A 55,881-nucleotide genomic window follows, 5' to 3' on the forward strand; every position below is an offset into this window, starting at 1 on the left:
GCAGGAAAAGGATGTATCGGGTATTAGCTACCGTTTCCGGTAGTTATCCCTGTCTTGTGGGCAGGTTGCCTACGTGTTACTCACCCGTCCGCCGCTAGGTTACTTAGAAGCAAGCTTCTAAGTAACCTCGCTCGACTTGCATGTATTAGGCACGCCGCCAGCGTTCGTCCTGAGCCAGGATCAAACTCTCCATTAAAGACCAACCGAAGCTGGTTTATCGAAAGAGCGATTAGCTCATTTTGAAACTGACGAGATAAAATATCTCATGTTTGATTTTGCGAACAAAATCAGTTTACTCACTCGTTGTTCAGTTTTCAAAGATCAAACTTTCATTGTATCTTACTTTGCTCCATCACCGCATCTCAGCGGCGACTTTTATAATATATCATTTCTTTTTGAGTTTTGCAAGAGTTTTTTTAATTCTTTTTTTCGAGCAAATCCTTCAAAAAGGAACGAAAATTAATTTACCATGGATAATGAATAGTGTCAATACTTTTTTCGATATCAGAAAGTATATTAACTTTCTGATATCTTGTTTGATATAGTTCTTCTTTCATTTTTTCATTGTTTGGTCTGGGGGACTCGGCCTCTGCGTGCATATTTGGATAGTTCCTTGGCGGGTGCAAAACGGGCATACATGCGGAAGACTGTTTTATATCGAAGTGCTATTGCATAACGGATATCCTGATCCAATCGAGTATCACTCATATCAAGCAGCATTTCATCTAGTTCCTTACGAAGAACGTAGTCAAGTTCCTTGCATTCCTTTTCGTTAAACAGCATACCCAACATATGACCATACTCCCTTATCAGCAGATTATATAGTGCTTATATTTGCTCAATTAGTTGTTCCAAACTTTACCTATTTTTAAACTCAACTGCTAAGGTCTCAAACTTACTCCGATGCATCTTTAAACTTTTTCTTACGCTCTCCCCTTTGTTATGTTCAATTTTCGGGAAATATATAAACAATTGGCCATTTTATTTTAATGCGACAGTAAACGATAAGTTATGCCGCTCTCAATCGCAGCTGCTATAAACAGAAAGATGACAGACCATATGGACACGGTTAACGTTTGTCTCAAAAAATCCTTCCACGATGGACCATTACCTTTTCGTTTCATTCCTATACTTGCACCAATGGTAGAAATTATATTGGTTCCAAACTTTAATCCGAAGGTACAGGCGATAATCAAAATAGGCAATTCAATCACACCGTGTGGCAATAATCCTTTTACGACAATTTCATACATACTTCTTCCCATATCTGCCTGTAGGTGTACTACAAAGCCTAAAACCATTCCGTTCACAATTAAAAATATAAAGGGCACGATTCCAAAAAGAGCTCCAGCGAATATAACTAACACGCATTTGATTGCATTATTGAAAAAGATAAACACAAAAAAACTCCATTGTGGATGCTCAGAGTTCTGTAAACGTTGCGCCACTCCCCCGAGTCCCTCCACTTGTTGGGTCAACATGGACTGAATAGTACCCGTACTTAACCATCCCACTACAATGCTTGCGCAGAAAAAAAGTGCAGAGATCAAAATTAACCGTCTAGTTGTTCGTAAAACATGAAAAAATGCTTTTATACCCATTTGTTGATTCCTCCGATTAGTCCAATGGAATAATTGACAACCCCTAGCATAGCTTTAAGTAAACAAGCACTTCTAGGATGAAAGGGGCATTAACTATGAGTTCTTTTTTCTACGTATTGAACGGCAAAAAAATCAAACGATTCCTGATCGTAATGGCAGCAGCCGTCTTTACTGCTGGAGTCATTTATGTAGAAACCGATAATGTTACAGTGTTTTCCGAGGAAGCACCAACTGCCATCTATAGTGTACCTACCGATAAAAAACTGATCGCTCTCACCTTCGACATTAGCTGGGGTGATAAGCGTACTGCCCCCATTTTAAAAGTTCTCGAAGATAAAAAAGTGACCAAGTCGACTTTTTTTCTTTCTGCACCTTGGAGTAAAACACATCCAGAACTCGTAAAACAAATTAAAGAAAGCGGATTTGAGATTGGCAGCCATGGTCATAAACACGAAAATTATAGCAGCTTAAGCGATGAAGAGATTCGTAAGCAAATTTCAACAGCTCATACCACATTAACCGAGCTGACTGGACAATCCCCGAAGTTAATCCGTATGCCTAATGGTGACTTTGATAAAAGGGTTCTTCAAGTTGCCAGCACTTTGGGCTACAAAACCATTCAATGGGATACTGACTCCTTAGACTGGAAAAACCCTGGTACGCAAGTCATCATCGACCGTGTTGTAAATAAAGCCCATCCTGGAGATATCGTCCTCCTTCATGCCAGTGATTCTTGTAAACAAACCCATGAAGCGTTGCCCGTCATTATCGACAAGTTGCGAGCACAAGGTTATGAATTCGTAACTGTATCTGAATTGCTGCAACAGGGCACAGTAAAAGGTAAAGAGGTTCGCGATCAAGCTTTGGGTCTTTAAGGAGTTATTTTACATCGTTCTCAGTTAAAAACCAAAAACAACTCGACATATTTCTCCCCAATCATCCGCATACTATCCGCATTCATGATAAAGGAGGAATACGGCCATGAATTGGACTCGTTTGCGATTTGTTAGCATGGTATGCGTACTGGGCGTTGCACTGAGCGGCTGTGGCTCGGATCAGGGTTCTGCACCTCCCCAGAACAGTTATAAAGAGATGAAAACGATGGTTGTCGATATCCTAAAGAGCGATGATGGAAAAAAGGCGGTAGAAGAAGCTTTAACTGGAGAAAAAGGGGAGAAATCCGGTCAAAGTGGTGAACAAGGTGGATCTGGGGGCAGCGTGGCAATGAAAATGCTGATGACCACGCAATCAGCAGAACAGATGAAAACCGCAGTAAAAGATACTTTGGTCTCACCTGAATATAAAAAAGAAATCGAAAAAATTATGACTGATCCGCGTTTTGCCGGAGAATTTGCCAAAGCTATCAACAGTCAAAGCAAACAACTTCATATGCAGCTTATAAAAGACCCTTCTTACCAAAAATCAATTGAAGCGATGCTAAAATCCCCAGAGTTAACCAAGATGTTTATGGACTTAACTAAAACTCCAGAATATCGCAAACAATCTATGACAGTCATGCATGATGCTATGCAGAATCCAATTTTTCGGCTTGAAGTTATGAATTTACTCAAAACTGTTGTACAAGAGGAACTTCAACCTAAGGTTGAGAAAAAAGGCGGAGAGCAAGGTGGCTCTGGGGACAAAAAGCAAGATGGGGGTGGAGGAGAAGGCGGCGGAGAAGGCGGACAAGGAGGAGGTCAGTAAAAAAAAGGCTGGTTCAAAACCAGCCTTTTTTATTATTTAGATTCCATGTGTAACCTCGTAATTTGAGCAGCTATATCATTATAAATAGCCCCTGTCTCCGACTCCGGTTTATAAACGGATGGGGAAAAATCAGCTTCTGACGGATGATTATCTGGAATACCCAGCGGAATTTGTGCCAGCAGTTTCGTATGGAGTGTATCTGCCAACATAGCCCCGCCTCCCCGTCCAAAAACGTAGTCTTTTTCTCCGGTGGAGGACACATAATAGGACATATTCTCCACAACGCCTATGACCTTATGATCCGTTTGAAGAGCCATTGCCCCCGCACGTGCAGCCACAAAGGCGGCCGTCGCATGTGGAGTAGTGACAATGATTTCTTCGCTCTGAGGGATCATTTGATGTACATCAAGTGCCACATCACCTGTACCTGGTGGTAAATCGAGGATCATATAATCCAGCTTGCCCCATTCGACATCACTAAAAAATTGTCTGAGCATTCTCCCCAGCATGGGACCTCTCCAAATGACTGGATTGTTTTCTCTAACAAAGAAGCCCATAGACATAATTTTAATGCCAAATCGCTCCACTGGCTGAATGATACCATCTTCGACAGAAGGTACATCCTCTACCCCGATCATATCCGGCACACTGAATCCATAGATATCAGCATCAATTAAACCCACACGCTTACCCTGTCTAGCTAGAGCTGCTGCTAAATTCACAGCTACTGTCGATTTTCCGACACCACCTTTTCCACTTGCAATGGCAATAAATCGTACGCCAGATGCTGGGTTAAGCAGCTCATGTTCTTCCATACCCACAGCATGGCCTTTGGTCAATACCGGATCAGCTACCTCCCCGGTATCCTGTTCATTTTGAATAGTTGATTTTTCAGACTCAGATGCCTCACGAATACGAATATGGACGTTACTTAATCCCGCTTCTTCTAACGTTTGCCGGATTTCCCGATCCAGTTCTGACCGCGTCTTTTCCTGACTATCCAGGGTAATAGCAGTCAATGAGATCCGATCCTCTTTAACAACGACATCCCGAATAAAATGGAGATCAATCAAACGACGCCCCGTTTGGGGCTCCCGTACTTGCTGAAGTAGCTCTATAACCTGCTCTCTTGATTGCATGAATAATCAGCACCTCTGCTTTATGATTTATGTAGTGGTAAACACTTACAGTATACCACTATCTGGCTTCAGGTGCTGAGGAGGTCCCCTTTTCTCCTGCACTGTAACGCAAAATCCCTTTATATATAGACGCAGCCACTTGTCTTTGATAGTTCTCGTCACTGAGTCTTCTAGCTTCTTCTGGATGGGACAAAAATCCGACTTCTACAAGAGCTGCCGGCATTTTGAGTGCCTTTAATAAATAGACTGTGTTCACGGTCTTAGCCACTCTGTCCGTATTTTCCAAATTACGTTTGATTTCTTCCTGGATTAAGGACGCCAAATTCTCGTTATCTGCATGATTAGGTACGAAAAAGGTCTGAGCTCCACTCCAACGGCTGGACGGGATACTGTTCATATGAATACTTAAAAAGAGGTCCGCTTTCTGCTCCTCAATCATACGTACTCGTTGCTTTAAATCCTCTGTTTTTCTTCTGGAATAGCCTTTTGTTTCTTGCTGTGCCAGATCGCGGTCATCCTCACGTGTCATGACAACAACAGCTCCTGCTTGCTGCAAATAATCACGCAAATAAAAAGCAATCGCCAGATTAATATCCTTCTCAATGACACCCTCTTTGCTGACCGCTCCTCCATCAGGCCCTCCGTGCCCGGCATCAATAGCAATTACCTTACCAGCAAGCGGTAGACTCCAGTGAATCCAGGCTCTCGAAGCAGGTATCTCATACAATGTCAACATGATAAATAGAACAGCGAGACAACAGCCTAAAAGCATTTTTTGCAGCGTCCGATATCGAATCCACAGTGTAACCTCTTTTTTACGGTTGTTTTTTTGCATAACAAAACGCCTCCGTCCTATACAGATACTAATAATCTATATGGGACGAGGCGTGTAGTTAGTACAACTCAGGCATGAACATATTCTTTCATACCTTCAATCAACACTTGAGCGACTTCTGGTCGTGTAAATTCAGGTGGCGGACAAACCCCGGAGCGCAACAATTCCCTTACCTTGGTACCAGAGAGCGTCAAATGATGCTCCTTGGGATGTGGGCATGTTTTGCTTGAGGCCATATTTCCACACCGGGTGCAATAAAAGCTGTGTTCAAAAAACAACGGGGTAATCCCCAGCTCTTCAGGTGTAAAGTGCTTGAAAATTTCCTGTGCTTCGTAGGTACCATAATAGTCCCCTACACCGGCATGATCTCTTCCGACGATAAAATGAGTGCAGCCAAAGTTCTTTCGCACAATAGCATGGAAAATAGCCTCTCTAGGACCAGCGTAGCGCATAGCAGCAGGAAAGACTCCCAGAAAAGCTCGATCAGCCGGATAATAGTTGTCCAGCAACGTCAGATAGCTCTTCATACGCACATCTGCTGGAACGTCATCTGACTTGGTCTCTCCAACGAGTGGATTAAGAAATAACGCATCCACAATTTCCATGGCGCTTTTTTGGATGTATTCATGTGCCCGGTGTACCGGATTTCGCGTTTGAAAACCGACCACTGTCTTCCAGCCCTTTTCAGCAAAAAGTCTACGTGTCTGCGCTGGTGTGTAATAAAATTCGCCAAATCGGGTAGGTTCAGGTCGATTCAGCACTTGTACAGTTCCGCCTACATAGGTAGCAGGTCGATCTAACAGTTTGTTTACACCAGGATGAGCGGGGTCATCCGTCTTGAATACATATCTTGCTTCCTCAGCCTGATCCACCTGATACATACTCTCAATATCAAGTACAGCGTAGATTATGCCATCTGTCTCCCCCACCAAAGCAACCTGCTGGCCTAGTTTCAGTTCACTGGCTATGCTTTCTGCTACTGCAAGGGTAATGGGTATACTCCAGACTGTACCATCAGCGAGCCGCATATCCGTTACCACTGAACGATAATCTGCCTCATTCATAAATCCTGTTAATGGAGAAAAGGCCCCCACTCCAATCAAATCGAGATCGGAAATTGTCCATGAGTTTACAGGGATAGGAAGCAAGCCACTTGCAACCTGCAACAGCGCTTCTTGCTCGGGACCTGTAATATTTCTATTAACGAGCGTTCCGCCATGCGGAAGAATTGCAGTCATAATGCACTTCCTTTCTATTCATAAATAAGTCTCAGAGCTACCTGCACACCATTTTATTTGTGAAGCCCACACTCTGTTTTCTCATTGCCTGACCAGCGGCCCGCACGTGGATCTTCCCCTGGCAGGACTTCGCGTGTGCATTGCTCACAACCAATACTAGGATAATTACGGTCATGCAATGGATTATACAGTACTTCATGAGTGTGAATATAGCTCCATACGTCCTCAGAGGTCCAGCTCGCCAAGGGGTTAAATTTAACGAGGCCAAACTTTTCATCATACTCTACCTTTTTTGCATTTGCACGGGTAGGTGCCTGATCGCGGCGAATACCGGTAATCCATGCATCGTATTGAGACAGAATGCGTGTCAGCGGCTCAACTTTACGTATACCACAGCATGCATTAGGATCTGTTTTCCATAGCTCCTCTCCATGCTCCGCAGCTTGCTCTTCAGGAGTGATTAAGGGAGAGACTCTAATAAAATCCAGATTGTATTTCGCTTTCATCTGATCTCGCGTGTCGTAGGTTTCTTGAAAATGAAAATCGGTGTCCAAATAAAATATGTCGGTAGCAGGACTAATTTTTTGAAGCATATCTACTAGCACTACATCTTCTGCTCCGAAGCTACAAGCAAAAGTAAGGTTCGGAAATGTATGAACTGCATACTGGATAATTTCTTCAGGCGTAGCCTCTTCGAGTTCACTTGCCTTGACTCTAATCAACGCTTCTTTCTCCAATAAATTCATTATCAATGCGCCTCCATATGAAGATTCATAAATAAGTGCCACTTCAACAATGCCGACTAAACTAATAAGATTAAGTACAGTATAAAACTTTCATATTTATTGTCAATCCAAGAAAAAACGTCATGAGGTAAACATCCATCCTCTCGCATTATGCAGAAACGCTGTTCTGTCAGCATTCTTTAACGCTCTCCTGCATACCTAACCAAGTTCATTTCCTTTATATAAAATATTCTTATACCCAACACTTGAAAATTGTCTTAGGTTGGCGAAGACGCTTTATCTACTCTACATGAACCAAAGAATATGCCCAATACGCGTTTGCCGTCGTATTTCTGACTGGAATGGGTTATTACGATCAGATAAACATATCTGAGGAAAAAAGCGTTGTGCCTTTGATCCATGATTAGCCTTAGATTTGATCCAGAAAATATATTTAGGTTCGGTTGTCATATTTACATATGCATTCAAAGATGATGCATACGTGGCCAGGATCAGCTCAAGTTAAGCTAGCATTTGACTACAAGATTCCCCCAAAGAATTCCACACCAAATTGGAACTCTGAGGGCAATCGAGCTTTCTATTGAGAAATTAATAAAAGGTGTATCTCATAGATCGCTAATAAGCCCCTATTCGCTCCTATAGGGCGCACAGAGACCCTTCTTGAGGAATTATTGCATTGGACACAAATAAGGCCATGAACGTAACTGGAGCCCTACTTAAGCCCTTTCTCTATGGTTAGAGAAACTCATCATCATTGCTGCATTACTACACAGGAGAAAATAGACATTGCTCAGCCAAAAGAAATCCTTGAGCCCTTTATCAAATTAGGGAAAACCAAAAAAAGCTGAACTATACTTTAGTCACAGGTTATAAACATTACAGGATAAACCATGCTAAAACAGCAAACTATATTTGTGCATAACCATATCGAACTTAGTTACATCGTGGATAACTTATGTACTCTGTACAATGTATGCTGCTATTTATGTATCTGCAGGACAAATGAGGCCATGAAATTCTAGGGTAGATCTATTTATCCACATATGGTTAATGAACAGTTAATGATCTATATAAAAAAAGAACCTTTTCCATATGGAAAAGGTTCTTCTGTATTCGAAATATTAACGTTTCGAGAACTGTGGAGCACGACGAGCAGCTTTGAGACCGTATTTTTTACGCTCTTTCATACGTGGGTCACGAGTCAAGAAGCCTGCTTTTTTCAAAGCTGGACGGAATTCTGGGTCTGCTTTCAACAGAGCACGGGAAATACCGTGGCGAATTGCGCCTGCTTGACCAGAGATACCACCACCATGAGCGATAACAAGTACGTCATAGCTACCAAGTGTCTCTGTCAGATTCAGTGGTTGTTTTACGATCAGTTTGAGAGTTTCCAAACCGAAATATTCATTAATATCACGCTTATTGATGACAATGCGTCCTTCACCCGGTACGAGACGAACACGAGCTACCGAATGTTTACGACGACCTGTCCCATAGTATTGTACTTGTGCCATGAAACTGTCCTCCCTTTTAATTATCCGCGAAGTTCGTAAACTTCAGGTTTTTGTGCTGCATGTGGATGCTCTGTACCTCTGTAAGCTTTAAGTCTCAGCTTCATTTTTTCGCCTTGACGAGTTTTAGGAAGCATACCGTGAACAGCCAATTCCAACATACGTTCAGGTTTGTTCTTAACCATATCTTGTGCAACTGTTACTTTCAGACCACCTGGGTGCATGGAGTGACGATAGTATTTCTTGTTCTCCATTTTTTTACCGGTCAATACGATTTTCTCCGCATTGATTACAATAACAAAATCACCTGTGTCCACATGTGGTGTAAATTGTGGCTTATGTTTGCCGCGAATCAACGCAGCCGCTTCGCTTGCCAGACGGCCGAGCGTTTTGCCTTCGGCATCAATGATGTGCCAGTTGCGCTCAACTTCATTTGGCTTCGCCATATACGTAGTACGCATGAAAAGTATCCTCCTTAAGTTCGTTAACAGAAATCATCATTTATCTTCGTTCGTTAAGTTGCTGCATTATCGATGGATTAGATGTTGCTATAAAGTGATTATCTTAAATGGGGCTGTGGGAAAGCCATTAAGAAAACACAACTTTTATATTACAGGATAACCATCAATTCTGCAAGGGAAAAATCAATGTTTTTTGATGTTTTCTTCATACTCTACATTCCAGAGCGTTAAAGCGTGTCCAACGGCCGTAGGGCCAGCCTTTGAACGGTTTTTAGCCTCCAAAATGGAAGGAATATCATCCGGCGATTTTTTGCCTTCTCCCACTTCCAGCAAAGTCCCCATTATAATTCGAACCATGTGCTGCAAAAATCCGCTGCCTGTAATATAAGTATGAATAATTCCCTGATCATCCGACCCTGGACGTGAAAAGGAATGATCTACTGTTATATAGGCGTCGTAAATGGTACGAATATGATTCGTCTTTTGGGAACGTCGGGATGCGAACGAAGTATAGTCAAAGGTGCCAACTAAATGGGCCAAGCCTTTTTCCATCGCTCTTACATCCAGCCTCGTTGGATGATGAGCCTGTGTACGACGATGAAAGATGTCTGGAAACCGGTTCGCATTTATACTGTACCGATACGTCTTTCGCTTCGCCATGCGGCGTGCATGAAAGGACAGTGGCACCTCTCTCGCATCCGTAACGATAATATCACGAGGCAGCCAGGCATTAAGTGCCAGACACCAGCGATGTACCGGAATCGGCGATTCAGTATGAAAATTGAATACCTGCCCGTATGCATGCACACCTGCATCTGTACGTCCTGAGCCTGTAATTTTAAGACGTTCGCCCGTCAATGAGTATATAGCATGTTCAAGACAGTCCTGAATGGTATTGCCACTAGGCTGCGTCTGAAAGCCGTCATATTGGGTTCCATCATAGTTCACCTTCATGCACAAGTTCCGCATGCTTCTCACACCTTTGCAGGGGTATTCTCTGGTCTTACAGGAAATAACCGAACATAACAAAGGAGAAGCCCCTCAAGGACTCCTCCAAGAGAAAAAAAGGGTTGTTCAGAATCAAGCCGATTCTGTCCACCCTTCCCTCATCTTCGCCTGTTTACGCGCGGTCAACCAATTCCAGATATACCATTGGAGCGGCATCGCCACGACGAGGTCCCAGTTTCAGGATACGAGTGTATCCACCTGGACGCTCATTGTAACGTGTAGCCAATTCGCTAAACAGCTTTTGGATTGCATCCTGCTCACCATCCAAAGTTTCACGGCGAACGAACGCAGCCACTTGACGGCGTGCGTGCAGATCTCCTTTTTTCGCTTTGGTGATCAGTTTTTCAGCAATAGAACGAACTTCTTTCGCTTTAGCCTCAGTAGTTTGGATACGCTCATACAAGAACAGATCGGTTACCAAATCACGAAACAAAGCTTTACGGGCACTGGAATTACGGCCCAATTTTTGGTATGCCATGTAGTTTCCCCTCCTTCACAAAACCGTTGCTGTACTATTCTTCCGTACGAAGTCCTAAACCAAGTTCCTCGAGCTTCTCTTGTACTTCTTCCAAAGATTTGCGACCCAAGTTGCGGACCTTCATCATATCTTCTTCAGATTTAGTCGTGAGTTCTTGTACCGTATTGATACCAGCGCGCTTAAGGCAGTTATAGGAACGGACGGAGAGATCCAGCTCTTCGATCGTCATTTCAAGAACTTTTTCTTTCTTGTCTTCTTCTTTTTCGACCATAATTTCTGCATCTTTTGCTTCATCCGTGAGACCCACGAATAACATCACATGCTCGGTCAAAATTTTGGCTCCAAGGCTCACAGCTTCTTCAGGACGAATAGTTCCGTCTGTCCAAACCTCAAGTGTCAGCTTGTCATAATTCGTAACCTGGCCGACACGCGTATTTTCTACGCCGTAGTTCACGCGTGCAATCGGAGTGTAGATGGAGTCGACGGGAATGACGCCGATCGGCTGGTCATCACGTTTATTCCGATCCTGCTTAACGTAACCGCGACCGCGATTGGCAAAAATACGCATGTGAAGTCTCGAACCCGGTCCGAGCGTTGCAATGTGAAGATCCGGATTAAGAATTTCCACATCACTATCCGCACGGATATCACCTGCCGTTACAACTCCTTCGCCTTCCGCATCGATTTCGAGTACTTTCTCTTCATCTGAGTGGATTTTAAGCGATAAAGCTTTCAAGTTCAGAATGATCTCCGTTACGTCTTCCTTCACACCGGGAACCGTTGCAAACTCGTGCAGAACCCCATCGATTTGAACCGATGTAACTGCTGCCCCCGGTAACGAGGATAACAGAATACGGCGAAGCGAGTTTCCAAGCGTCGTGCCGTATCCGCGTTCCAGCGGTTCTACTACGAATTTTCCATAGGTGCCATCATCATTGACGTCAACCGTCTCAATTTTCGGCTTTTCGATTTCTATCACTGCAATATCCCTCCTTCAAAACGTCGCTCCTATATGAAACATTCACCTTATCCATAGTCTATCATGTAGTACACCTAAACATCCATTCTTGGCAGTTTGTGCCGGATCTATACTACACGCAGAGGAGAAATCTCATTAGACGCGACGACGTTTTGGAGGACGGCATCCGTTATGAGGTACCGGAGTTACGTCTTTGATCAGGTTAACTTCCAGACCAGCAGCTTGCAAAGAGCGAATTGCTGCTTCGCGACCTGCACCAGGTCCTTTAACCATGACTTCGACAGTCTTCATGCCGTGTTCCATAGCAGCTTTAGCAGCAGTTTCTGCGGCCATTTGTGCTGCGAATGGAGTAGATTTACGGGAACCACGGAATCCCATGCCGCCTGAGCTGGCCCAAGAGATTGCGTTACCGTGTGGATCTGTGATCGTAACGATCGTGTTGTTGAACGTGGAACGGATGTGTGCCACGCCACTCTCGATATTTTTACGGTCACGGCGTTTTGTGCGTACAACTTTTTTCGGTTTAGCCATTGAATGTTATCCTCCCTTCTTATTTCTTTTTGTTCGCTACAGTCCGACGAGGACCTTTACGGGTACGAGCATTAGTTTTAGTACGTTGTCCGCGAACAGGCAATCCACGACGGTGACGAACACCACGGTAGCAGCCAATCTCAGTCAGACGTTTAATATTCAAGGAAATTTCACGACGCAGATCGCCTTCTACTTTAACTTCTTTGTCGATCGTTTCACGTAATTTGCTCACTTCATCTTCAGTCAAATCACGAACACGCGTGTTTGCACTGATGCCTGTTTCCTTCAAAATTTTCTGAGAAGTCGTCTTACCGATTCCGAAAATGTAAGTCAAGGCGATCTCAACGCGTTTGTCACGTGGCAAATCCACACCAGCTATACGAGCCATTTTACGCTACACCCCCTTCTATTAACCTTGTTTTTGTTTGTGTTTCGGATTTTCGCAAATAACCATTACATTCCCTTTGCGGCGAATGACTTTGCATTTCTCGCAAATAGGTTTTACAGAAGGTCTTACCTTCATGTTGATTACCTCCTCCAAGCTTTACCCTGGTAAAACTCGCTTCGTGAACATTCACATCGTTTTGCCGAGCAAAACAAGTTTTTTTAAATGACATACGTTTAATAAAAACCTGCATGAATTACTTGCGGTACGTTATACGGCCTTTGGTTAAATCGTAAGGCGATAACTGTACAACCACCTTGTCGCCTGTCAAAATACGGATAAAGTGCATCCGCAGCTTTCCGGAAACATGAGCAAGAATTTGATGACCGTTCTCCAGCTCTACCTTGAACGTAGCGTTCGGCAGTGGCTCGATTACCGTACCTTCAACCTCAATGACATCTTCTTTGGCCAAAGTCAGTCTCCTTTCTCTTCAGCTTGGTATTCGGACGAGTCCAGGAAAGTTTTCACTGCATACCGCAGTTTTCCGTTCGTCACCCGACCGCTTTCGTTTAAACTATTTACAATCTCGCTACTAATCTTTGGTTGAGGCACCAAATGAAGAACATTTTTCTTCTTCGCTTGATCAAACTTTCGTTTATCCCCATCCGCAATATACACAAACCTGCTATCTGCTATTGAAACGACAACCGCTATCTGTCCGGCACCTCTGCCCTTCAGAATCTTCACCAGCTGACCGATTTGCAGGTTTCCTTGCTGATTCATTCCAATCACCTACGCACTCAGTTTCGTGAAAATGTCCATGCCGTCCGCCTCGTCCGTCACCACTTGCTCAAAATGAGCACAAGAGATTACGTCCATCGTAACGACCGTCCAGTTGTCTTCCAGCGTCCCTACAAGGTGAGCACCTATTGGAATCATTGATTCAATAGCCAGCACAATGCCGGTTTTCAGCCTCGGCCCCTGTTCGGGAATACCACGGTTTGGATTCTCAATATATTGCCGAATGGCATGCGACATTGTAAACTGGCGAGGTTTTGTAATGACATCGCCTTTGTTTAACTTGCGTTTGCCGGGAAATCCGTGCACCAGTTGTTCGTTGACTGAAGCGCAAATGCTAGCAGGAAAACCGTTATAACCTTTAAAAGACGGCACAGCTCCCTGACTGCGAATATACCGATCAGCTAAATGATCAAGTTCACCGGTCGTAATACCGGGCTCGATGTGTCCCGCTAGAAAATGATCCGTTTCAGTATTCATTTTTCTAGCTTTCCTCATAAAGCTTGATTCCGTCCCCGACTTGCAAATGATCATTACAGCTAACCCCGCAACAAGGACACGATATTTTGGGAAACCACATCAATATCCTGTTCTCCGTCAATATGACGCAGAAGATTCTGGTTCTCATAAAACGTGAGGAGTGGTGCTGTTTTATTACTATATTCGTCAAGCCGTGTTCTTACGCTATCTTCGTTATCGTCAGGACGCTGATAGAGTTCACCACCGTCTTTATCGCAAATGCCTTCAACCTTAGGAGGATTAAAGACAATATGATAGCTAGCTCCGCAGCTTTTACAAACTCGCCGTCCTGTGATTCGTGCCAACAAGTTGTCACGATCCACTTTCAGGTTGATGACATCATCCAGTTTCGTATTCAAACGGTCCAAAATTTGATCCAATGCTTCAGCTTGAGCTAAAGTTCTTGGAAAACCGTCCAGCAAGAAACCTTTCTTGCAATCAGGCTGCTGCAACCGTTCTTCGACGATACCGATTGTTACATCATCCGGAACAAGTTCACCCTTGTCAATATACTCTTTGGCTTTAATGCCAATAGGTGTTCCCTGTTTCATCGCTAGGCGAAAAGCATCACCTGTCGAGATATGAGGAATGCCGAACTCCTTCACAATGACATCTGCTTGTGTACCTTTACCAGCCCCCGGAGGGCCCATGATCAAAATATTCACAATCTGTCACTCCTCAAGACGACCCCTACACAAGAAACAGCACAAAAGGTGCCGGTAAGCATGCGAACATCCTAAGCCGGTACCTATTGCCTATTTGTTGATGAAGCCTTTGTAATGGCGTTTGATCAGTTGGCTTTCGATTTGCTTCATCGTATCCAATGCTACACCAATAATGATGAGCAATGAAGTACCGCCAATTTGCACGGAACGAGGCAAGCCCGAAAGCGAACCGAAGAATACCGGCAAAACGGATATGACTGCCAGGAACAAAGCTCCTGTCATTGTCAAACGTGACATTACTCGTGTCAAATATTTCTCCGTGGCTTTACCTGGGCGAATGCCTGGGATATAACCGCCGTTTTTCTTCATATTGTCGGCCATTTGCTGCGGATTCATCTGTACAAAGGTATAGAAGAATGTGAAACCGATAATCATTACGACATACAAAACCATGCCTAGCGGCTTGTCATAATACAAGTAAGTGGTAACCCACTTAGCCCAAGCATGATCTGCCCAGAAACTCGCAATAATTGTCGGGAATTGCAGCAATGATACCGCAAAGATTACCGGAATAACGCCTGCCGCATTGATTTTCATCGGAATATGCGTATTCTGGCCACCGTACATTTTGTTGCCAACTACACGTTTCGCATATTGTACTGGGATTTTCCGAATACCCTGTTGGATGTAGATAACACCAACAATAATCAGAACAACCACCAAGGCAATGATAATTGCCTTCAGAATATTCATAAACAGTTGATCCGCTTGAATAAACTGAGATTCTACAATCGTACGAATATGTCTTGGAATACCTGCCGCGATTCCTGCGAAGATTACAATAGAGATACCATTGCCGATTCCCTTTTCGGTAATTTGCTCACCTAGCCACATAAGGAACGTAGTTCCTGCTGTAAGCACAATGGCAATAACCAGATAATCTGCAAAAGTAGCGCCTGGAATCATCGCTGCACCGTACAGTCGATTGAAACCAATCGATGTTCCGAATGCTTGGATCAAGCCCAGTATTACAGTACCATACCGTGTAATTTGAGCCAATTTCTTTTTACCATGCTCTCCTTGTTTAGCCCATTCCGCAAGTTTCGGAATCACGTCCATTGACAGCAACTGTACAATGATGGACGCTGTAATATATGGCATAATCCCGAGGGCGAAGATTGAAAACTGATACAATGCGCCCCCTGAGAAGGTGTTAAGGAGTCCAAACAACTCGCTTCCTGCCTGATCCTGAGAAGTAAAGACCTGCTTATTCACGCCGGGAACCGGCACGAAGGAGCCAATACGATATACAAAGAGTATAAACAGGGTGAACAGGATTCGGGTTCTAAGATCCTCAACCCGCCATATATTTTTCAGGGTCTTGAACATTAGATCACCTCGGTTTTACCGCCGGCAGCTTCAATTTTCTCTACCGCAGATTGAGAGAACTTGTTCGCTTTAACTGTCAATTTCACAGTGATTTCACCGTTACCCAGAATTTTAATTCCGGATTTCGCGTTCTTCACAATACCATTGTTCAGTAAAAACTCAGGGCTTACTTCTGTACCCGCTGCAAAACTGTTCAAATCTTCGATATTCAAAACCGCATACTCTTTACGAGTAGGATTTACGAAACCGCGTTTAGGCAAGCGACGATACAGTGGGTTTTGACCACCCTCGAAGCCCGGACGTACACCACCGCCGGAACGAGCGTTTTGACCTTTATGACCACGACCAGAAGTTTTACCCGTACCGCTACTAGGACCACGACCCAAACGTTTACGTTCTTTGCGGGAGCCTGGAGCTGGGGAAAGCTCATGTAACTTCATCGTTCGTTGCACCTCCTTGATTATTGTTTAAAAACTTTATTTCTTAAGCCTCGATTTCTTTAACAGAAACCAAGTGGCTAACTTGATTAATCATCCCGCGAATTGCTGCATTGTCGGGTTGAACTACTTTATGGTTGATTTTACGCAAGCCGAGCGTTTTAACAGTCGTTCTCTGAGTACCAGGACGGCCGATCAACGAACGAACGAGGGTAATTTCTAATTTCGCCATGATATTCCCTCCTTAGCCCAGCAGCTCTTCGATAGATTTGCCGCGCAATTTAGCAACATCTTCAGCGCGTTTCAAGCGGGACAAACCTTCCAAAGTCGCATTGACCATATTCATGGAATTCGAAGAACCCAAAGATTTTGTCAAGATATCACCTACACCAGCGAGTTCCAGTACAGCACGAACTGGACCACCAGCGATAACTCCAGTACCTTCCGATGCCGGTTTCAACAGAACCCGGCCAGCACCGAACTTACCTGTAACAAGGTGAGGAATTGTTGTGCCTACGAGTGGAACGTGAACCAGGTTTTTCTTAGCATCTTCAATACCTTTGCGAATCGCATCAGGTACTTCGCCAGCTTTACCGATTCCAGCGCCTACCCAGCCGTTGCCGTCGCCCACTACTACCAGAGCACTGAAGCTGAAACGGCGTCCGCCTTTGACAACTTTAGCTACACGATTAATATTTACTACTCTTTCAGTCAGTTCCAAAGTATTCGGATCTACACGCAAGTCGTTAACCTCCTTTTGAGAAATGTCTTAAAATTCAAGGCCTGCTTCGCGAGCTGCATCAGCCAAAGCTTGAATCCGTCCATGATACAAGTATCCACCACGATCAAATACAATGTTAGCATGGCCTTTTTCTTTCGCACGTTTAGCAACGAGTTCGCCAACCTTACGAGCTGCTTCTACGCTGCCACCGTTTTTGATTTCGCTGCTCAATTCTTTATCCATAGTGGATGCAGAAACCAAAGTTACACCAGCAACATCATCAATCAGTTGTGCATAGATATGCTTGGAAGAGCGGAATACGTTCAAACGAGGACGTACAGCCGTACCTTCGATTTTCTTACGTACACGCAGATGTCTTCTGACACGCGCTTTATTTTTATCTTGTTTTGTAATCATCTCAAGTTTTCACTCCCTTCAGTTTGCCTTTTAAGTCTTTATACTAAGACGCACTGGGTAAAAAAGAAGTACGAAGTCTTTCCAGTAGAAAGACCGCACAAAGTCGGTAAGAAACTTATTTCTTCTTACCGGCTTTACCTTCTTTACGGATGATGCGCTCGCCTTCGTATTTAATCCCTTTACCTTTGTACGGTTCAGGTTCACGAACGGAACGGATTTTAGCAGCATAGGCACCTACACGCTCTTTATCAATTCCGTGAACGATGATTTTAGTGTTCGAAGGAACTTCGAACTCGATGCCCGCTTCCGGTGAAATTTCAACCGGGTGAGAGTATCCAACGTTCAGAACGATTTTATCTCCGGATTTGCTTGCACGATATCCGACCCCAACCAGCTCCAGAGATTTTGAAAAGCCTTCAGTTACACCACTTACCATGTTGCTGACAACGCTGCGGGTTGTTCCATGCAAAGAGCGGTGAAGTTTGTTGTCCGAAGGACGAACTACATTAATTTCATTATTTTCCACAGTAACGGACATGTCTTTATGAAGCTCACGAGTCAATGTTCCTTTAGGACCTTTAACTGTGATCACTGTGTTGTTCAAAGTCACGTCAACACCACTTGGTACTGTGATTGGTTTACGACCAATACGGGACATATCTGTTGCACCTCCTATCTTTTAAACGTTAAATTACCAAACGTAGCAAACCACTTCTCCGCCGGCTTTGGACTGACGTGCTTCTTTATCAGTCATGATTCCTTTGGATGTTGAAATGATTGCGATCCCGAGTCCACCCAGAACGCGTGGAATCTCATTGCTCTTCGTGTAAACGCGAAGACCTGGTTTACTGATTCTTTTCAAACCTGTAATAACACGTTCGTTGTTCGCACCGTATTTCAAGAAAATACGGATGATCCCTTGTTTGCTATCTTCAACAAATTCCGCATCACGAATGAATCCTTCACGTTTCAGGATGTCGGCGATTTGTTTTTTCATTGTAGATGCAGGCATTTCTACTGTTTCGTGGCGAACAGTGTTCGCGTTACGAATACGAGTAAGCATATCTGCAATTGGATCAGACATAGTCATTGTGTATAAACCTCCTTCCCAAACAGGACTTTTTACCAGCTTGCTTTTTTCACGCCAGGAATCTGGCCTTTATAAGCTAATTCACGGAAGCAAATTCTGCAGATCTTAAACTTTTGCAGCACCGAATGTGGACGACCACAACGTTCGCAACGAGTATAAGCACGAACTTTAAACTTTGGTGCGCGTTGTTGTTTGACTTTCATTGAAGTTTTTGCCACTTAGCCTGACACCTCCTAAATAGTTTCGGAGAACAGGGTGTCTTTAAATCAGACGCCCAAAACGTTATGCCAACATTATTTCGCGAAAGGCATGCCCAGCTGAGTCAGAAGCTCACGGGACTCTTCGTCAGTCTTGGCAGTCGTTACGATAACGATATCCATACCACGAACTTTATCAACTTGATCGTACTCAATTTCCGGGAAAATCAACTGTTCTTTCAGACCAAGCGTGTAGTTACCACGTCCGTCGAAAGCTTTTGTTGATACACCATGGAAGTCGCGTACGCGAGGGAGTGTGATGTTGAACAATTTGTCCAAGAAGTAATACATACGCTCACCACGAAGTGTTACCTTTACACCGATCGGCATGTTTTCACGCAATTTAAAACCTGCGATAGATTTTTTTGCGCGAGTGATAACTGGCTTTTGACCAGCGATCAGTTGCATGTCGTTGAGAGCAGAATCAAGCACTTTGGAGTTTTGAACTGCGTCGCCAACACCCATGTTGATTACAACTTTCTCGATTTTAGGCACTTGCATCACTGTTGTATAGTTGAACTTCTGCATCAAAGCAGGAGTGATTTCTTTCAAGAAACGTTCTTTCATTCTTGTTGTTGCCATGAATCATAGTCCTCCTTTCTTCAAAAAAATAATTAGTCGATCACTTCGCCTGAACGTTTTGCAATACGTACTTTTTTGCCATTGTCCAAAACTTTGTAACCAACACGAGTTACTTTTCCGCTCTTCGGATCAATGTGCATAACGTTGGAAACGTGAATCGGAGCTTCCTTCTCGATGATCCCGCCTTGTGGATTCAGCTGATTAGGCTTTTGGTGTTTTTTAATCATGTTAACACCTTCCACAAGCACACGGTTTTGACGAGGGTAAGCAGCGATAACGCGACCTTTTTTACCTTTATCTTTACCAGTAATCACCAGAACAGTGTCGTCTTTTTTGACGTGCAGCTTGTTGTTATGGGATTCCAGAACTTTTTTCACTTTTGGCATTTCGTACACCTCCTACGGGCACAATTTAAGGTGAATTTAGATCACTTCCGGAGCCAAGGAAACGATTTTCATGAAGTCTTTGTCACGAAGTTCGCGAGCAACTGGTCCGAAAATACGAGTACCACGTGGGCTCTTGTCTTCTTTAACGACCACTGCTGCGTTCTCATCAAATCCGATGTAGGAACCGTCTTTACGGCGGATAGAACGTTTAGTACGAACAACAACCGCTCTTACTACATCACCCTTTTTGACAACGCCGCCTGGTGTTGCTTGTTTTACGGAACAAACGATCAGGTCACCAATTTGAGCTGTACGACGTCCCGTTCCACCGAGCACACGGATACACATCAGTTCCTTCGCGCCGGAATTGTCGGCTACAGTCAAACGTGTAAATGGTTGAATCATTTATTTATCCTCCTTTCGGAAAAACTACACTACATTAGATTATAACAGCTTTTTCAACGATTTCGACCAGTCTCCAGTTTTTGTCTTTGGACAAAGGGCGAGTTTCCATGATTTTAACAGTATCACCGATTTGTGCAGTGTTGTTTTCATCATGAGCTTTGAATTTTTTAGTCACTTTGATGCGTTTATGGTAGAGATCATGTTTTTTGTAAGTTTCTACAGCAATCACAATCGTTTTGTCCATTTTGTCGCTGACTACTTTACCGACTAATACTTTACGGGCATTACGTTCGCTCATTGTTGGCCTCCTTCCTAATTACAGGCGGAATTTCCACCCGGTCTAATATCTTAGCTAATCCCAAGTTCTCTTTCACGGATCACAGTTTTAGCACGAGCAATTTCCTTACGCACAGCGCCGATCCGAGTCGGGTTATCAAGCTGACCGGTAGCGAGTTGAAAACGAAGGTTGAAAAGTTCTTCTTTAAAACCGGAGATCTTTTGTTCGATTTCAGCAGTGGTAAGATTGCGGAATTCACTAGCCTTCATTTGCTTCACCACCCAATTCTTCACGTTTCACAAACTTAGTTTTGATTGGCAGTTTGTGAGCGGCAAGACGCATTGCTTCACGAGCAATCTCTTCCGGTACACCAGCAAGTTCAAACATGATCTTACCTGGTTTCACTACTGCAACCCATTTTTCTACGTTACCTTTACCACTACCCATACGAACCTCAAGAGGCTTTTGAGTAATTGGTTTGTCAGGGAAAATTTTAATCCAAACCTTACCACCACGTTTGATGTAACGAGTCATCGCAATACGAGCAGCTTCGATTTGACGGTTAGTGATCCATGCTGGTTCAGTAGCTTGCAAACCGTACTCACCAAAATTCAGTGTAGTACCGCCTTTTGCACGACCCTTCATGTGACCACGTTGTTGTTTACGATGTTTTACGCGTTTAGGTACCAACATGATTAGTTGCCTCCTTCCTGAGGAGCTTGTTTCTTAGCTGGAGGAAGAACCTCTCCACGATAGATCCACACTTTTACGCCAAGACGGCCATAAGTAGTATGAGCCTCTGCTGTACCGTAGTCGATGTCAGCACGAAGCGTATGCAGTGGAACAGTTCCTTCGCTGTACCCTTCGGAACGAGCGATTTCGGCACCGCCAAGACGTCCGCCTACTTGAGTTTTAATTCCTTTTGCACCGGAACGCATAGTTCTTTGGATTGCTTGTTTCAACGCACGACGGAAAGAAACACGACGTTCCAATTGTTGTGCAATGCTTTCAGCAACGAGAATTGCATCCAGTTCAGGATTTTTAATTTCAGAGATATTGATGTGTACCTTTTTACCGCCTGCGATTTTAGTGATTTCATTACGCAGATTTTCAACTTCGGAACCACCCTTACCGATAACCATACCTGGTTTCGCAGTGTGAATCGTTACGTTGACACGGTTAGCTGCTCTCTCGATTTCAACACGGGATACAGCGGAGTCTTTCAATCTTTTTTTCAGATGCTCACGAATCTTAACGTCTTCCAGCAAAAGATCACCGAAATCTTTGCCTGCATACCATTTGGATTCCCAATCACGGATAATACCGATTCGGAGTCCGACGGGATTTACCTTTTGGCCCACACGTTTTCCCTCCTTATTTTTCAGATACCACCAGAGTAATATGACTGGTGCGTTTGTTGATGCGGCTTGCACGACCCATTGCACGCGGGCGGAATCGTTTCATTGTAGGGCCTTGGTTTACAAAAACCTCAGACACTACCAATTTATTTACGTCCATAGAGTAGTTGTGATCTGCATTCGCGATCGCAGAATTCAACAATTTCTCAACGACTGGAGAAGCGGATTTCGGAGTGTGACGAAGAATTGCAATCGCCTCACCTACCTGCTTGCCACGAATCAAATCGATAACAAGTTTCACTTTGCGAGCGGAAATCCGCACGGACTTAGCATGTGCTTTTGCTTCCATTGAGTTACCTCCTCTCAAACACTACGCTGTGTTGATTATCTTCTTGTTTTCTTATCGTCATCTGTATGGCCTTTGTACGTACGCGTTGGAGCGAATTCGCCCAATTTGTGTCCAACCATATCTTCCGTTACGTATACAGGTACGTGTTTACGACCATCATATACACCAAACGTGTGTCCGATAAATTGCGGGAAAATCGTAGAGCGACGGGACCAAGTTTTGATCACGACTTTTTTGTCAGACTCGTTCAAAACCTCTACTTTTTTCAACAGGTAACCATCAATAAATGGTCCTTTTTTGAGACTGCGACCCATTTGTGAATCCTCCCTTCGTTAAAACGTAATCGTTCTTTAATATGTTAACGTGCGACTTAAGCGCACGTTTTATTACTTAGTACGACGACGAACGATGTACTTATCAGATGCTTTACCTTTTTTACGTGTTTTGTAACCAAGGGTTGGTTTGCCCCATGGAGACATTGGAGATTTACGTCCGATTGGAGCGCGACCTTCACCACCACCGTGTGGGTGATCGTTAGGGTTCATAACAACACCGCGAACTTCAGGACGTTGTCCCAACCAACGACTACGACCAGCTTTACCGATCTTAACAAGCTCGTGGTCTTCGTTACCTACAGAACCGATTGTAGCACGGCAAACTTTCAGAATGCGACGTACTTCACCAGAGGTCAAACGAATTGTAACATACTTCTCTTCTTTACCAAGAAGTTGGGCTTCCGTACCAGCAGCACGAACGAGTTGGCCACCTTTACCCGGTTTCAATTCGATATTGTGGATAACCGTACCTACTGGAATGTTTTCCAACGGCAAGGAGTTACCGATTTTAATATCGGAGTCCGGACCGGATACCACTACATCTCCTACTTTCAGACCTTTAGGAGCGATGATGTAACGTTTTTCACCATCCACATAGTGGATAAGTGCGATGTTGGACGTACGGTTTGGATCATATTCGATCGTAGCAACGCGGCCCGGTATTCCATCTTTGTTACGTTTGAAGTCAATAATACGATATTTACGTTTGTGTCCGCCGCCATGATGACGAACTGTAATTTTACCTTGGTTATTACGTCCAGCTTGCTTGCTCAGAGGTGCTAGCAACGATTTCTCGGGCTGATTTGTTGTGATCTCCTCGAAAGTAGATACAGACATTGCACGTCTGGCCGGGGACGTCGGTTTATACTTTTTAATTGGCACTGAGTTTCCCTCCTTACTTTACAGATTCAATTATACTGTTTCAAAAAACTCAAGCGGCTTACTGTCTTTGCTCAGCGTTACGAACGCTTTTTTCCACTCGCTCGTATAGCCGGAATGACGTCCGTAGCGTTTTGGTTTCGCAGGCACACGAAGTGTATTAACATTACTTACTTTCACGTTAAAAATCGCTTCGATTGCTTTCTTAACTTCGACTTTATTGGAACGAATGTCAACTTCGAAAACATATTTCAAGTCATTCATCATACCAGCCGTACGTTCGGTGATAATCGGACGTTTGATAATATCACGAGGATCCTTCATTACGCGAGCACCTCCTCTACCTTCTGAACTGCTTCCTTCGTAATGATCAGTTTGTCGTGTCCAAGCACATCAAGAACATTAATGCCGTCTGCGGCTACAAACTTCACACCAGGAATATTACGAGCGGACAGTGCTACATTATCATCATAGCTAGGAGCTACAATCAATGCTTTACGATCAGCTTTAAGGTTATTCAAAATGGCTGCGAATTCTTTCGTTTTAGGTCCGTTCAGTGTAAGAGCGTCCAATACGATGATTTCATTCTCAATCACTTTGGATGACAATGCCGATTTGATCGCCAGACGACGAACTTTTTTAGGCAATTTGTAAGCATAGCTGCGTGGAGTCGGACCGAATACAGTACCGCCACCAACCCATTGTGGTGCACGAATCGAACCTTGACGAGCGCGACCAGTACCTTTTTGTTTCCAAGGTTTACGTCCGCCGCCACGTACTTCAGAACGTCCTTTTACTTTGTGAGTACCTTGACGCAGGGAAGCCAATTGCATAACAACAGCGTCATGAAGAACGTGTTTATTCGGTTCAATACCGAATACTGCATCGTTTAATTCAATTTCGCCAACTTGGCTGCCGCTAATATTAAATAGTGCTACTTTTGGCATTTTGTGTTCCTCCTTTCTTCAGTTAATTATTTTTTCACCGTTTCTAATACTTTAACGAAGCTGTTTTTAGGTCCTGGAATGGATCCTTTCACGAGCAATACATTACGTTCTGTATCGATCTTAACAACTTCAAGGCGTTGGATCGTTACCGTTTCATGCCCCATGTGTCCTGGCAGGTGTTTACCTTTAGGAACGCGGTTAGCTTGAATGGAACCCATAGAACCTGGACCTCTGTGATAACGCGAGCCGTGTGCCATTGGTCCGCGGCTTTGTCCCCAACGTTTGATAACGCCGGCAAAACCTTTACCTTTAGAAATACCTGTTACGTCAACGAATTCGCCTTCTGTGAAGACATCAGCCTTCAGTTCTTGGCCAACCTCGTACGCAGCAAGGTCGATGCCACGAAGTTCACGAACGTAGCGCTTAGGCGCAGTATTTGCTTTTTTAGCATGTCCTGCTTCAGGTTTATTGGATCTTTTTTCTTTTTTATCAGAGAATCCGAGTTGGATAGCTTCGTATCCATCGTTTTCCAGATCTTTCTTTTGCAGAACAACACAAGGACCAGCTTCGATAACCGTAACAGCAAGTACGTTACCTTCAGGGGTAAACACTTGAGTCATTCCGAGTTTTTTTCCTAAGATACCTTTCATGTTGACACCTCTTTTCTTTTCCTAATTACATATTACAATTTAATTTCGATATCTACACCGGACGGCAGGTCCAAGCGCATCAAGGCATCCACAGTTTGTGGAGTCGGATTAACAATATCGATCAAACGCTTGTGTGTGCGCATTTCGAATTGTTCCCGAGAATCCTTGTACTTGTGTACCGCACGGAGAATAGTAATGATTTGTTTTTCAGTTGGCAGCGGAATTGGTCCGGAAACACCTGCACCCGAACGTTTAGCTGTTTCAACAATTTTCTCAGCGGATTGATCAAGAATTCTGTGATCGTAAGCTTTCAAACGAATACGAATTTTTTGCTTTGCCATTTTAGTCCCTCCTTCTATCGCCCAATTTGGTATCGGACATACTCCGTGAAAATTTTCTAACAGCCCTCCCATGGCAAAGGGGCCGGGTGTGTCAGTAACCTCTCACATCATCGCACAGTCACAAACAACATTAGTTATTATATCGAATAGTTCTGCCTATTGCAAGCAAAAACGAAAAAACAATATATCTTATTTTCAAAGATAACAATTGTGCTCGCAGCTCGCTGTTCTTCTTCAAGAGAAAAGCCCCCGCACCATGGCAGGGGCTCGTTTTACTTCGTTCCAATACGATGTTACTCGTTCCAGTACAATGTTGCTATATTCAAGGTTCGTAGCCTTATTATTTAGAGATTGTTGCTACAGCGCCTGCACCAACTGTGCGGCCACCTTCACGAATGGAGAACTTAGTTCCTTCTTCAATCGCGATTGGGCTGATCAGTTGAACAGTAACTGTAATGTTATCACCAGGCATTACCATTTCGGAACCCTCTGGCAAAGTGATGATACCAGTTACGTCAGTTGTACGGAAGTAGAACTGTGGACGGTAACCAGTGAAGAAAGGTTTGTGACGTCCACCTTCTTCTTTAGTCAAAACGTAGATTTGAGCAGAGAATTCTGTATGTGGGTTAACAGAACCTGGCTTAGCCAATACTTGACCACGCTCAATTTGTGCACGATCTACACCGCGAAGCAGTGCGCCGATGTTGTCACCAGCTTGAGCGGAATCAAGCAATTTACGGAACATTTCTACGCCTGTTACTACGGATTTACGGGATTCTTCTTGAATACCGATGATTTCGATTTCGTCGCCCACTTTAACTGTACCACGCTCTACACGGCCTGTAGCAACTGTACCACGACCAGTGATGGAGAATACGTCCTCGACAGGCATAAGGAAAGGCTTGTCAGTGTCGCGTTCTGGAGTTGGGATGTAAGTGTCGATTGTTTCGAACATTTCAACGATTTTCTTAGCCCAATCGCCATCTGGGTTTTGCAGTGCTTCACGAGCGGAACCGCGAGTGATTGGAGTGTCGTCGCCTGGGAAGTCATACTCGCTCAGCAAGTCGCGAACTTCCATTTCAACCAATTCCAGCAACTCTTCGTCTTCAACCATGTCGCATTTGTTCAGGAATACTACGATGTATGGAACACCTACTTGACGGGACAAGAGGATGTGTTCGCGAGTTTGTGGCATAGGGCCGTCAGCTGCGGATACAACCAGAATCGCTCCGTCCATTTGAGCAGCACCAGTGATCATGTTTTTAACATAGTCAGCGTGACCTGGGCAGTCAACGTGTGCATAGTGACGGTTAGGTGTTTCATATTCCACGTGTGCAGTGGAGATTGTGATACCGCGTTCGCGCTCTTCTGGAGCTTTATCGATTTGATCGAATGCTACAGCAGCACCACCGTAAGTTTTGGAAAGTACAGTTGTGATTGCAGCAGTCAAAGTTGTTTTACCATGATCGACGTGACCAATTGTACCGATATTAACGTGCGGTTTGTTACGTTCAAACTTAGCCTTTGCCATTTGAACAATTCCTCCTCAATAACATGTTTTATTTTAGGCTGTCGGAAACTTCTAAAACGAGAGTATCCGATCAGCTAATACATTGTATTACTCGCCGCCTTTGGTTTTAGCAACGATCTCTTCAGCGATGCTCTTCGGAACTTCTTCATAGTGATGAAGCTCCATGGAGAACACACCGCGTCCTTGTGTACCGGAACGAAGTGTAGTGGAATATCCAAACATTTCGGACAATGGAACCATTGCACGAATGATTTGGGCACCACCACGGGAATCCATACCTTCAATCCGACCACGACGGGAGTTCAACATACCCATTACGTCTCCCATGTATTCCTCTGGAACCGTTACTTCAACTTTCATAATCGGCTCAAGCAATACAGGTTTACATTTGTCTTTCGCTGCTTTCAGCGCCATTGAGCCGGCAATTTTAAATGCCATTTCATTGGAATCGACATCATGGTATGATCCATCCACGATTGTAGCTTTAACGTCCACCAGCGGGAAGCCAGCCAGGACACCGTTTTTCATTTGCTCTTCAATACCAGCAAGTGCAGGTCCGATGTATTCTCTTGGAACAGAACCACCGACAACCTTGCTTTCAAACTGGCTACCTGTACCTGCTTCAAGTGGTTCGAACTCAACCCATACGTGACCATATTGACCACGACCACCGGATTGACGAACAAACTTACCTTCAACACGTGCTGGAGCACGGAATGTTTCACGGTATGCTACTTGTGGTTTACCTACATTAGTTTCCACTTTGAACTCACGACGCATGCGGTCAATGATAATGTCCAAGTGAAGCTCACCCATACCCGCCAAGATAGTTTGGCCAGTTTCTTCGTTAGTAGAAGCGCGAAGAGTTGGATCTTCTTCGGTCAACTTACCGAGTGCAACTGCCATTTTGTCTTGGTCAGCTTTGGTTTTAGGCTCAACCGCGATTTCGATAACCGGATCAGGGAAATTCATGGACTCGAGAATAACTGGATTCTTCTCATCACACAGTGTATCACCTGTACCTGTATCTTTCAAACCTACGGCTGCCGCAATGTCACCGGAGTATACTTCAGTGATTTCTTGACGGCTGTTCGCATGCATTTGAAGAATACGTCCGATACGTTCACGTTTGCCCTTTGTTGCATTCAATACGTAGGAACCGGATTGAAGCACACCGGAGTATACGCGGAAGAATGTCAACTTACCAACGTAAGGGTCCGTCATAATTTTGAAGGCCAATGCGGAGAAAGGCTCTTCATCAGAAGAATGACGTTCAACTTCTGTACCATCTTCCAGATGACCTTGAATACTCGGTACATCAATAGGAGCTGGCAGGTAATCAACAACAGCATCCAGCATTAACTGAACACCTTTGTTACGGTAAGAAGATCCACAGATAACTGGGAAGATCTTAACTTCTACAACACCTTTGCGGAGAGCGGCTTTAATTTCTTCAACCGTGATCTCTTCACCTTCAAGGTATTTCATAGTCAAATCTTCGTCCAGTTCAGCAACCTTCTCAATCAATTCGTTGCGGAGTTCTTCGACTTTGTCTTTGTATTCCGCAGGAATTTCGGTTTCTTCGATATTTTGACCAAGGTCATCTTTGTACATATATGCCTTTTGTCCAACGATATCAATGATACCTAAAAAGTCATTTTCTGCACCGATTGGAAGTTGAATCGCAACTGCGTTCGCTTGAAGGCGATCACGCATATCAGCTACAACGTTCAAGAAGTCGGCACCAATAATATCCATTTTGTTTACATATGCGATACGTGGAACGCCATAGCGATCAGCCTGTCTCCATACAGTTTCAGACTGAGGCTCAACGCCTTCTTTCGCACTGAAAACACCAACTGCTCCGTCCAATACACGAAGGGAACGTTCAACTTCAACAGTGAAGTCAACGTGCCCCGGGGTGTCGATGATATTGACGCGGTGACCTTTCCAGGCAGCGGTCGTCGCAGCGGAAGTAATCGTGATTCCGCGCTCTTGTTCTTGCTCCATCCAGTCCATTGTTGCAGCACCTTCGTGAACTTCACCGATTTTGTGCGTACGGCCTGTGTAGAACAAGATCCGCTCTGTTGTTGTGGTTTTACCCGCGTCAATATGAGCCATGATCCCGATATTACGTGTATTTTTCAAGGAGAACTCTCTTGCCATGAAATGGGTCTCCCTTCAAAATTGAAGTTATTTTTTTAAGCTGAATCCTACCAACGATAGTGAGCAAACGCTTTGTTCGCTTCAGCCATTTTGTGCGTGTCTTCACGTTTTTTCACGGAAGCGCCTGTGTTGTTGGAAGCATCGATAATCTCAGCCGCCAAACGTTCTTCCATAGTTTTCTCGCCGCGGTTGCGGGAGTAGTTTACGAGCCAACGTAATCCCAGGGACGTACGTCTTTCTGGTTTTACCTCGATTGGTACTTGGTAGTTGGCACCGCCGACACGGCGTGCTTTAACTTCCAGGACTGGCATGATATTCTTGATAGCTGCTTCAAAAACTTCCATCGGGTCATTCCCCGTACGTTCTTGGATAAGCTTGAACGCATTATACAGAATGCTTTGAGCAACGCCTCTTTTTCCGTCGAGCATGATGCGGTTGATCAAGCGAGTAACCAACTTGCTGTTGTATACCGGATCTGGCAACACGTCTCTTTTGGTAACTGGACCTTTGCGTGGCATGGATATCCCCCTTTCTTACATGTTAAACCTGCATACGCGGTTTATATTCATTAGGATTTTTTAGCTTTAGGGCGTTTTGCGCCGTATTTGGAACGAGCTTGCATGCGGTTATTTACGCCTGCAGTATCCAAAGCACCGCGAACGATGTGATAACGCACACCCGGAAGGTCTTTTACACGACCGCCACGAATCAGCACTACGCTGTGTTCTTGAAGGTTATGTCCAATACCTGGAATGTAAGCAGTCACCTCTACACGGTTCGTCAAGCGAACACGAGCATATTTACGAAGTGCGGAGTTTGGTTTTTTCGGAGTCATAGTACCTACACGAGTGCATACTCCACGTTTTTGTGGGGCACTGATGTCAGTAGCTTCACGTTTCAAGGCATTAAAACCTTTTTGCAAAGCTGGTGATTTCGATTTCTCGATTTTGGCTTGACGTCCTTTACGAACCAGTTGGTTAATAGTTGGCATGTTGGTTGCCACCCCCTTCCTCAATTTTTGCTGTTACTTTACAAACCTTATCTAAGCCCACAGACCCAGGCGGTTCATAAAAGAACAAATGAAAAGTCTTTGCCGCCAAGAATAACGATTCCCTAGACAAAAACGTTCCTTACCCTATTGTTTTACGATAGCAACCATCGCGGCCCCTACTTCAATCCCGCATGCAGCTCCGAGATTTTTCATTGTGTCTACGAGAGTCACTTTGACTCCTTGCTTATCGCACAAATCAATGATGTTGGAAGTGAGACGCTGATCTGCATCTTCTGCCACATATACTTCTGAGGCGAAGCCCAATTCTACCATACGAATGGTTTGTTTGGTACCGATTTTGACATGAGCATCTTGTAGTCCCTGTTCTTTAGACATATCTCATTCCTCCGAAAAGACCCAATAGCATATAGGCTGCTCACGCACCTTTGCTATATTAGCATTGACTATGAACAATGTCAAGACAATTATCAACTATAATCTATTCAAACAAAGTAGTACGTTACTTTTTCATAAGAAGCGCCGGAGCACCGTTGCTGTAGCTTTTACCCAAAGCTTATATCTACGGTGTTCCGGGCTCATTATACTATTTTTATGTTACTCAGCTGAAATGGGTTCAAGCTCCTCAGATGAGGACTGCCCCTCTTCAGGCTGGGCAAATTTCACGCTACGATAACGGTTCATACCTGTTCCCGCAGGGATCAATTTACCAATAATTACATTTTCTTTCAGACCAAGCAACTGATCGACTTTTCCTTTGATAGCTGCGTCTGTCAAGACACGAGTAGTTTCCTGGAAGGAAGCCGCTGACAAGAAGGAGTCAGTTTCCAAGGACGCCTTGGTGATACCAAGAAGAACTGGTTTGGCTACTGCTGGCTCTTGGCCACTGAGAATAGCTATCTTGTTTGCATTCTCATACTCATGCACATCAACAAATGAACCTGGAAGAAGTGTCGTGTCACCCGCATCAATGATACGGATCTTACGCAACATTTGGCGAATCATAACTTCTACGTGCTTGTCGTTGATTTCTACACCCTGGTTCCGATATACACGTTGAACTTCCTGGAGGATATAGTTCTGTACCCCGCGAATACCTTTAATACGCAGCATTTCTTTAGGGTCAATCGAACCATCCGTCAGTTCGTCCCCGGCTTCAACAGTCATGCCTTCGCTTACGCGCAGACGTGAACCATAAGTAACCGAATAGGTTTTTGTTTCAGCTTCACCCTGAATGTCGATTTCGCGACGGTCTTTCCCTTCGCGAACCTCTTTAACTACACCGTCAATTTCACTGATGGTTGCCTGACCTTTAGGATTACGTGCTTCAAAAAGCTCCTGAATACGAGGCAAACCTTGCGTGATATCATCGCCCGCTACACCACCTGTGTGGAACGTACGCATGGTGAGCTGTGTCCCTGGTTCACCGATGGATTGAGCCGCGATAATACCAACCGCTTCACCAATCTCAACGTGTTTGCCAGTAGCCAGATTACGACCGTAGCATTTTTTGCAAACGCCATGTTTGGCACGGCAACTTAGCACGGAACGAATTTGGACTTTTTCTACACCAGCTTTAACAATCGCTTCAGCTTTGTTGGAGTCAATCAGTTCGTTGCGTCTAGCCAAAATCTCACCAGTCTCAGGATGACGTACGGTTTCGAAGCAATAACGACCTTCCAAACGATCGTACAGGTCCTCAATTACTTCTTTACCGTCCTGGATGCGGCTTACTGTAAAGCCTTTATCCGTTCCGCAGTCATCTTCGCGCACGATAACATCTTGTGCCACGTCAACGAGACGACGAGTCAGGTAACCAGAGTCAGCTGTACGTAACGCTGTATCCGCCAAACCTTTACGCGCTCCGTGTGTGGAGATGAAGTACTCGAGTACTGTCAGACCTTCACGGAAATTCGATTTGATTGGGAGCTCGATAATACGACCCGATGGATTCGCCATCAGTCCGCGCATACCGCCGAGCTGAGTAATCTGTGATTTGTTACCACGCGCTTTGGAGTCAACCATCATCATGATGGAGTTGTAGCGATCCATGGATTTCATCAAAATGTCTGTGATATCATCTTTAGCCTTGGACCAAATATCGATAATCCGGTCATAGCGCTCCTCGTTCGTAATCAGACCACGACGATACTGATTCGTTACGACTTGTGCTTTATCGTCAGACGCTTTAAGAATATCCTGTTTCTCTTGAGGTACAACTACGTCTGCCACAGCAACCGTTACACCTGCACGAGTGGAATAAGTAAAGCCAAGCTGTTTGATCTTATCCAAAATCACAGCCGTTTCTGTTGTGTGGTAAATCTCAAAGCAACGGGCGATGATATTACCAAGGTAATCCTTACCCACTCCACTAGCTTGTGGAGCGTTCTGAATGGCTTCAGTAAGATTTACACCCTTCTCATAAACAAAGAACTCTTCAGCAGTACCATAAAGCAGGTTAGCGCGAGTAGCATCATTGATATACGGGAAGCTTGCTGGGAATATCTCATTAAAGATAATTTTACCCACAGTTGTAATCAACATTGCATCCTGTTGCTTCTCTGTAAAGCTCGTTTTATTCAACGCCTTAACCGGAATAGCTACACGGGCATGAAGCCCCGCAGTTCCACGCTGATAAGCTGAGATCGCCTCATTCGGGTTGCGAAGGATCATGTTACTTCCTTCTTCTTCCTTGTTATCCATAGTCAAATAGAATGAGCCAAGGACCATATCCTGGGAAGGAGTAACAACAGGCTTGCCGTCTTTTGGATTCAAAATGTTGCCGGATGCCAGCATGAGCAAACGAGCTTCAGCTTGAGCCTCCGCAGACAACGGAACGTGAACCGCCATTTGGTCACCGTCAAAATCGGCATTATATGCCGTACATACGAGCGGATGCAAACGAATCGCACGGCCTTCAACCAAGATTGGTTCAAACGCTTGAATCCCCAGTCTATGCAGCGTAGGGGCACGGTTTAGAAGAACTGGATGTTCCTTGATTACTTCTTCAAGTACGTCCCATACTTCAGCACTCACGCGCTCCACCTTACGTTTCGCGCTCTTGATGTTGTGTGCCAAACCTTTGTTCACAAGCTCTTTCATTACAAAAGGCTTGAACAGCTCTAGCGCCATTTCTTTCGGTAGACCACATTGGTACATCTTCAAGTACGGACCTACTACGATAACGGAACGACCGGAATAGTCAACACGTTTCCCGAGCAAGTTTTGACGGAAACGTCCTTGTTTACCTTTCAGCATGTGGCTGAGGGATTTCAAAGGACGATTACCCGGACCTGTAACAGGACGACCACGACGACCATTATCAATCAGAGCGTCAACAGCTTCCTGCAGCATCCGTTTTTCATTTTGCACGATAATATCTGGCGCACCCAGATCTAACAGGCGTTTCAGACGGTTATTACGGTTAATAACACGACGATACAGATCATTAAGGTCAGAAGTAGCAAAACGTCCACCATCCAGCTGTACCATCGGACGAAGCTCAGGAGGTATAACAGGCAGTACGTCCATGATCATCCAATCCGGTTGGTTACCGGAATTACGGAATGCCTCAATAACTTCAAGGCGTTTGATCGCACGGTTTCGACGTTGTCCCTGAGCTGTACGCAGCTCTTCTTTCAAAAATTCCAATTCTTTGTCTATATCCAAGTCTTGAAGAAGCTTTTTAACCGCTTCAGCACCCATTCCCGCCTGGAATCCGTAGCCATATTTCTCACGGTAGCTGCGATATTCTTTCTCGGACAGGAGTTGCTTTTTCTCCAAAGGCGTATCTCCTGGATCGGTTACAACATAAGATGCGAAGTAAATGATCTCTTCCAAAGATCTTGGAGACATATCAAGAGCAAGACCCATACGACTCGGAATGCCTTTGAAGTACCAAATGTGCGATACAGGAGCAGCCAACTCAATGTGGCCCATACGTTCACGGCGAACCTTAGCGCGAGTAACTTCTACTCCACAACGGTCGCAGACAACACCTTTATACCGTACACGTTTGTACTTACCACAATGACATTCCCAGTCTTTCGTAGGTCCGAAAATCTTCTCGCAAAATAGTCCTTCTTTTTCCGGTTTAAGCGTACGATAGTTAATCGTCTCCGGTTTTTTGACTTCTCCGCGGGACCAAGAACGAATCTTTTCGGGGGAAGCAAGCCCGATTTTCATATATTCGAAATTGTTAACGTCCAACAAGGAGCAACCCTCCTTAACCAAATCCTGAGTTTTTAGGTTTGATACCGCCCGGCAGCACCGGGCGGTATCAAGAGGCCCGATCCATTCAAAATGGATTAAGGCATATAACAAAGCTGATATGAGTCAGTCAGCAGTCAAACTACTCTACGCCAACCTCAGAGCCTTCCAGATTCAAACTCAGCTTATCGCCAGTTGTATCATCCTCATCATCAAGCTCTCTCATTTCGATCTCTTGTTCGTCTTCAGACAGAATCTTCACGTCCATACCCAAGCTTTGCAGCTCTTTGATCAAGACCTTGAATGATTCAGGAACACCCGGTTCTGGGACATTTTCACCTTTGACGATGGATTCGTAAGTTTTAACACGTCCAACCACGTCATCGGATTTCACAGTCAAAATTTCCTGAAGCGTATACGCCGCACCGTAGGCTTCCAGTGCCCATACTTCCATCTCCCCGAAGCGCTGACCACCGAATTGAGCTTTACCACCCAACGGTTGCTGCGTAACGAGAGAGTAAGGGCCTGTAGAACGAGCATGGATCTTATCGTCGACCATGTGCGCCAGTTTGATCATGTGCATGACACCGACCGTAACTTCACGTTCAAAACGATCACCTGTACGCCCATCATACAACACTGTCTTACCATTGCGTTGCATACCCGCTTCTTCCATCGTATCAAATACGTCATACTCCTTGGCACCATCGAATACTGGAGTTGCCACATGAATACCAAGACGCATTGCAGCCATACCCAAATGCACTTCAAGCACCTGTCCGATGTTCATCCGTGAAGGTACGCCCAGCGGATTCAGTACGACTTGTACTGGCGTGCCATCTGGCAAGAACGGCATATCTTCTTCAGGCAGAATACGGGCAACGACACCCTTGTTACCGTGACGTCCGGCCATTTTATCGCCTTCGGAAATTTTACGTTTTTGAGCAATATAGACGCGTACCAACTGGTTTACACCCGGTGGCAGCTCATCGCCATTTTCACGTGTAAATACTTTAACATCTACGACGATTCCGTCGGTTCCGTGAGGAACTCTCAAGGAAGTATCACGAACCTCGCGCGCCTTCTCACCGAAGATTGCATGCAAGAGACGTTCTTCAGCTGTCAACTCAGTTACACCCTTAGGTGTTACTTTACCAACAAGAATGTCACCTGCGGCGATTTCAGCACCGATGCGAATGATGCCGCGCTCATCTAGATTGCGAAGCGCTTCTTCACCGACATTCGGAATATCACGAGTGATTTCTTCTGGTCCAAGTTTCGTATCACGGGCTTCAGATTCGTATTCCTCGATATGGATCGAGGTATATACATCCTCTTTAACCAGCTTCTCGCTCAGCAAGATCGCATCCTCGTAGTTGTAACCTTCCCAAGTCATGAACGCTACGACAACGTTACGTCCCAGTGCCAACTCACCCATCTCGGTGGAAGGACCGTCAGCAAGAATATCGCCAACTTTGACAATATCGCCTCTGTTTACGATTGGACGCTGGTTGATGCATGTTCCTTGGTTAGAACGCATAAATTTGTGTAATTTATACTTAACAATATCGCCTTTGACTTCAGCGCCATCTACTGTTTCAATACGACGCAGCCAAATTTCGTTAGCCGAAGAACGTTCAATCACCCCGTTGTACTTGGACACAACGCACACACCGGAATCTTTTGCAGACTTATGTTCCATCCCTGTTCCTACCAAAGGCGCTTTCGGAATCAGCAATGGGACAGCCTGCCGCTGCATGTTGGAACCCATCAATGCACGGTTCGAGTCATCATTCTCCAGGAACGGGATCAGAGCAGTTGCGACCGATACAACCTGTTTAGGTGATACGTCCATGTAATCGACACGGCTACTTGCCATTGGAATAATGTTATCAGACTGCTTGTTATAGCGAACAATAACGACTTCATCCTTAAAGGTGTTTTCTTCCGTCAATTCCGCATTTGCCTGAGCAACGATGTAGTTATCTTCTTCATCAGCAGTCAGGTAATCAATCTGATCTGTAACTTTTCCAGTCTTCGGATCTACCCAGCGATAAGGAGCTTCGATAAATCCGTATTCGTTGATACGTGCAAAAGTTGACAAAGAGTTGATCAAACCAATGTTTGGTCCCTCTGGTGTCTCGATAGGACACATACGGCCGTAGTGACTCGGATGGACGTCACGTACTTCCATGCCCGCGCGTTCGCGCGTCAAACCGCCGGGTCCGAGTGCAGACAAACGACGTTTGTGTGTTAGTTCAGCAAGCGGGTTTGTCTGATCCATGAACTGAGACAGCTGAGAGCTACCAAAGAACTCTTTAATCGACGCAATGACCGGACGTATGTTAATCAGCGCTTGTGGCGTAATTACATTAGCATCCTGAATTGACATTCTTTCGCGTACCACGCGTTCCATACGGGACAGACCAATACGGAACTGATTTTGGAGCAACTCACCTACAGAACGCAAACGACGGTTACCCAAATGGTCAATGTCGTCCGTACTTCCGATTCCGTGAAGCAAGTTAATAAAATAACTGATGGAGGAAATAATATCGGCAGGCGTAATGTTCTTAACCGATTTATCGATATTTCCATTGGCAATCAGTTTTACTACTTTACCGTCTTCGATTGGCGAGAATACATCGATCGTTTGAAGCGGAATATCATTGCTTTCCAATACGCCACTAGCAACATGATACGTACGGTGTCCAACCGACTCTTCTAGTTGTGCCAAAATCTCGTCCAACAAGCGGCGGTCTACCATTTGCCCTGCTTCAGCGATAATTTCACCAGTTGTTGTATCAATCAGTGTCTCAGCTAGGCGTTGATTGAACAGACGGTTTTTGATGTGAAGCTTTTTATTGATTTTGTAACGGCCTACGTTGGCCAGATCATAACGTTTTGGATCAAAGAAGCGTGCAACAAGCAAGCTCTTTGCATTATCCAATGTAGGTGGCTCACCCGGACGAAGACGCTCATAAATTTCAATCAGCGCTTTCTCCGTGGAATCCGTGTTGTCTTTATCAAGTGTGTTGCGGATATATTCGTCATTGCCGAGCAAATCCAGAATCTCAGCATCAGTGCCAAAGCCAAGTGCACGCAGCAACACCGTAACCGGAATTTTACGGGTACGGTCAATCCGGACATAGATAATATCCTTCGCATCCATCTCCAGTTCGAGCCAAGCCCCCCGGTTAGGAATTACCGTTGCGGTGTATGTTGTTTTCGCATTCTTGTCGACTTTTGTGCTGAAATAGACGCTGGGAGAGCGAACCAACTGGCTGACAATAACCCGTTCCGCACCGTTAATAATAAACGTACCCGTTTCAGTCATCAGCGGGAAGTCTCCCATGAATACTTCCTGCTCTTTTACTTCCCCGGTTTCCTTATTAATAAGCCGGACTTTTACCCGAAGCGGTGCCGCATACGTAACGTCGCGTTCTTTTGCGTCGTCAACGGTATATTTGGGTTCTCCGAGAGAGTAATCGATAAACTCCAAAATCAGATTTCCTGTGAAATCTTGAATTGGAGAAATATCCCGAAACATTTCCCGTAATCCTTCCTCCAAAAACCAATCATATGATTTTTGTTGGATCTCAATCAGGTTGGGAACCTCGAGTACCTCATTAATACGTGCATAACTGCGCCGAGTGCGTCGACCATATTGAACAAGATGTCCTGCCAACTTAAACTCACCCCTCATGTCTACTCACTTTAAAAATACATTGCGAACCTCTGTTTGTGACCTTATAATAAGACACATACAGAAGATTCGATCTTACAAATACAGAAAAGCCCTTACTCGAATGCATTCGAAAAAAGAGCGACGTATCTGCAGAATCCTCTTACCGGAAGATCTTCATCACTTGTAGATTTGCCCAAAATGGTTATATTATACGTAATAGAGATAAATACTATACTCTGCTACGTATAAATCTATTGACATTTCAACAAACTAAAGCCATGGAGGGCATCCTAATACTGACATTTTATAATGTTATCACAGCCGAGGATTCAAGTCAATAGTCCTATTGCATTTTTCTAAGGCTTTTTTTCAGCCTTCAAAATCCGATATCCTTTATCCTTCGTAACTTCCTCTACATAACCAAAAAGACTCTCTATTTTAGCGCTCGCCGAAGGGGCTCCCTGCTTCTTCTGAATGACCACCCACAAAGCTCCACCCTCGTTTAGATGCTCATATGCAAGCTCAAAAATGGTATGCACCGTTTCTTTCCCTGCACGTATAGGAGGGTTCGTTAAGACCACATCAAAACGTTCATGCCGCACTTCATCAAACAAATCACTTTGTTTAATAGTGACATTCTTAATCCCATTACGTTCCGCATTTTCAACGGCTAATTGAACAGCTCGCTCGTTAATATCAACCATCGTAACATGCCCATCTGGGACAAGCGTTGCCGCCGCCAAACCAATCGGCCCGTAACCACATCCTACATCTAATACCGAGGCTTGTGCAGGAAGCTGCATGGCTTCAATCAGCACACGACTCCCATAATCAATTCCCTGCTTTGAAAAAACGCCTGAATCGCTGACAAATCGATATGAACGACCTCGCAATACTGTTTCTAGGCTCCGCCGTTCATGCGCCGTCTCTGGTCGTTTGGAGTAATAATGATCCGCCATTCACGCCCACCTCTTTCGGTTGTACTACCATCATAGCCTTTACAATACCATTTCAGACCTGTTGGTATTACCGTTTTACAGCAACAAACCCCTTGAAGATCACCTCAAGGGGTTTGTTTTAGTTCATTGTCTGCTAGAGAGCAGTCAATTATTTTACTTCTACAGAAGCGCCTGCTTCTTCCAATTTTGCTTTAATGGATTCAGCTTCTTCTTTAGCAACTTTTTCTTTCAATGGTTTTGGAGCGTTGTCAACCAGTTCTTTTGCTTCTTTCAGGCCAAGACCTGTGATTTCGCGAACTGCTTTGATAACGTTGATTTTGGAAGCGCCAGCGCTTGTCAAGATTACGTCGAACTCGGATTGCTCAGCTTCTGCTGCGCCACCTGCTGCGCCGCCTGCTACAGCTACTGGAGCTGCTGCAGTTACGCCAAATTCTTCTTCGATTGCTTTCACGAGATCGTTCAGTTCCAATACGGACATACCTTTAATTGCTTCCAAGATTTGCTCTTTACTCATGGTTGAACCTCCATTTAAATTCGTATTTTTTTGTTCTTAACTGCTATACAGCAGGTTTAATCCCTAACTTATGCGCTTTGCTCTTCTTTTTCTGCAACAGCTTTAACTGCAAGCGCGAAGTTGCGCATAGGAGCTTGAAGCACGCTGAGGAGCATGGAAAGGAGACCTTCGCGGGATGGCAGTTCTGCCAGCGCTTTGATTTCCTCAACACCGATCACACGACCTTCTACAACTGCACCTTTCAGTTCCAATGCATTGTTTTTCTTAGCGAAATCGTTCAAGATTTTAGCTGCAGACACTGCATCATCTTTGCCGAACGCGATTGCAGTAGGACCTGTCAATACTGCGTCCAGTTCAGTCAATTCTGCTGCCGCAGTTGCACGGCGGAGCAGTGTGTTTTTCAGCACTTGAAATTCGATTCCGGCTTCGCGAAGCTGCTTACGCAGCTCAGTTACTTGGGCAACATTCAGACCGCGATAGTCTGCAACTACAGTTGTTACGCTCTCGCGCAATTTTGCAGCTACAACTTCAACAGCTTCTTGTTTTGCTTGAATCACCTTTGCATTTGCCAAACTGTACACCTCCTGATCAATTTATCCACTTTGTTTGAAACACCCATTCTGGTGATCTACCAAAGTCGTTTTCCTGAGCATGAAAAAAGCCTCCGTAGAGTACGAAGGCTTGATAAATCTACATGGACGGAACAAGCCCGTCACATGAAACGTTCTATCATAACACCTCGGTAGGAAATTAAGCCCGAAGGCACCTACTGTCTACGGTAAGCATATTCAACTTTAACGGTCAGTCACAAGGACTCACAACTTTTACAGTATACCAATTTTGATTGAATATGTCAATCAAAATATTATCTGTAAACAGATGCGTTCACACGTGCACTTGGTCCCATAGTCGAAGAAATAGCGATGTTTTTCAGGTATACACCTTTAGCAGCCGCTGGCTTCGCACGGTTCAAGGCTTCAATCAAGGCTTTAAGGTTTTCGTTCAGTTGTTCAGCACTGAAGGAAGCTTTGCCGATTGGTGCGTGAATTTGACCTGCTTTGTCGAGACGGTATTCGATTTTACCAGCTTTAATTTCTTGAATAGCTTTGGCAACGTCGAAAGTAACTGTGCCTGCTTTAGGGTTAGGCATCAAACCTTTACCACCGAGCAAACGACCCAGTTTACCAACCTCACTCATCATATCAGGTGTCGCAACGCAGACGTCGAATTCGAACCAGCCTTGTTGGATTTTGTTGATCATGTCTTGATCGCCAACAAAATCAGCGCCAGCCGCTTCCGCTTCTTTCACTTTGTCACCTTTTGCAAATACCAGAACGCGTTGTGTTTTACCCGTACCGTGCGGCAGGACAACAACACCACGAACAGCCTGGTCTTGTTTACGAGCATCTACGCCCAGACGAACTGCAGCTTCAACGGTTTCGTCGAATTTAGCAGTTGCAGCCTTTTTCACCAGTTCAACGGCTTCCAAAGGCTCATAAGTCGCTTCGCTGTCAATCAGCTTAGCAGCTTCCAGGTACTTCTTACCATGTTTAGCCATTATCTTTTCCTCCTTATGTGGTATTAGCGGATATTCCTCCCACACTTGCCGGACAGTCAAACTGCCGGCACACGTAGATTAATAAAATTAATCTACGATGGTGATACCCATGCTGCGAGCAGTACCTTCAACCATACGCATTGCCGATTCTACGGAAGCTGCGTTAAGGTCAGGCATTTTTTGCTCTGCAATTTGACGTACAGCAGCGCGATTTACAGTTGCAACTTTCGTTTTGTTCGGTTCACCGGAACCTTTTTCGATTTTAGCAGCAACTTTCAACAGAACAGCAGCCGGTGGAGTTTTGGTGATGAACGTAAAAGAACGATCCTCAAATACCGAAATTTCAACCGGGATAATCAGGCCTGCTTGATCAGCAGTACGAGCGTTGAACTCTTTACAGAATGCCATAATGTTGACACCTGCTTGACCCAAAGCTGGACCTACTGGAGGCGCTGGATTAGCTTTCCCTGCAGGAATCTGCAGTTTTACCATTTTAATTACCTTTTTTGCCATGGATGACACCTCCTTGACTCAATAGTGGTAGACGGACCTATCGATCCTCCCACAAGAAACCTGTAAGAAAAATCTATATTTTCTCCACTTGAGTATAATCCAACTCAAGCGGGGTTTCCCGTCCAAACATGTTGACGTGAACCTTAAGCTTGCTCTTCTCAACCAAAATTTCTTCCACGGAGCCCACAAAATTCGCAAAAGGACCAACTTTAATTCGCACGGATTCCTTAACATCGAATTCAATCTTCGGTTTCGGCTCTACCATGCCCATATGCTTCAGAATCTGTTCAACTTCTTCTGGAAGCAATGGCGTCGGCTTGGAACCCGAGCCTGTCGACCCTACAAATCCCGTAACACCTGGTGTATTGCGCACAACATACCAAGAGTCATCGGTTTGGACCATTTCGACTAAGACATAACCAGGGTAGACTTTACGCATAACGGTTTTTTTCTTACCGTCCTTGGTTACCAGTTCTTCTTCCATAGGAACAAGAACACGGAATATCTTGTCTTCCATGCCCATGGACTCAACGCGTTTTTCCAAATTGGCTTTGACTTTGTTCTCATACCCTGAATAGGTATGAACGACGTACCATCTTTTTTCCATATCAAGCCACCTGGAACCCTTCCTAGATAATCGCTTCGATCACAGCGGAAATGCCGATATCGAGAACCCAAAAATAAATCGTGACGAACGCAATCGTCCCTACGACAATCAGCGTATAGTTGGTCAGTTCTTTACGATTGGGCCAGCGAACTTTCTTGAGTTCAGCCCAGCTTTCAGAGAAAAAGGAAAACAGAGACTTGAAACTGCGTTTCACGCCGACTACACCTCCAAAAACTATCTGGTTTCCCGATGAGAAGTCTGTTCGTTACAGGACTTACAGAATTTCTTCATCTCCATGCGGTCGGGGTGATTACGCTTGTTTTTCGTCGTTGTGTAATTTCTTTGTTTGCAATTCGTACAAGCCAAAGTAATAATTACCCGCATGATGTGCACCTCCCGAAGACATCCAACACCGGAAGTCTCATAATTGATCCTAAAAAAACCGCGAATTTAGGCCTACCTAAAACACTTTATCACACGAGGTTTTCCATGTCAACGAATGTTTGCATACATTTCGCAGTCCCGGTCGTGGTGCATTTTAACATCTGTCCATCCTTTGAAGCTGTTCTCTGAAATACTGCCTCAAAAACAAAGCGATATCTATTATTCATCTTTTTTAGTATAAATCATTTACAACACTTATAAACCTGTACAGCTTACCCAAAACGAATAAAAAAAGACTCAAACTCGAGCCTTTTCTTTGTCAGCCTCTACTTTCAGCTATCCCTTACTTCCAGATACTTTTCAAGTTTACGCTTGACCCGTTGCAGCGCGTTATCAATAGATTTCACATGGCGGTCCAGGTCTTCAGCAATCTCCTGATACGAACGTCCGTCTAGATACAACATAAGTACCTTGCGTTCTAGCTCGCTCAGAATCTCGGACATTTTGTCCTCAAGACCCACAAACTCTTCCTGATTGATAATCAGCTCTTCAGGGTCACTTACTTGTGTTCCGCAAATCACATCGAGCAACGTCCGGTCTGACTCTTCATCATAGATAGGCTTGTCCAGAGATACGTAAGAGTTCAGAGGAATGTGCTTTTGTCGTGTAGCCGTTTTAATTGCCGTAATAATCTGTCGTGTGATACACAATTCGGCGAAAGCCTTAAACGAAGCAAGCTTGTCTCCCTTAAAATCACGAATAGATTTGTAGAGACCAATCATGCCCTCCTGAATAATATCCTCGCGATCAGCGCCAATCAGGAAGTAGGATCTGGCCTTGGCCCGCACAAAGTTCCGGTATTTGTTAATCAGAAACTCCAGCGCTTCCCCATCACCTTCATGGACTGCTCCGACAATGTCTTCATCATTTTTGTAATCAAACTTTGACAACATGATATCCTTGAGGTCCACACTCACTAACAATCCCTCCGGCTGCAACGCAAGGTACCCGTTACTCTCTCAAATATACGACAAGTATACGCGATGTAACCTGATACCGTCAACCACAACAACCTAAAAAAGAAGAGCGCTAACAAAATTGTCAATGGTTTCAAAATGGAGAGCATACCAATTACTGGGTCACTCTCTCCTCCATCGTTCAAACAGTTTCCGAAGCTCTGGACTCAACTTGGCATCCAGCGAGTTACGGGACAATTTGGCATTATCCTGTTCAATCCGCTTCTGAACTTCCCTTTCAGATTCCTCAATCTCGATCAGCAATTCTCGTGCCGATACCCTGAGTGCTCCCTGGCCAAAGGCGACATGCTGCTCTACCTGATCACTTGTTGCTACGTAAATACTTCTTCTCTTGCTGCTCAGCTCACGGACCAGTCGCTCGATGCATTCGTCAGCTGTCTCTTTTTCTCTCGTGAAATAAATCTGGACTTTGCTCTGGGCAAAGGTCTTACCTAATCCTGGCACCCTGTAAGCATCAAATACGACGATGACTCTTCTGCCGGAATACGCCTGATGATCCGCCAGTCGTTCAAGCAGTCTGTCCCTCGCTTCCTGCATACCAGATTGTACCAGTGCGGAAAGTTCGGGCCAGGCTCCAATCATGTTGTAACCGTCCACAAGCAGAACATCCCGCGTGTCAGCCATATCGTCAGCCCCGTGCCTGTCGTCCGCGCAAGACTTCGTACATAACGACCCCTGCAGCTACAGAAGCATTGAGGGAATTAATTTGTCCCGCCATTGGCAGCTTGACGAGTACATCGCATTTTTCACGGATCAAACGGCCCATTCCTTTATTTTCGTTACCAATGACAATCGCTACGGGACCCGTGAATACTCCATTCCCAAAGACAGGATCAGTCGCCGTAACATCCGTGCCAACTACCCATACACCTTCTTCTTTAAGACGGTCAATGGTTTGTCCCAGATTGCTTACCCGCGCCACCGGCACATACTCTACAGCACCTGCCGATGTTTTAGACACCGTTGCAGTCACTGCAGCTGAACGCCTTTTCGGTACTATAATACCGTGTGCTCCGGTGCAATCTGCTGTACGAAGGATGGAGCCCAAGTTATGAGGGTCTTCAATCTCATCCAGCAAAACCAAAAACGGCTCTTCTCCCTTAGCACGAGCACTAGCAAGCAAGTCCTCTACTTCAGCGTAGGCAAAAGGTGCAGCTTGCGCAACCACTCCCTGATGCTGAATGCCTGGAACCATTTGATCGAGCTTGCGCTTGTCCACCTGCAAAACAATGATTCCTGCTTTTTTCGCCTCAGCCGTAATCGGCAGTGTCAAATGCTTTTGTGCATTATCCGCAATCCATATTTTATTTATCGTCCTACCCGAACGCAGCGCCTCTATGACCGAGTGCTTACCGGCAATCCATTCATCTTCCATCTCTAGCTTCCTCCCGGGAAACGGTCGATACTCAACCTATCCAATCCGTTCCCAATTTATGATTTTTCCGTATTTTCCATTTGTGCAATTCCGTACGTAACCAACTCTCTCAATCTGTCCAAATGTCCATCACAATAAAGATAACCAATCAACCCCTCTAGCGCCGTGGCATGCCGATACTCAAGCACATCAGCATTTTTGGGCAGGCTCCCTGATTTGGCATTTCTCCCTTGTCGGACAATATCACGCTCTTCATCCGTCAGCACTGTTTCTAGCAACCCCAACATACGGCTCTGTGCCTTGGCGGAGACAAGCTTTGTAGCTCGTCGATGTAAATGATTGGGACGCAGGTTGGGCTGTGCCAACAGATATTGCCGGACAGCCACCTCATACACTGCATCACCAATGTAAGCTAACGCAATGGGGGGCATCAAGCGAGCCGGCTTGGACGCAGGATACGGAAACCAGTTTCCTGCGCCTTCCACAGCTCCTGAGTTCAATGGATTATCACTCATTTCCGCCGCCACCGCATCCCCTGCGCGGTATCTTCAAGCACAATGCCCTTAGCAGCCAATAGATCTCGAATTTCGTCAGCTCTACCCCAGTTTTTGGTTTTACGAGCTTCGACACGTTCTGCAATTAACTGCTCTATTTCGTCATCCAGCAGTTCTTCACTCGGTTCTGAATAAATGCGAAGTACACTATTCATCGAGTGGAAGGTTTGCAATACAGCCTGTAGTTCCACCTGATTGACAACATCACGCTGCAACAAAAGATTGGCTTCGCTGACCCACTCGAATACCGCAGTGATGGCATCAGGTGTATTGAAATCATCATTCATTTTTTCCTCGAATTGCCGCAATATCCCGTCAAGCTTCATTTGCAGCTCAGCCGATACTTCTCCATTACCTTCTAAAGCAATGGCTAAACGATGCTTTACGTTGGCGACTGCATTGGCAATCCGTTCGACACTATTCTCCGCCTGACTCATCGTCTCTTGGTTGTAGTTTAAAGGATTGCGGTAATGTGTCGACAGCATAAAATAACGTAAAGCCTCAGGCTTGTGACGAGCACGCAGATCTTTAACCAGAATACCGTTACCGAGTGATTTCGACATTTTTTCATTATCTATGCGAATATATCCGTTATGCATCCAGTAGCGTGATAATGGTTTACCCGTAACCACTTCGGATTGTGCGCATTCGCATTCATGATGCGGAAATTGCAGATCCTGTCCGCCTCCATGAATATCCAGTGTATCCCCCAAATAGTGGCGAGCCATAGCAGAGCATTCGATATGCCAGCCTGGGCGTCCATCCCCCCAAGGACTTGACCAGTAAATCTCTCCCGGTTTGGCCGCTTTCCAGAGTACAAAATCCTCGGCATTCTCCTTTCGTTCATCCACATTGATGCGAATCCCAAACTGGAGTTCCTCCAAATTTTGACCTGACAGCTGTCCGTAGTCTTTGAACTTTTTAGTACGGTAGAAGACATCGCCACCATTCTCATAGGCATAGCCTTTGGCTACCAGATCCTTGATAAAATCAATAATCAGCTCCATACTCTCCGTTACACGAGGATTTATACTGGCAGCAGGAACATTCAATCCTGCCAAATCCTCATGATAGGCAGCAATAAATTTCTCAGCAACTGCCGGAACTTCCATATCAAGTTCCCGAGCCTTGCGGATCAGTTTGTCATCGACGTCCGTAAAATTCACCACATAGTTTACATCATAGCCCAAATACTCCAGATAGCTGCGTACCACGTCAAACACAATTACAGGTCGTGCATTACCAATATGAATGTAATCATACACTGTAGGTCCACATACATACATTTTAACCTTTCCAGGCTCCAGTGGCACAAAAAGCTCTCGGCTCCTCGTCATTGTATTATAAATTTGAAGCGACATCGTATGTTCCTCCCTTATGAAAATTATCCTTGTAATTTATTCTTTTGGGTTATCTGATGTTTCTGAGCAGATTGCTCATCCCTCAAATCAGACAATTCTGCTCGTAATCGTTCTATTTCCAATTGAAGAGCCCGTATAGAATCGACGACCGGATCAGGCAACTGGTGACTAAGTCGATCTGGACGTCTACCATCCTGTCTGACCACTCGCCCCGGGATGCCCACCACCGTACTGTTTGGCGGAACTTCTTTTAGCACAACCGAGTTAGAGCCGATGTTGGATTGCGCCCCAATGGTAAATGAACCCAATATTTTTGCGCCGGAGCCTATAACGACATTATTCCCAATGGTAGGGTGGCGCTTCCCTTTCTCTTTCCCAGTTCCTCCGAGAGTAACACCCTGATACAACACGACATCGTCACCAATTTCACAGGTTTCACCAATGACAACACCCATACCATGGTCAATGAACAGCCGATTTCCGATACGAGCGCCAGGATGAATCTCAATTCCTGTCATAAACCTCGATACCTGGGATATAACTCGGGCTAGAGTGCACCACTTTCGCAAATAAAACCAGTGTGCGATTCGGTGTGCCCAAAGGGCGTGAACGCCAGAATACGTAAAAATGACTTCCAGCTTACTCCGGGCGGCCGGATCATTATCCAAAACAGTTTGAATATCGGATTTGAAATGTCTGAACATGTCGCCCTCCTATTCCCTCCATATCCTTGCCGCATCACACTTCACATTTCGCCAATTTTCGTAGTCACCAGCACGCTTCGACATTTTTCAGTCTACAGCGTCTGAATCTGATAAAAATGAAAAAGCGCCTCCGCAGCCTAAGCTGCAGAGACGCATGAACGTGGTCCCACTCTGCTTCGAACATATCTGCTGCATAAAAACAGAGAAGTCCGTCTTTGGCGTCCTGTAACGGGAACGAATCGGCATGCCCTTGCCACATTAGCATTGTAGACTAACGAGGTTTCGGGCGCACGGCTCCCAGGCGCATTTCCTCCGCAGGTCATCTAGACGGCTTCCAGCCCGGGGTTTCCCCTCGGCCGTCCTCTCTGGCAAATGCCCTTATGCAGCGTACTTCTCCTGTTCGCAGCCTTTACACGTAAGTATCAATCCATATCAATGGAGTCATTATAGCGAAAAGACAACAAATTGACAAGAAATATCAGCCTTTAATTTGTGCCTTAAGACGGTCCAACACCTTGTCACGACCAAGTAAGTAGATGGTTTCGTTCAGGTCCCGCCCATGCGTTTGACCAGTAAGGGCCACACGAATCGGCATGAACAGCTGTTTCCCTTTAAATCCAGTTTCCTTTTGCACTTCCTTGATCAGCTTGGCCATTTGTGGAGCTGTAAATTCCTCGCTCGTTTCAACCTTAGCTGCAAAGGCTCTAAGTACATCAGGAACCTGCTCTTCAGCCAGAACAGCCGCCGCATCCGCATCCAACTCCAGATGTGAACGAAAAAACAACTCAGACAACGCTACAATATCAGACGCTGAAGTCATTTGCTCCTGGTATAAGCGGACAAGAGCTTTAGCCCAATCCTGTTGTTCTGCCGATAGTTCATTCGGTAACAGCCCTGCTGCCTGCAAATGTGGAATTGCCATGCTGGCAATCCGCTCAGGATCAGCCTTTTTAATATAATGATTATTCAGATAAGCAAGCTTGTTCGTATCAAATACAGCTGGGCTTTTGGACAAACGATTAGGATCGAAAATCGAAATCAGTTGTTCGCGATCGTAAATCTCTTCTTCGCCTTCTGGGGACCAGCCCAACAGTGCAATAAAGTTAAAAATGGCTTCCGGCAGATAGCCCAGCTTATCGTATTGCTCCATGAACTGAATAATGGATTCGTTACGTTTACTGAGCTTTTTATGATCCTCGCCTACGATCAGCGTCATATGACCAAAGCGTGGTGGCTCCCAGCCAAGCGCTTCAAAAATCATCAACTGTCGCGGTGTATTGGATACATGATCTTCGCCTCGTAGTACATGCGATATTTTCATCAAATAGTCGTCAACCGCTACAGCGAAGTTATATGTCGGAATACCGTCTTTTTTGACGATAACAAAATCGCCGCTTTCCTTGGAATTGAACGTAATTTGACCTTTAACCATATCGTCAAACGTATATTCACGATCTTCGGGTACGCGAAAACGAATACTTGGTACACGGCCCTCTGCTTCAAAAGCTTGGCACTGTTCTTCTGTTAAATCACGATGTTTGCCTGAATAACGTGGAGTCTCCCCACGCGCCGTCTGCTCTTCGCGCTCGCGCTCCAGCTCTTCCTCCGTGCAGTAACAGCGGTATGCCAGACCACGATCCAGCAAATCCTGCCAGTATGTTTTGTAGATGTCCAAGCGTTCAGTCTGGCGATAAGGTCCAAATTCGCCGCCCACGTCTATACTTTCATCCCAGTCCATGCCCAACCATTTCAAATATTTAAGCTGGCTTTCTTCTCCGCCCTCAATATTGCGCTTCACATCTGTGTCTTCGATGCGAATAATAAATTTTCCACCTTGATTGCGGGCAAACAAATAATTAAATAATGCTGTTCTAGCATTGCCAATATGCAGATGCCCTGTAGGACTTGGTGCATAGCGTACACGAACTTCCGTGCTCATATAATCTCCTCCAAATAGAATTACTCAAGATGATAGCATTTACTTGATTAGACAGACAACCGATTGAGCTGCGATTCCCTCGCCCCGCCCGGTAAATCCGAGCTGCTCCGTCGTCGTCGCCTTGACATTTACCTGGGACGACTCCTCTGCTTCCAGCACTCGGGCGATAATTTCATTCATCTGCGGGATGTATGAAATCATCTTGGGCTTCTGCGCAATGATCGTAGAATCGATATTGCCCAAGCGGTATCCCCGCTCTTTAGCCAGCCCCCACACATGCTCCAGTAGCTTCAGGCTATCCGCGTCCTTAAATTCAGGGTCGTTATCCGGAAAATGCTTTCCGATGTCTCCCAAGCCAAGTGCGCCCAGGATGGCATCGCTAATGGCATGCAGCAGCACGTCTGCATCGGAATGGCCCAGCAAACCTTTTTCATGCGGAATATGTACGCCTCCGATGATGCATGGCCTTCCGTCCACCATCTGGTGGACGTCAAATCCTTGCCCCACTCTGATCATTTGATATCCTCTCCCTCTGTCTTTACCCATAACGCCGCCATATCCAAATCCTCAGGCGTAGTAATTTTGATGTTCTTGTAGCTGCCCTGAACGACAGTAACCGGGATGCCTATCCGCTCCACCAGCATAGAATCATCTGTCCCCAAGAACCCTGTATGCTCCGCTTCCTCATAAGCCCGCAGCAGATCGGAAAGACGAAAAGTCTGTGGGGTTTGAATACTCCACAGACTTCGGCGATCCGGCGTTGCTGTAATGATACCATCCCCGTTCACTTGCTTGATCGTATCCTTTACAGGTACTGCCGCAACAGAAGCACCAGTACGCTGAGCAGCCTCCAGGCATGAACGTACAAGCTCAGGTTGAATCAATGGACGCACACCGTCATGCACCATCACCCAATCTGTTTGCAAGTGGCGCAAACCGCGATAAACGGAATGCTGGCGTTCACTACCACCAGCCACCACCCGTACATTTTTGCTGATCTTGTATTGATGAATCCAGTCTCTGCAGCGTTCCACATCTTCAGCGCCAGTAACCATCACCATTTCATCCACTTCCGGCATTGCTGCGAATATTTCAAGTGTATGTATGAAGATGGGCTTGTTTCGCAAAAGCAGAAATTGCTTGCTCTCCTGCGTCCCCATACGGGAGCCGCGCCCGGCCGCCACAATCACGACTCCTACCTGATTGTTCATTCAAATAACTCCTGCCCTGATCGCCTTGGACGATCCGTATGATAACACATCTACTTCATCATACCTCGTTTATTGAGCTTTTTCCAATAATTTCGGTTTAGCAAAGATCATACGGCCCGCAGAGGTCTGAAGTACGCTGGTGACCAGCACTTCCATGAGAGAACCAATATAGTCACGTCCACCCTCTACGACAATCATCGTACCATCATCCAGATAAGCCACACCCTGCCCATGCTCCTTGCCGTCTTTGATGATCTGTACCATAATCTCCTCACCAGGCAATACGACAGGCTTTACCGCATTCGCCAAATCATTAATGTTCAGCACAGACACACCTTGAAGCTCGCATACTTTATTCAGGTTAAAATCATTAGTTACAACCTTACCCTGCAACACCTTTGCAAGCTTAACCAGTTTACTGTCGACTTCTGAAATCTCTTCGAAATCCCCTTCATAGATGAGTACATTCACATCTAGCTCTTTTTGGATCTTATTCAAAATATCCAGACCTCGCCGCCCACGATTACGTTTAAGCAAATCTGATGAATCGGCGATATGCTGAAGCTCTTCCAACACAAATTCAGGAATCACAATGGTTCCTTCAATAAAACCTGTCTTGCATATATCAGCAATACGTCCATCTATAATAACACTGGTGTCTAAAATTTTATGTTCTTCCAGCTTGCGTTCTTCTACATTTGTTCCCCGACCAAAAAAACCTGAGCTCCAAAAGGATGACAGCTCGTCCCGTTTTTCTAGCCCAACCATCAATCCCACATATCCGCATACCAAGGTAACCGCGGTCTGAATAAGCAGACCAGGTGCCCCCAGCCCTAAAAAGAGCGGGTAAACGGCTAAGGAAAGGATCAACCCCACTGCTAACCCGATCACACCTGCCATCATCTCATTCATCGGAATTCGTACCAAACTTTCAATACCCTGCTGCAATCGATTCGCCACAGATGCCCCTGCGAATGAGCAGCCAGCCATAAATAGCACCGCTCCCGCTATCATCCAAACAGCCATTCCTGGTAAAGATCCATCATTCAACCATTGTGGCATCCATGACACGAAGCCCCCTATCCGCTGGTATAACGTATAGCCAAACCACGCGCCGCACAATCCTGTAAAAGTTAAAATAGCCTTTCTCCACATCGAGTCTCTATACCTCCTTTATTTTCTTTTCATCGTCTGCTATTGATTGGATACATAGCACTTCCCTTACCAGTATGATCCATTTTCTGATTAACTAACCCTGTGTTTTCACTTTTTATGCATATAAAAAAGCATTTATCTCCCTGAACGAGTCAAGGAAATAAATGCTTATTCTAATTTTTCTGATCCTAACGCTGCGAATGACGATATTGGTCGTCCTGTTCTTCCTGATTAGAACGATCCCGCTCACGTCCACGTCTGCGCGATAGCTTCCGAATGTTCAGCTTCATACCGTACAATGCATACAGCACCAATGGTATAAAAATCAGCTTCGACAGCTGATCAGGAAATTTAACGGCCAGAATCACCGCTGCGATTACGACCCATGGAGCAACCCAGATCGCTTTTTTCGGAAGACCAACCTTTTTGAAATTCGGATATCTCATGGAGCTAACCATCAAATATGAGACTAGCAACATGGCAATCGACATGTATAACAAAGAAATTTGGTCATGGAATAAGGACAAAGTGGCTAATACGCCACCTGCTGCCGGAATGGGTAAACCCGTAAAATAACCTGGTACACCTGGACGTACGTTAAAGCGAGCCAATCTCAATGCTCCACACATTGGGAAAATGGCTGTAACCGTCCAAGCCAGAGCCGAATTCGCATCATGAAAAGCAACCAGGTACATAATAACTGCAGGAGCAACACCAAAAGATATCATATCTGATAAGGAGTCCAGTTCTTTACCGAATTCGCTTTGGGCATTCAAGGCCCGGGCCATCCTTCCATCCAGTCCGTCCAACAACATGGCGACAATAACCATAATAGCGGCAAGACTGTATTTTCCGTCTACGGCCAATAAAATGGCGATCATTCCGAGAAACAAGTTACCCAAGGTACACATGTTCGGAATTGATTTGGTAATCATCTCTTCACCTCAATGTATGAATTGTTCCATTATAATCCTTTCACTGTATTACATTTACATTTGTCTGTCAATGAAAACTTGTTCCTGCAAACGTTTAAGCCCTTCTTTAATCGTACGCGCCCGAACCTCGCCTATACCATCCACTTCATCCAGTTCTTCAATCGTGGCAGTCATGACATGTGGAAAACGTCCAAATCGTTCCACCAGATTATGAATAATTACATTTGGCAATCGAGGTATTTTGTTCAGCACCCGATAGCCGCGTGCAGCGATATATTCTTCTGATGTCGCCGCTGAAGAAGGGTAACCTAGTAAACGTACAATATGATTCACATCCAGTAATTCGTCGTCCGTGGAACGTTTGAGGCCCAATATAATTTCACGAATCTTCTCGTCGCTGTCATCTTTAGCATAATCCTTATACAATAACCAAGCCTCTTCCTCGATATTGCTGACAAGCTCCTCCATCTGCATGCTAATCAGCCTACCCTCATTTCCGAGCTCGTTAATAAATCGTTTGATCTCCATTTTGATGCGGAGCACCATTTCAATTCGTTGAATAACATTAACGACCTCAGGCATGGTAACCAGTTCTTCGAATTCAGATGCTGTTAAATTGGTCGAGGCTTGCCCCAATACCGATCTATATTTTTCTAACGTCTGAATAGCCTGATTAGCTTTCGTTAAAATAACTCCGATTTCCTTGAGCGCATACCGTAAAGTCCCCTGATACAATGTAATAATATTACGACGCTGGGAAATAGACACCACCAGTTTGCCAGTCTGCTTCGCAACTCGTTCCGCCGTCCGGTGCCGAATCCCTGTTTCTATAGACGAAATGGAGGAGTCAGGAATCAATTGCGTATTGGCATATAAAATTCGTTTTAAATCCTCGCTCAATATGATTGCGCCGTCCATTTTAGCCAGCTCATACAAATAGTTCGGCGAAAAGTCACAATTAATCGAGAAACCGCCATCCACGACTTCCATTACTTCCGGGCTATAGCCAACGACCAGAAGAGCACCCGTTTTAGCACGCAAAACGTTTTCTAATCCGTCGCGAAAGGGAGTTCCCGGTGCCACAAGCCGCAGCAAATCGTTCATTTTATCCAGTTGGCTCGCTTCCTTCATTCTCAATGCCCCCTAATCTAGTGCGGCTGCCAGTGCATCTGCCACCGTTCCAACTCCTATAATTTGTATCCCTTTCGGATGAGTCCAGCCCTTCAAGCTTTTCTCAGGCATAATCACCCGTTTGAAACCTAATTTTTCCGCTTCTCGCACTCGCTGTTCTGCTCGGGATACAGCACGCACCTCGCCTGTCAGTCCCACTTCACCAAAAATCACATCATATGGCTTGGTAGGAGCATCCCTAAAGCTGGAAGCAATACTCACAGCTATAGCTAAATCCACTGCCGGTTCATCCAGCTTTACGCCTCCGGCAACATTAAGATAAGCGTCCTGGTTTTGCAAAAACATGCCCATCCGTTTTTCTAGGACGGCAATGATTAATCCCATCCGATGATGGTCAATTCCCGTACCCATTCGGCGTGGAGATGGAAAATGCGTAGCCGCAATGAGTGCTTGCAGTTCAACCAACACAGGTCGCGTTCCCTCCATACTGGCAACAACCGTGGAACCAGCCACCCCCAGTGGTCGTTCGGACAGGAAAAGTTCAGAAGGATTTGCTACCTCACGCAATCCGCTTTCGGCCATTTCAAAAATACCGATCTCATTCGTAGAACCGAAACGATTCTTAACCGCACGCAACAGCCGATACGTATGATGCCGCTCTCCTTCAAAATAAAGTACACAATCGACCATATGCTCTAACAAACGCGGACCCGCAATAGCGCCTTCCTTGGTCACATGTCCTACCAGAACTGTCGCAATGCCTAATCCCTTCGCGATTCGCATAAATCGTGAAGTACACTCGCGTACCTGAGCTACACTACCAGGCGCACTTGTCACCTCTGGCAAATATACAGTCTGTATCGAGTCGATGACCAAAAACTCTGGCTTCAAGCTGTCCACTGCTTCTTCAATCGTCTCCAAATTCGTCTCACATAATACGTATAAGCTCGGGGACAAGGCACCGAGTCGATCTGCACGCAGCTTCGTTTGGCGAACTGATTCCTCACCAGACACGTACAGCACCTTCAAACCAGTTAATGCCAGCTCGTTAGAGGTTTGCAACATAAGCGTCGACTTACCGATGCCCGGGTCGCCACCCACCAGAACAAGAGAACCCGGTACTACACCTCCGCCAAGCACACGATTCAATTCACCAATTCCCGTCAAAATTCGTGTTTCTTTGCCACTCTCCACTTCAATAATAGGAAGCGGTTTGTCTTTTGTGCTATGAGTAAGAAGGGAAGATCCCATTCCTTGTGTTTTTACAACGCTTTTCGTTTCTTCGACCATGGAATTCCATGCCTGGCATCCAGGACATTTTCCGTACCATTTGGGCGATTCATAGCCACATTCCGTACAGGAAAATTTAGTTTTTACTTTAGCCATACTTTGTTCCCTGGCTCCTTATTGACGACGATGATGTCAAATTTATCTTCTCACAGCATCTGAAAGAGCTGTAACAATAAAAGTTTACCATTGAAGCTTGGCGGACGTAAAGCAATATCACAAACTTTCCCAAAGCTTTTAGCCTGCCCTTTCAAGGTGTTCATTACACAAAAAAGGTGCCTTCGCAGTAGCTTTCCAGCCTGCGAGACACCTTTTTTAATGTTTTATTTACTAAACTGCTTTAGGACTTTGTGGATACATTGTCCTTTTTCGTTACGGTCAATGCACCGTTCTCTTCATCAATGAAAAGAGAGTCGCCTTTAGCAATGTTTCCAGTCAACAGTTCCTCAGACAGGCGATCTTCAATATGCTTCTGGATTGCACGACGCAATGGACGCGCACCATACGCAGGATCGAAGCCTTCCTTGGCAAGGAATTTCTTAGCCTTGTCTGTCAACTCGAAGTCCACCTCATATTCATTCAGACGCTTACGCAGCTCCTCAGACATGAGTGAAACAATTTCAGCAATATGTTTTT

Annotated in this window: 71 protein-coding genes, 1 rRNA gene and 1 other annotated feature (1 of these 73 only partly in view); of the genes, 2 read left to right on the forward strand and 70 right to left on the reverse strand. The window is 45.1% G+C overall.

Going from position 1 to position 55,881, the window contains the following annotated elements; genetic code table 11:
• The 3 genes from FKV70_RS24615 to FKV70_RS24625 all read right to left on the reverse strand — a co-directional run.
• A 16S ribosomal RNA gene (locus FKV70_RS24615) occupies positions 1–196 on the reverse strand; the annotation flags it as partial.
• Positions 197–561: 365 nt separating this feature from the next.
• Entirely contained in the window at positions 562–792 is a 231-nt protein-coding gene (locus FKV70_RS24620; RefSeq protein WP_013312131.1) for a hypothetical protein, read from the reverse strand.
• A gap of 194 nt (positions 793–986) precedes the next feature.
• Positions 987–1,601 (reverse strand): stage II sporulation protein M, encoded by a 615-nt coding sequence (locus FKV70_RS24625; protein WP_142614863.1) that lies wholly within the window; start codon positions 1,599–1,601, stop codon positions 987–989.
• A gap of 95 nt (positions 1,602–1,696) precedes the next feature.
• On the opposite strand from FKV70_RS24625, the gene pdaB reads away from it, so the two are divergent.
• Entirely contained in the window at positions 1,697–2,476 is a 780-nt protein-coding gene (gene pdaB, locus FKV70_RS24630; protein ID WP_063211137.1) for a polysaccharide deacetylase family sporulation protein PdaB, read from the forward strand.
• Between the two features lie 106 nt (positions 2,477–2,582).
• Positions 2,583–3,305 (forward strand): spore germination lipoprotein GerD, encoded by a 723-nt coding sequence (gene gerD / locus FKV70_RS24635; RefSeq protein WP_142614864.1) that lies wholly within the window; start codon positions 2,583–2,585, stop codon positions 3,303–3,305.
• 32 nt (positions 3,306–3,337) lie between these two features.
• On the opposite strand, the gene FKV70_RS24640 is transcribed toward gerD, so the two are convergent.
• The 67 genes from FKV70_RS24640 to clpC form a co-directional block, all read right to left on the reverse strand.
• Positions 3,338–4,444, reverse strand: coding sequence for an Mrp/NBP35 family ATP-binding protein (locus FKV70_RS24640; RefSeq protein ID WP_142614865.1), 1,107 nt, complete (start codon positions 4,442–4,444; stop codon positions 3,338–3,340).
• A 58-nt stretch (positions 4,445–4,502) separates the two neighbouring features.
• Entirely contained in the window at positions 4,503–5,279 is a 777-nt protein-coding gene (gene cwlD / locus FKV70_RS24645) for an N-acetylmuramoyl-L-alanine amidase CwlD (RefSeq protein WP_063211143.1), read from the reverse strand.
• A gap of 68 nt (positions 5,280–5,347) precedes the next feature.
• Positions 5,348–6,517 carry a sulfate adenylyltransferase gene (sat, locus tag FKV70_RS24650; protein WP_142614866.1) on the reverse strand — a complete coding sequence of 390 codons (1,170 nt, stop codon included), beginning with the start codon at positions 6,515–6,517 and terminating at the stop codon, positions 5,348–5,350.
• Between the two features lie 53 nt (positions 6,518–6,570).
• Positions 6,571–7,263 carry a phosphoadenylyl-sulfate reductase gene (locus FKV70_RS24655; protein WP_142614867.1) on the reverse strand — a complete coding sequence of 231 codons (693 nt, stop codon included), beginning with the start codon at positions 7,261–7,263 and terminating at the stop codon, positions 6,571–6,573.
• Between the two features lie 1,121 nt (positions 7,264–8,384).
• On the reverse strand, positions 8,385–8,777 hold the full coding sequence (rpsI, locus tag FKV70_RS24660; RefSeq protein ID WP_013373250.1) for a 30S ribosomal protein S9: 393 nt from the start codon (positions 8,775–8,777) through the stop codon (positions 8,385–8,387).
• A gap of 20 nt (positions 8,778–8,797) precedes the next feature.
• Positions 8,798–9,235 (reverse strand): 50S ribosomal protein L13, encoded by a 438-nt coding sequence (gene rplM, locus FKV70_RS24665; RefSeq protein ID WP_064795931.1) that lies wholly within the window; start codon positions 9,233–9,235, stop codon positions 8,798–8,800.
• Between the two features lie 183 nt (positions 9,236–9,418).
• Positions 9,419–10,204 carry a tRNA pseudouridine(38-40) synthase TruA gene (gene truA / locus FKV70_RS24670; protein ID WP_142614868.1) on the reverse strand — a complete coding sequence of 262 codons (786 nt, stop codon included), beginning with the start codon at positions 10,202–10,204 and terminating at the stop codon, positions 9,419–9,421.
• Between the two features lie 151 nt (positions 10,205–10,355).
• Entirely contained in the window at positions 10,356–10,721 is a 366-nt protein-coding gene (gene rplQ / locus FKV70_RS24675) for a 50S ribosomal protein L17 (RefSeq protein ID WP_013373253.1), read from the reverse strand.
• A 34-nt stretch (positions 10,722–10,755) separates the two neighbouring features.
• The gene (locus FKV70_RS24680; RefSeq protein WP_013373254.1) at positions 10,756–11,700 is read right to left on the reverse strand and encodes a DNA-directed RNA polymerase subunit alpha; all 945 of its coding nucleotides are present in this window, start codon (positions 11,698–11,700) and stop codon (positions 10,756–10,758) included.
• A 135-nt stretch (positions 11,701–11,835) separates the two neighbouring features.
• Positions 11,836–12,231: a 30S ribosomal protein S11 gene (rpsK, locus tag FKV70_RS24685; RefSeq protein WP_007432559.1), complete on the reverse strand. Its 396-nt coding sequence runs from the start codon at positions 12,229–12,231 to the stop codon at positions 11,836–11,838.
• 19 nt (positions 12,232–12,250) lie between these two features.
• A complete protein-coding gene (gene rpsM, locus FKV70_RS24690) occupies positions 12,251–12,619 on the reverse strand; it encodes a 30S ribosomal protein S13 (protein WP_007432560.1) in 369 nt (122 codons plus the stop codon).
• Between the two features lie 21 nt (positions 12,620–12,640).
• Positions 12,641–12,754, reverse strand: coding sequence for a 50S ribosomal protein L36 (rpmJ, locus tag FKV70_RS24695; RefSeq protein ID WP_003333770.1), 114 nt, complete (start codon positions 12,752–12,754; stop codon positions 12,641–12,643).
• A gap of 118 nt (positions 12,755–12,872) precedes the next feature.
• Positions 12,873–13,088, reverse strand: a complete 216-nt coding sequence (infA, locus tag FKV70_RS24700) for a translation initiation factor IF-1 (protein ID WP_006212898.1) — start codon at positions 13,086–13,088, stop codon at positions 12,873–12,875.
• A 2-nt stretch (positions 13,089–13,090) separates the two neighbouring features.
• Positions 13,091–13,399, reverse strand: a complete 309-nt coding sequence (locus FKV70_RS24705) for a KOW domain-containing RNA-binding protein (protein WP_142614869.1) — start codon at positions 13,397–13,399, stop codon at positions 13,091–13,093.
• Between the two features lie 9 nt (positions 13,400–13,408).
• On the reverse strand, positions 13,409–13,948 hold the full coding sequence (locus FKV70_RS24710) for a M24 family metallopeptidase (protein WP_063211153.1): 540 nt from the start codon (positions 13,946–13,948) through the stop codon (positions 13,409–13,411).
• 5 nt (positions 13,949–13,953) lie between these two features.
• Positions 13,954–14,598: an adenylate kinase gene (locus FKV70_RS24715; protein WP_031462305.1), complete on the reverse strand. Its 645-nt coding sequence runs from the start codon at positions 14,596–14,598 to the stop codon at positions 13,954–13,956.
• 90 nt (positions 14,599–14,688) lie between these two features.
• Positions 14,689–15,987 carry a preprotein translocase subunit SecY gene (gene secY / locus FKV70_RS24720; RefSeq protein WP_063211157.1) on the reverse strand — a complete coding sequence of 433 codons (1,299 nt, stop codon included), beginning with the start codon at positions 15,985–15,987 and terminating at the stop codon, positions 14,689–14,691.
• Positions 15,987–16,427, reverse strand: a complete 441-nt coding sequence (gene rplO / locus FKV70_RS24725) for a 50S ribosomal protein L15 (protein ID WP_013312149.1) — start codon at positions 16,425–16,427, stop codon at positions 15,987–15,989. The genes secY and rplO overlap by 1 nt, the downstream gene beginning before the upstream one ends.
• 43 nt (positions 16,428–16,470) lie before the next feature.
• Positions 16,471–16,656: a 50S ribosomal protein L30 gene (gene rpmD, locus FKV70_RS24730; RefSeq protein ID WP_013373260.1), complete on the reverse strand. Its 186-nt coding sequence runs from the start codon at positions 16,654–16,656 to the stop codon at positions 16,471–16,473.
• A gap of 12 nt (positions 16,657–16,668) precedes the next feature.
• The gene (gene rpsE, locus FKV70_RS24735) at positions 16,669–17,166 is read right to left on the reverse strand and encodes a 30S ribosomal protein S5 (RefSeq protein ID WP_013373261.1); all 498 of its coding nucleotides are present in this window, start codon (positions 17,164–17,166) and stop codon (positions 16,669–16,671) included.
• Between the two features lie 27 nt (positions 17,167–17,193).
• The gene (gene rplR / locus FKV70_RS24740) at positions 17,194–17,562 is read right to left on the reverse strand and encodes a 50S ribosomal protein L18 (protein ID WP_007432568.1); all 369 of its coding nucleotides are present in this window, start codon (positions 17,560–17,562) and stop codon (positions 17,194–17,196) included.
• Positions 17,563–17,677: 115 nt separating this feature from the next.
• The gene (rplF, locus tag FKV70_RS24745) at positions 17,678–18,220 is read right to left on the reverse strand and encodes a 50S ribosomal protein L6 (RefSeq protein ID WP_063211159.1); all 543 of its coding nucleotides are present in this window, start codon (positions 18,218–18,220) and stop codon (positions 17,678–17,680) included.
• A gap of 33 nt (positions 18,221–18,253) precedes the next feature.
• Entirely contained in the window at positions 18,254–18,652 is a 399-nt protein-coding gene (rpsH, locus tag FKV70_RS24750; RefSeq protein ID WP_007432570.1) for a 30S ribosomal protein S8, read from the reverse strand.
• Between the two features lie 32 nt (positions 18,653–18,684).
• On the reverse strand, positions 18,685–18,870 hold the full coding sequence (locus FKV70_RS24755; protein WP_010348808.1) for a type Z 30S ribosomal protein S14: 186 nt from the start codon (positions 18,868–18,870) through the stop codon (positions 18,685–18,687).
• Between the two features lie 75 nt (positions 18,871–18,945).
• Positions 18,946–19,491 carry a 50S ribosomal protein L5 gene (gene rplE / locus FKV70_RS24760; RefSeq protein ID WP_007432571.1) on the reverse strand — a complete coding sequence of 182 codons (546 nt, stop codon included), beginning with the start codon at positions 19,489–19,491 and terminating at the stop codon, positions 18,946–18,948.
• A 32-nt stretch (positions 19,492–19,523) separates the two neighbouring features.
• On the reverse strand, positions 19,524–19,877 hold the full coding sequence (gene rplX, locus FKV70_RS24765) for a 50S ribosomal protein L24 (protein ID WP_013312155.1): 354 nt from the start codon (positions 19,875–19,877) through the stop codon (positions 19,524–19,526).
• 36 nt (positions 19,878–19,913) lie between these two features.
• A complete protein-coding gene (gene rplN, locus FKV70_RS24770; protein WP_007432573.1) occupies positions 19,914–20,282 on the reverse strand; it encodes a 50S ribosomal protein L14 in 369 nt (122 codons plus the stop codon).
• 34 nt (positions 20,283–20,316) lie between these two features.
• The gene (gene rpsQ / locus FKV70_RS24775; protein ID WP_007432574.1) at positions 20,317–20,580 is read right to left on the reverse strand and encodes a 30S ribosomal protein S17; all 264 of its coding nucleotides are present in this window, start codon (positions 20,578–20,580) and stop codon (positions 20,317–20,319) included.
• A 50-nt stretch (positions 20,581–20,630) separates the two neighbouring features.
• Positions 20,631–20,828, reverse strand: a complete 198-nt coding sequence (gene rpmC, locus FKV70_RS24780) for a 50S ribosomal protein L29 (protein ID WP_007432575.1) — start codon at positions 20,826–20,828, stop codon at positions 20,631–20,633.
• The gene (rplP, locus tag FKV70_RS24785) at positions 20,818–21,252 is read right to left on the reverse strand and encodes a 50S ribosomal protein L16 (protein WP_007432576.1); all 435 of its coding nucleotides are present in this window, start codon (positions 21,250–21,252) and stop codon (positions 20,818–20,820) included. The genes rpmC and rplP overlap by 11 nt, the downstream gene beginning before the upstream one ends.
• A 2-nt stretch (positions 21,253–21,254) precedes the next feature.
• Positions 21,255–21,920, reverse strand: coding sequence for a 30S ribosomal protein S3 (gene rpsC, locus FKV70_RS24790; RefSeq protein ID WP_007432577.1), 666 nt, complete (start codon positions 21,918–21,920; stop codon positions 21,255–21,257).
• 13 nt (positions 21,921–21,933) lie between these two features.
• Entirely contained in the window at positions 21,934–22,266 is a 333-nt protein-coding gene (rplV, locus tag FKV70_RS24795; RefSeq protein WP_007432578.1) for a 50S ribosomal protein L22, read from the reverse strand.
• A gap of 35 nt (positions 22,267–22,301) precedes the next feature.
• Positions 22,302–22,580 carry a 30S ribosomal protein S19 gene (rpsS, locus tag FKV70_RS24800; RefSeq protein ID WP_007432579.1) on the reverse strand — a complete coding sequence of 93 codons (279 nt, stop codon included), beginning with the start codon at positions 22,578–22,580 and terminating at the stop codon, positions 22,302–22,304.
• 72 nt (positions 22,581–22,652) lie between these two features.
• A complete protein-coding gene (gene rplB / locus FKV70_RS24805; RefSeq protein WP_016818651.1) occupies positions 22,653–23,483 on the reverse strand; it encodes a 50S ribosomal protein L2 in 831 nt (276 codons plus the stop codon).
• A 30-nt stretch (positions 23,484–23,513) separates the two neighbouring features.
• Entirely contained in the window at positions 23,514–23,804 is a 291-nt protein-coding gene (rplW, locus tag FKV70_RS24810) for a 50S ribosomal protein L23 (RefSeq protein ID WP_013373266.1), read from the reverse strand.
• Complete coding sequence (rplD, locus tag FKV70_RS24815) at positions 23,804–24,427, reverse strand: 50S ribosomal protein L4 (RefSeq protein ID WP_013312160.1); 624 nt, start codon at positions 24,425–24,427, stop codon at positions 23,804–23,806. Before rplD ends, rplW begins: the two co-directional genes overlap by 1 nt.
• Positions 24,428–24,453: 26 nt before the next feature.
• Positions 24,454–25,077 carry a 50S ribosomal protein L3 gene (gene rplC / locus FKV70_RS24820; RefSeq protein WP_013312161.1) on the reverse strand — a complete coding sequence of 208 codons (624 nt, stop codon included), beginning with the start codon at positions 25,075–25,077 and terminating at the stop codon, positions 24,454–24,456.
• A gap of 32 nt (positions 25,078–25,109) precedes the next feature.
• Positions 25,110–25,418, reverse strand: a complete 309-nt coding sequence (gene rpsJ, locus FKV70_RS24825) for a 30S ribosomal protein S10 (protein ID WP_005544556.1) — start codon at positions 25,416–25,418, stop codon at positions 25,110–25,112.
• Between the two features lie 340 nt (positions 25,419–25,758).
• Positions 25,759–26,949 carry an elongation factor Tu gene (tuf, locus tag FKV70_RS24830; protein ID WP_013373267.1) on the reverse strand — a complete coding sequence of 397 codons (1,191 nt, stop codon included), beginning with the start codon at positions 26,947–26,949 and terminating at the stop codon, positions 25,759–25,761.
• Positions 26,950–27,036: 87 nt separating this feature from the next.
• Complete coding sequence (gene fusA / locus FKV70_RS24835) at positions 27,037–29,115, reverse strand: elongation factor G (protein WP_016324746.1); 2,079 nt, start codon at positions 29,113–29,115, stop codon at positions 27,037–27,039.
• A gap of 47 nt (positions 29,116–29,162) precedes the next feature.
• On the reverse strand, positions 29,163–29,633 hold the full coding sequence (gene rpsG / locus FKV70_RS24840) for a 30S ribosomal protein S7 (protein ID WP_007432586.1): 471 nt from the start codon (positions 29,631–29,633) through the stop codon (positions 29,163–29,165).
• A 50-nt stretch (positions 29,634–29,683) separates the two neighbouring features.
• Positions 29,684–30,106: a 30S ribosomal protein S12 gene (gene rpsL, locus FKV70_RS24845; protein ID WP_007432587.1), complete on the reverse strand. Its 423-nt coding sequence runs from the start codon at positions 30,104–30,106 to the stop codon at positions 29,684–29,686.
• Positions 30,107–30,250: 144 nt separating this feature from the next.
• On the reverse strand, positions 30,251–30,502 hold the full coding sequence (locus FKV70_RS24850) for a ribosomal L7Ae/L30e/S12e/Gadd45 family protein (protein ID WP_064795934.1): 252 nt from the start codon (positions 30,500–30,502) through the stop codon (positions 30,251–30,253).
• Positions 30,503–30,721: 219 nt separating this feature from the next.
• A complete protein-coding gene (gene rpoC, locus FKV70_RS24855) occupies positions 30,722–34,336 on the reverse strand; it encodes a DNA-directed RNA polymerase subunit beta' (RefSeq protein ID WP_063211167.1) in 3,615 nt (1,204 codons plus the stop codon).
• Between the two features lie 139 nt (positions 34,337–34,475).
• Positions 34,476–38,021, reverse strand: coding sequence for a DNA-directed RNA polymerase subunit beta (gene rpoB, locus FKV70_RS24860; protein ID WP_007432590.1), 3,546 nt, complete (start codon positions 38,019–38,021; stop codon positions 34,476–34,478).
• Between the two features lie 356 nt (positions 38,022–38,377).
• Complete coding sequence (locus tag FKV70_RS24865) at positions 38,378–38,980, reverse strand: class I SAM-dependent methyltransferase (RefSeq protein WP_142614870.1); 603 nt, start codon at positions 38,978–38,980, stop codon at positions 38,378–38,380.
• Between the two features lie 148 nt (positions 38,981–39,128).
• A complete protein-coding gene (rplL, locus tag FKV70_RS24870) occupies positions 39,129–39,494 on the reverse strand; it encodes a 50S ribosomal protein L7/L12 (RefSeq protein WP_063211172.1) in 366 nt (121 codons plus the stop codon).
• Positions 39,495–39,562: 68 nt separating this feature from the next.
• Positions 39,563–40,066 carry a 50S ribosomal protein L10 gene (gene rplJ, locus FKV70_RS24875; RefSeq protein WP_025715687.1) on the reverse strand — a complete coding sequence of 168 codons (504 nt, stop codon included), beginning with the start codon at positions 40,064–40,066 and terminating at the stop codon, positions 39,563–39,565.
• Positions 40,067–40,139: 73 nt separating this feature from the next.
• Positions 40,140–40,291: a sequence feature (ribosomal protein L10 leader region), on the reverse strand.
• Between the two features lie 68 nt (positions 40,292–40,359).
• Positions 40,360–41,052 carry a 50S ribosomal protein L1 gene (rplA, locus tag FKV70_RS24880; protein WP_142614871.1) on the reverse strand — a complete coding sequence of 231 codons (693 nt, stop codon included), beginning with the start codon at positions 41,050–41,052 and terminating at the stop codon, positions 40,360–40,362.
• 87 nt (positions 41,053–41,139) lie between these two features.
• The gene (gene rplK, locus FKV70_RS24885; protein ID WP_007432595.1) at positions 41,140–41,565 is read right to left on the reverse strand and encodes a 50S ribosomal protein L11; all 426 of its coding nucleotides are present in this window, start codon (positions 41,563–41,565) and stop codon (positions 41,140–41,142) included.
• A 73-nt stretch (positions 41,566–41,638) separates the two neighbouring features.
• A complete protein-coding gene (gene nusG / locus FKV70_RS24890) occupies positions 41,639–42,172 on the reverse strand; it encodes a transcription termination/antitermination protein NusG (protein ID WP_007432596.1) in 534 nt (177 codons plus the stop codon).
• Between the two features lie 22 nt (positions 42,173–42,194).
• Positions 42,195–42,386, reverse strand: a complete 192-nt coding sequence (gene secE / locus FKV70_RS24895; protein ID WP_063211175.1) for a preprotein translocase subunit SecE — start codon at positions 42,384–42,386, stop codon at positions 42,195–42,197.
• Positions 42,387–42,406: 20 nt separating this feature from the next.
• Entirely contained in the window at positions 42,407–42,556 is a 150-nt protein-coding gene (gene rpmG / locus FKV70_RS24900; RefSeq protein ID WP_013373278.1) for a 50S ribosomal protein L33, read from the reverse strand.
• Positions 42,557–42,888: 332 nt separating this feature from the next.
• Positions 42,889–43,533 (reverse strand): RNA polymerase sporulation sigma factor SigH, encoded by a 645-nt coding sequence (gene sigH, locus FKV70_RS24905; RefSeq protein ID WP_016324748.1) that lies wholly within the window; start codon positions 43,531–43,533, stop codon positions 42,889–42,891.
• Between the two features lie 162 nt (positions 43,534–43,695).
• Entirely contained in the window at positions 43,696–44,217 is a 522-nt protein-coding gene (locus FKV70_RS24910) for an NYN domain-containing protein (RefSeq protein ID WP_063211177.1), read from the reverse strand.
• Between the two features lie 4 nt (positions 44,218–44,221).
• Positions 44,222–44,968: a 23S rRNA (guanosine(2251)-2'-O)-methyltransferase RlmB gene (rlmB, locus tag FKV70_RS24915; RefSeq protein WP_142614872.1), complete on the reverse strand. Its 747-nt coding sequence runs from the start codon at positions 44,966–44,968 to the stop codon at positions 44,222–44,224.
• A 56-nt stretch (positions 44,969–45,024) separates the two neighbouring features.
• Positions 45,025–45,483, reverse strand: a complete 459-nt coding sequence (locus tag FKV70_RS24920; RefSeq protein ID WP_064795936.1) for a Mini-ribonuclease 3 — start codon at positions 45,481–45,483, stop codon at positions 45,025–45,027.
• Entirely contained in the window at positions 45,480–46,883 is a 1,404-nt protein-coding gene (gene cysS / locus FKV70_RS24925; RefSeq protein WP_142614873.1) for a cysteine--tRNA ligase, read from the reverse strand. The genes FKV70_RS24920 and cysS overlap by 4 nt, the downstream gene beginning before the upstream one ends.
• Before the next feature lie 23 nt (positions 46,884–46,906).
• Positions 46,907–47,587 (reverse strand): serine O-acetyltransferase, encoded by a 681-nt coding sequence (gene cysE, locus FKV70_RS24930; protein ID WP_142614874.1) that lies wholly within the window; start codon positions 47,585–47,587, stop codon positions 46,907–46,909.
• Positions 47,588–48,065: 478 nt separating this feature from the next.
• Positions 48,066–49,526 carry a glutamate--tRNA ligase gene (gene gltX / locus FKV70_RS24935; protein WP_142614875.1) on the reverse strand — a complete coding sequence of 487 codons (1,461 nt, stop codon included), beginning with the start codon at positions 49,524–49,526 and terminating at the stop codon, positions 48,066–48,068.
• A gap of 39 nt (positions 49,527–49,565) precedes the next feature.
• A complete protein-coding gene (ispF, locus tag FKV70_RS24940) occupies positions 49,566–50,042 on the reverse strand; it encodes a 2-C-methyl-D-erythritol 2,4-cyclodiphosphate synthase (RefSeq protein ID WP_142614876.1) in 477 nt (158 codons plus the stop codon).
• Complete coding sequence (ispD, locus tag FKV70_RS24945; protein ID WP_142614877.1) at positions 50,039–50,737, reverse strand: 2-C-methyl-D-erythritol 4-phosphate cytidylyltransferase; 699 nt, start codon at positions 50,735–50,737, stop codon at positions 50,039–50,041. The genes ispF and ispD overlap by 4 nt, the downstream gene beginning before the upstream one ends.
• A 69-nt stretch (positions 50,738–50,806) precedes the next feature.
• The gene (locus tag FKV70_RS24950; protein ID WP_063211192.1) at positions 50,807–51,892 is read right to left on the reverse strand and encodes a PIN/TRAM domain-containing protein; all 1,086 of its coding nucleotides are present in this window, start codon (positions 51,890–51,892) and stop codon (positions 50,807–50,809) included.
• 188 nt (positions 51,893–52,080) lie between these two features.
• The gene (gene pssA / locus FKV70_RS24955; protein WP_063211194.1) at positions 52,081–52,827 is read right to left on the reverse strand and encodes a CDP-diacylglycerol--serine O-phosphatidyltransferase; all 747 of its coding nucleotides are present in this window, start codon (positions 52,825–52,827) and stop codon (positions 52,081–52,083) included.
• A 54-nt stretch (positions 52,828–52,881) separates the two neighbouring features.
• Positions 52,882–53,958: a DNA integrity scanning diadenylate cyclase DisA gene (gene disA / locus FKV70_RS24960; RefSeq protein WP_013373290.1), complete on the reverse strand. Its 1,077-nt coding sequence runs from the start codon at positions 53,956–53,958 to the stop codon at positions 52,882–52,884.
• A gap of 12 nt (positions 53,959–53,970) precedes the next feature.
• Positions 53,971–55,344 (reverse strand): DNA repair protein RadA, encoded by a 1,374-nt coding sequence (gene radA / locus FKV70_RS24965; protein WP_142614878.1) that lies wholly within the window; start codon positions 55,342–55,344, stop codon positions 53,971–53,973.
• 241 nt (positions 55,345–55,585) lie between these two features.
• Positions 55,586–55,881: the final stretch of an ATP-dependent protease ATP-binding subunit ClpC gene (clpC, locus tag FKV70_RS24970; protein WP_063211196.1), read on the reverse strand. The gene runs 2,149 nt beyond the window's last position; 296 of the gene's 2,445 nt are visible here — the last part of the coding sequence; its start codon lies beyond the right edge, outside the window; the stop codon is at positions 55,586–55,588.

Origin of the sequence: Paenibacillus ottowii, from assembly GCF_006874425.1 — a bacterium.
Taxonomy (GTDB): Bacteria; Bacillota; Bacilli; order Paenibacillales; family Paenibacillaceae; genus Paenibacillus; species Paenibacillus ottowii.

What these genes read in the sequence shown, in the direction of transcription:
- FKV70_RS24620 (WP_013312131.1), bottom strand. Translation starts at nt 792, where the DNA reads ATGTTGGGTATGCTGTTTAACGAAAAGGAATGCAAGGAACTTGACTAC.
- FKV70_RS24625 (WP_142614863.1), bottom strand. Translation starts at nt 1,601, where the DNA reads ATGGGTATAAAAGCATTTTTTCATGTTTTACGAACAACTAGACGGTTA.
- pdaB (WP_063211137.1), top strand. Translation starts at nt 1,697, where the DNA reads ATGAGTTCTTTTTTCTACGTATTGAACGGCAAAAAAATCAAACGATTC.
- gerD (WP_142614864.1), top strand. Translation starts at nt 2,583, where the DNA reads ATGAATTGGACTCGTTTGCGATTTGTTAGCATGGTATGCGTACTGGGC.
- FKV70_RS24640 (WP_142614865.1), bottom strand. Translation starts at nt 4,444, where the DNA reads ATGCAATCAAGAGAGCAGGTTATAGAGCTACTTCAGCAAGTACGGGAG.
- cwlD (WP_063211143.1), bottom strand. Translation starts at nt 5,279, where the DNA reads ATGCAAAAAAACAACCGTAAAAAAGAGGTTACACTGTGGATTCGATAT.
- sat (WP_142614866.1), bottom strand. Translation starts at nt 6,517, where the DNA reads ATGACTGCAATTCTTCCGCATGGCGGAACGCTCGTTAATAGAAATATT.
- FKV70_RS24655 (WP_142614867.1), bottom strand. Translation starts at nt 7,263, where the DNA reads ATGAATTTATTGGAGAAAGAAGCGTTGATTAGAGTCAAGGCAAGTGAA.
- rpsI (WP_013373250.1), bottom strand. Translation starts at nt 8,777, where the DNA reads ATGGCACAAGTACAATACTATGGGACAGGTCGTCGTAAACATTCGGTA.
- rplM (WP_064795931.1), bottom strand. Translation starts at nt 9,235, where the DNA reads ATGCGTACTACGTATATGGCGAAGCCAAATGAAGTTGAGCGCAACTGG.
- truA (WP_142614868.1), bottom strand. Translation starts at nt 10,204, where the DNA reads ATGCGGAACTTGTGCATGAAGGTGAACTATGATGGAACCCAATATGAC.
- rplQ (WP_013373253.1), bottom strand. Translation starts at nt 10,721, where the DNA reads ATGGCATACCAAAAATTGGGCCGTAATTCCAGTGCCCGTAAAGCTTTG.
- rpsK (WP_007432559.1), bottom strand. Translation starts at nt 12,231, where the DNA reads ATGGCTAAACCGAAAAAAGTTGTACGCACAAAACGCCGTGACCGTAAA.
- rpsM (WP_007432560.1), bottom strand. Translation starts at nt 12,619, where the DNA reads ATGGCTCGTATAGCTGGTGTGGATTTGCCACGTGACAAACGCGTTGAG.
- rpmJ (WP_003333770.1), bottom strand. Translation starts at nt 12,754, where the DNA reads ATGAAGGTAAGACCTTCTGTAAAACCTATTTGCGAGAAATGCAAAGTC.
- FKV70_RS24705 (WP_142614869.1), bottom strand. Translation starts at nt 13,399, where the DNA reads ATGAATCAGCAAGGAAACCTGCAAATCGGTCAGCTGGTGAAGATTCTG.
- FKV70_RS24710 (WP_063211153.1), bottom strand. Translation starts at nt 13,948, where the DNA reads ATGATCATTTGCAAGTCGGGGACGGAATCAAGCTTTATGAGGAAAGCT.
- secY (WP_063211157.1), bottom strand. Translation starts at nt 15,987, where the DNA reads ATGTTCAAGACCCTGAAAAATATATGGCGGGTTGAGGATCTTAGAACC.
- rplO (WP_013312149.1), bottom strand. Translation starts at nt 16,427, where the DNA reads ATGAAGTTACATGAGCTTTCCCCAGCTCCAGGCTCCCGCAAAGAACGT.
- rpmD (WP_013373260.1), bottom strand. Translation starts at nt 16,656, where the DNA reads ATGGCGAAATTAGAAATTACCCTCGTTCGTTCGTTGATCGGCCGTCCT.
- rplR (WP_007432568.1), bottom strand. Translation starts at nt 17,562, where the DNA reads ATGATTACAAAACAAGATAAAAATAAAGCGCGTGTCAGAAGACATCTG.
- rplF (WP_063211159.1), bottom strand. Translation starts at nt 18,220, where the DNA reads ATGTCCCGTATTGGTCGTAAACCAATCACAGTACCAAGTGGTGTTGAC.
- rpsH (WP_007432570.1), bottom strand. Translation starts at nt 18,652, where the DNA reads ATGACTATGTCTGATCCAATTGCAGATATGCTTACTCGTATTCGTAAC.
- rplE (WP_007432571.1), bottom strand. Translation starts at nt 19,491, where the DNA reads ATGGCAACAACAAGAATGAAAGAACGTTTCTTGAAAGAAATCACTCCT.
- rplX (WP_013312155.1), bottom strand. Translation starts at nt 19,877, where the DNA reads ATGCCAAAAGTGAAAAAAGTTCTGGAATCCCATAACAACAAGCTGCAC.
- rplN (WP_007432573.1), bottom strand. Translation starts at nt 20,282, where the DNA reads ATGATTCAACCATTTACACGTTTGACTGTAGCCGACAATTCCGGCGCG.
- rpsQ (WP_007432574.1), bottom strand. Translation starts at nt 20,580, where the DNA reads ATGAGCGAACGTAATGCCCGTAAAGTATTAGTCGGTAAAGTAGTCAGC.
- rpmC (WP_007432575.1), bottom strand. Translation starts at nt 20,828, where the DNA reads ATGAAGGCTAGTGAATTCCGCAATCTTACCACTGCTGAAATCGAACAA.
- rplP (WP_007432576.1), bottom strand. Translation starts at nt 21,252, where the DNA reads ATGTTGGTACCTAAACGCGTAAAACATCGTAAACAACAACGTGGTCAC.
- rplV (WP_007432578.1), bottom strand. Translation starts at nt 22,266, where the DNA reads ATGGAAGCAAAAGCACATGCTAAGTCCGTGCGGATTTCCGCTCGCAAA.
- rpsS (WP_007432579.1), bottom strand. Translation starts at nt 22,580, where the DNA reads ATGGGTCGCAGTCTCAAAAAAGGACCATTTATTGATGGTTACCTGTTG.
- rplW (WP_013373266.1), bottom strand. Translation starts at nt 23,804, where the DNA reads ATGAAGGATCCTCGTGATATTATCAAACGTCCGATTATCACCGAACGT.
- rplD (WP_013312160.1), bottom strand. Translation starts at nt 24,427, where the DNA reads ATGCCAAAAGTAGCACTATTTAATATTAGCGGCAGCCAAGTTGGCGAA.
- rplC (WP_013312161.1), bottom strand. Translation starts at nt 25,077, where the DNA reads ATGAAAGGTATCTTAGGAAAAAAACTCGGAATGACTCAAGTGTTTACC.
- rpsJ (WP_005544556.1), bottom strand. Translation starts at nt 25,418, where the DNA reads ATGGCAAAGCAAAAAATTCGTATTCGTTTGAAAGCTTACGATCACAGA.
- tuf (WP_013373267.1), bottom strand. Translation starts at nt 26,949, where the DNA reads ATGGCAAAGGCTAAGTTTGAACGTAACAAACCGCACGTTAATATCGGT.
- fusA (WP_016324746.1), bottom strand. Translation starts at nt 29,115, where the DNA reads ATGGCAAGAGAGTTCTCCTTGAAAAATACACGTAATATCGGGATCATG.
- rpsG (WP_007432586.1), bottom strand. Translation starts at nt 29,633, where the DNA reads ATGCCACGCAAAGGTCCAGTTACCAAAAGAGACGTGTTGCCAGATCCG.
- rpsL (WP_007432587.1), bottom strand. Translation starts at nt 30,106, where the DNA reads ATGCCAACTATTAACCAACTGGTTCGTAAAGGACGTCAAGCCAAAATC.
- FKV70_RS24850 (WP_064795934.1), bottom strand. Translation starts at nt 30,502, where the DNA reads ATGTCTAAAGAACAGGGACTACAAGATGCTCATGTCAAAATCGGTACC.
- FKV70_RS24865 (WP_142614870.1), bottom strand. Translation starts at nt 38,980, where the DNA reads ATGGCGGATCATTATTACTCCAAACGACCAGAGACGGCGCATGAACGG.
- rplL (WP_063211172.1), bottom strand. Translation starts at nt 39,494, where the DNA reads ATGAGTAAAGAGCAAATCTTGGAAGCAATTAAAGGTATGTCCGTATTG.
- rplA (WP_142614871.1), bottom strand. Translation starts at nt 41,052, where the DNA reads ATGGCTAAACATGGTAAGAAGTACCTGGAAGCTGCTAAGCTGATTGAC.
- rplK (WP_007432595.1), bottom strand. Translation starts at nt 41,565, where the DNA reads ATGGCAAAAAAGGTAATTAAAATGGTAAAACTGCAGATTCCTGCAGGG.
- nusG (WP_007432596.1), bottom strand. Translation starts at nt 42,172, where the DNA reads ATGGAAAAAAGATGGTACGTCGTTCATACCTATTCAGGGTATGAGAAC.
- rpmG (WP_013373278.1), bottom strand. Translation starts at nt 42,556, where the DNA reads ATGCGGGTAATTATTACTTTGGCTTGTACGAATTGCAAACAAAGAAAT.
- FKV70_RS24910 (WP_063211177.1), bottom strand. Translation starts at nt 44,217, where the DNA reads ATGGCTGACACGCGGGATGTTCTGCTTGTGGACGGTTACAACATGATT.
- rlmB (WP_142614872.1), bottom strand. Translation starts at nt 44,968, where the DNA reads ATGGAAGATGAATGGATTGCCGGTAAGCACTCGGTCATAGAGGCGCTG.
- FKV70_RS24920 (WP_064795936.1), bottom strand. Translation starts at nt 45,483, where the DNA reads ATGAGTGATAATCCATTGAACTCAGGAGCTGTGGAAGGCGCAGGAAAC.
- cysS (WP_142614873.1), bottom strand. Translation starts at nt 46,883, where the DNA reads ATGTCGCTTCAAATTTATAATACAATGACGAGGAGCCGAGAGCTTTTT.
- cysE (WP_142614874.1), bottom strand. Translation starts at nt 47,587, where the DNA reads ATGTTCAGACATTTCAAATCCGATATTCAAACTGTTTTGGATAATGAT.
- gltX (WP_142614875.1), bottom strand. Translation starts at nt 49,526, where the DNA reads ATGAGCACGGAAGTTCGTGTACGCTATGCACCAAGTCCTACAGGGCAT.
- ispF (WP_142614876.1), bottom strand. Translation starts at nt 50,042, where the DNA reads ATGATCAGAGTGGGGCAAGGATTTGACGTCCACCAGATGGTGGACGGA.
- ispD (WP_142614877.1), bottom strand. Translation starts at nt 50,737, where the DNA reads ATGAACAATCAGGTAGGAGTCGTGATTGTGGCGGCCGGGCGCGGCTCC.
- FKV70_RS24950 (WP_063211192.1), bottom strand. Translation starts at nt 51,892, where the DNA reads ATGTGGAGAAAGGCTATTTTAACTTTTACAGGATTGTGCGGCGCGTGG.
- pssA (WP_063211194.1), bottom strand. Translation starts at nt 52,827, where the DNA reads ATGATTACCAAATCAATTCCGAACATGTGTACCTTGGGTAACTTGTTT.
- disA (WP_013373290.1), bottom strand. Translation starts at nt 53,958, where the DNA reads ATGAAGGAAGCGAGCCAACTGGATAAAATGAACGATTTGCTGCGGCTT.
- radA (WP_142614878.1), bottom strand. Translation starts at nt 55,344, where the DNA reads ATGGCTAAAGTAAAAACTAAATTTTCCTGTACGGAATGTGGCTATGAA.